At 70.5% G+C, this 54,174-nt stretch carries 57 protein-coding genes and 1 riboswitch (2 of these 58 cut by a window edge); of the genes, 37 read left to right on the forward strand and 20 right to left on the reverse strand.

Annotation, left to right across the window (positions count from 1 at the left end; translation table 11 throughout):
• Positions 1–1,079: the 5' portion of a tetratricopeptide repeat protein gene (locus MLE43_RS14975; RefSeq protein WP_243302434.1), read on the reverse strand. It extends 340 nt beyond the left edge of the window; the window shows 1,079 of its 1,419 coding nt (coding positions 1–1,079); its start codon is at positions 1,077–1,079; its stop codon lies off the left edge, out of view.
• Between the two features lie 158 nt (positions 1,080–1,237).
• Here MLE43_RS14975 and MLE43_RS05310 point away from each other — a divergent pair, with 158 nt between their 5' ends.
• Genes MLE43_RS05310 through queA form a run of 10 tightly spaced genes read left to right on the forward strand, consistent with a single transcriptional unit; the run spans position 1,238 to position 12,211 of the window.
• A complete protein-coding gene (locus MLE43_RS05310; protein WP_243302435.1) occupies positions 1,238–2,881 on the forward strand; it encodes a serine/threonine protein kinase in 1,644 nt (547 codons plus the stop codon).
• Positions 2,882–2,883: 2 nt separating this feature from the next.
• Positions 2,884–3,591: a ribonuclease III family protein gene (locus MLE43_RS05315; RefSeq protein WP_243302436.1), complete on the forward strand. Its 708-nt coding sequence runs from the start codon at positions 2,884–2,886 to the stop codon at positions 3,589–3,591.
• Positions 3,592–3,635: 44 nt separating this feature from the next.
• Positions 3,636–4,352 carry a HisA/HisF-related TIM barrel protein gene (locus tag MLE43_RS05320; RefSeq protein WP_243302437.1) on the forward strand — a complete coding sequence of 239 codons (717 nt, stop codon included), beginning with the start codon at positions 3,636–3,638 and terminating at the stop codon, positions 4,350–4,352.
• Positions 4,353–4,363: 11 nt separating this feature from the next.
• Positions 4,364–6,151: a hypothetical protein gene (locus MLE43_RS05325; protein WP_243302438.1), complete on the forward strand. Its 1,788-nt coding sequence runs from the start codon at positions 4,364–4,366 to the stop codon at positions 6,149–6,151.
• A 42-nt stretch (positions 6,152–6,193) separates the two neighbouring features.
• On the forward strand, positions 6,194–7,204 hold the full coding sequence (locus tag MLE43_RS05330) for a hypothetical protein (protein ID WP_243302439.1): 1,011 nt from the start codon (positions 6,194–6,196) through the stop codon (positions 7,202–7,204).
• Positions 7,201–7,794 (forward strand): RNA polymerase sigma factor, encoded by a 594-nt coding sequence (locus tag MLE43_RS05335; protein ID WP_243302440.1) that lies wholly within the window; start codon positions 7,201–7,203, stop codon positions 7,792–7,794. The genes MLE43_RS05330 and MLE43_RS05335 overlap by 4 nt, the downstream gene beginning before the upstream one ends.
• Positions 7,791–8,477: a hypothetical protein gene (locus tag MLE43_RS05340; RefSeq protein ID WP_243302441.1), complete on the forward strand. Its 687-nt coding sequence runs from the start codon at positions 7,791–7,793 to the stop codon at positions 8,475–8,477. Before MLE43_RS05335 ends, MLE43_RS05340 begins: the two co-directional genes overlap by 4 nt.
• Positions 8,474–9,292 (forward strand): tetratricopeptide repeat protein, encoded by an 819-nt coding sequence (locus MLE43_RS14795; protein WP_275976082.1) that lies wholly within the window; start codon positions 8,474–8,476, stop codon positions 9,290–9,292. The genes MLE43_RS05340 and MLE43_RS14795 overlap by 4 nt, the downstream gene beginning before the upstream one ends.
• A gap of 49 nt (positions 9,293–9,341) precedes the next feature.
• Complete coding sequence (locus MLE43_RS05350) at positions 9,342–11,147, forward strand: ABC transporter ATP-binding protein (RefSeq protein WP_243302442.1); 1,806 nt, start codon at positions 9,342–9,344, stop codon at positions 11,145–11,147.
• A complete protein-coding gene (gene queA, locus MLE43_RS05355) occupies positions 11,147–12,211 on the forward strand; it encodes a tRNA preQ1(34) S-adenosylmethionine ribosyltransferase-isomerase QueA (RefSeq protein ID WP_243302443.1) in 1,065 nt (354 codons plus the stop codon). Before MLE43_RS05350 ends, queA begins: the two co-directional genes overlap by 1 nt.
• A 72-nt stretch (positions 12,212–12,283) precedes the next feature.
• Here the strand turns inward: queA and MLE43_RS05360 are convergent, their stop codons facing one another.
• Genes MLE43_RS05360 through MLE43_RS05370 form a run of 3 tightly spaced genes read right to left on the reverse strand, consistent with a single transcriptional unit; the run spans position 12,284 to position 14,297 of the window.
• Positions 12,284–12,631 (reverse strand): hypothetical protein, encoded by a 348-nt coding sequence (locus MLE43_RS05360; protein ID WP_243302444.1) that lies wholly within the window; start codon positions 12,629–12,631, stop codon positions 12,284–12,286.
• Positions 12,632–12,666: 35 nt separating this feature from the next.
• Positions 12,667–13,455, reverse strand: coding sequence for a sulfite exporter TauE/SafE family protein (locus MLE43_RS05365; RefSeq protein WP_243302445.1), 789 nt, complete (start codon positions 13,453–13,455; stop codon positions 12,667–12,669).
• A complete protein-coding gene (locus MLE43_RS05370; RefSeq protein WP_243302446.1) occupies positions 13,452–14,297 on the reverse strand; it encodes a CE1 family esterase in 846 nt (281 codons plus the stop codon). Before MLE43_RS05370 ends, MLE43_RS05365 begins: the two co-directional genes overlap by 4 nt.
• Before the next feature lie 60 nt (positions 14,298–14,357).
• Here MLE43_RS05370 and MLE43_RS05375 point away from each other — a divergent pair, with 60 nt between their 5' ends.
• Positions 14,358–15,128, forward strand: a complete 771-nt coding sequence (locus MLE43_RS05375) for a metallophosphoesterase family protein (RefSeq protein WP_243302447.1) — start codon at positions 14,358–14,360, stop codon at positions 15,126–15,128.
• Between the two features lie 3 nt (positions 15,129–15,131).
• Here MLE43_RS05375 and MLE43_RS05380 read toward each other — a convergent pair whose 3' ends face one another.
• Positions 15,132–15,614, reverse strand: a complete 483-nt coding sequence (locus MLE43_RS05380) for a DUF192 domain-containing protein (RefSeq protein WP_243302448.1) — start codon at positions 15,612–15,614, stop codon at positions 15,132–15,134.
• A 134-nt stretch (positions 15,615–15,748) separates the two neighbouring features.
• Here MLE43_RS05380 and MLE43_RS05385 point away from each other — a divergent pair, with 134 nt between their 5' ends.
• Positions 15,749–18,187, forward strand: coding sequence for a DUF5916 domain-containing protein (locus MLE43_RS05385; RefSeq protein WP_243302449.1), 2,439 nt, complete (start codon positions 15,749–15,751; stop codon positions 18,185–18,187).
• Here the strand turns inward: MLE43_RS05385 and MLE43_RS05390 are convergent.
• The gene (locus MLE43_RS05390) at positions 18,168–19,382 is read right to left on the reverse strand and encodes an aminotransferase class V-fold PLP-dependent enzyme (protein WP_243302450.1); all 1,215 of its coding nucleotides are present in this window, start codon (positions 19,380–19,382) and stop codon (positions 18,168–18,170) included. The two genes, MLE43_RS05385 and MLE43_RS05390, sit on opposite strands and share 20 nt — an antisense overlap.
• Complete coding sequence (gene thyX / locus MLE43_RS05395; protein ID WP_243302451.1) at positions 19,379–20,059, reverse strand: FAD-dependent thymidylate synthase; 681 nt, start codon at positions 20,057–20,059, stop codon at positions 19,379–19,381. Before thyX ends, MLE43_RS05390 begins: the two co-directional genes overlap by 4 nt.
• 177 nt (positions 20,060–20,236) lie before the next feature.
• Here thyX and fsa point away from each other — a divergent pair, with 177 nt between their 5' ends.
• The 17 genes from fsa (at position 20,237) to MLE43_RS05480 (ending at position 34,904) form a co-directional block, all read left to right on the forward strand.
• Positions 20,237–20,884 carry a fructose-6-phosphate aldolase gene (fsa, locus tag MLE43_RS05400; protein ID WP_243302452.1) on the forward strand — a complete coding sequence of 216 codons (648 nt, stop codon included), beginning with the start codon at positions 20,237–20,239 and terminating at the stop codon, positions 20,882–20,884.
• Positions 20,881–21,351: a histidine triad nucleotide-binding protein gene (locus MLE43_RS05405; protein WP_243302453.1), complete on the forward strand. Its 471-nt coding sequence runs from the start codon at positions 20,881–20,883 to the stop codon at positions 21,349–21,351. The genes fsa and MLE43_RS05405 overlap by 4 nt, the downstream gene beginning before the upstream one ends.
• A gap of 160 nt (positions 21,352–21,511) precedes the next feature.
• Positions 21,512–22,126, forward strand: coding sequence for a YajG family lipoprotein (locus tag MLE43_RS05410; protein WP_243302454.1), 615 nt, complete (start codon positions 21,512–21,514; stop codon positions 22,124–22,126).
• A gap of 40 nt (positions 22,127–22,166) precedes the next feature.
• On the forward strand, positions 22,167–22,871 hold the full coding sequence (locus MLE43_RS05415) for a beta-ketoacyl synthase chain length factor (RefSeq protein WP_243302455.1): 705 nt from the start codon (positions 22,167–22,169) through the stop codon (positions 22,869–22,871).
• 4 nt (positions 22,872–22,875) lie between these two features.
• Positions 22,876–23,682 (forward strand): lysophospholipid acyltransferase family protein, encoded by an 807-nt coding sequence (locus MLE43_RS05420; RefSeq protein ID WP_243302456.1) that lies wholly within the window; start codon positions 22,876–22,878, stop codon positions 23,680–23,682.
• A complete protein-coding gene (locus MLE43_RS05425; RefSeq protein ID WP_243302457.1) occupies positions 23,630–23,902 on the forward strand; it encodes a phosphopantetheine-binding protein in 273 nt (90 codons plus the stop codon). The genes MLE43_RS05420 and MLE43_RS05425 overlap by 53 nt, the downstream gene beginning before the upstream one ends.
• Positions 23,903–23,918: 16 nt before the next feature.
• Positions 23,919–24,167 carry an acyl carrier protein gene (locus MLE43_RS05430; RefSeq protein WP_243302458.1) on the forward strand — a complete coding sequence of 83 codons (249 nt, stop codon included), beginning with the start codon at positions 23,919–23,921 and terminating at the stop codon, positions 24,165–24,167.
• A complete protein-coding gene (locus tag MLE43_RS05435; RefSeq protein ID WP_243302459.1) occupies positions 24,164–24,511 on the forward strand; it encodes an ApeI family dehydratase in 348 nt (115 codons plus the stop codon). The genes MLE43_RS05430 and MLE43_RS05435 overlap by 4 nt, the downstream gene beginning before the upstream one ends.
• Positions 24,508–26,232, forward strand: a complete 1,725-nt coding sequence (locus MLE43_RS05440) for a glycosyltransferase family 2 protein (protein ID WP_243302460.1) — start codon at positions 24,508–24,510, stop codon at positions 26,230–26,232. Before MLE43_RS05435 ends, MLE43_RS05440 begins: the two co-directional genes overlap by 4 nt.
• Entirely contained in the window at positions 26,229–26,645 is a 417-nt protein-coding gene (locus tag MLE43_RS05445; RefSeq protein ID WP_243302461.1) for an acyl-CoA thioesterase, read from the forward strand. Before MLE43_RS05440 ends, MLE43_RS05445 begins: the two co-directional genes overlap by 4 nt.
• Entirely contained in the window at positions 26,642–27,835 is a 1,194-nt protein-coding gene (locus MLE43_RS05450) for a beta-ketoacyl-ACP synthase (protein WP_243302462.1), read from the forward strand. Before MLE43_RS05445 ends, MLE43_RS05450 begins: the two co-directional genes overlap by 4 nt.
• The gene (locus tag MLE43_RS05455) at positions 27,832–28,260 is read left to right on the forward strand and encodes a hotdog family protein (RefSeq protein ID WP_243302463.1); all 429 of its coding nucleotides are present in this window, start codon (positions 27,832–27,834) and stop codon (positions 28,258–28,260) included. Before MLE43_RS05450 ends, MLE43_RS05455 begins: the two co-directional genes overlap by 4 nt.
• Positions 28,257–29,003 carry a 3-oxoacyl-ACP reductase FabG gene (gene fabG, locus MLE43_RS05460; protein ID WP_243302464.1) on the forward strand — a complete coding sequence of 249 codons (747 nt, stop codon included), beginning with the start codon at positions 28,257–28,259 and terminating at the stop codon, positions 29,001–29,003. The genes MLE43_RS05455 and fabG overlap by 4 nt, the downstream gene beginning before the upstream one ends.
• The gene (locus MLE43_RS05465) at positions 29,003–30,232 is read left to right on the forward strand and encodes a beta-ketoacyl-ACP synthase (protein ID WP_243302465.1); all 1,230 of its coding nucleotides are present in this window, start codon (positions 29,003–29,005) and stop codon (positions 30,230–30,232) included. The genes fabG and MLE43_RS05465 overlap by 1 nt, the downstream gene beginning before the upstream one ends.
• Positions 30,233–30,293: 61 nt before the next feature.
• A complete protein-coding gene (locus MLE43_RS05470; protein ID WP_243302466.1) occupies positions 30,294–32,153 on the forward strand; it encodes an aspartate ammonia-lyase in 1,860 nt (619 codons plus the stop codon).
• Positions 32,154–32,235: 82 nt separating this feature from the next.
• Positions 32,236–33,774, forward strand: a complete 1,539-nt coding sequence (locus MLE43_RS05475; RefSeq protein WP_243302467.1) for an acyl-CoA carboxylase subunit beta — start codon at positions 32,236–32,238, stop codon at positions 33,772–33,774.
• 8 nt (positions 33,775–33,782) lie between these two features.
• Complete coding sequence (locus MLE43_RS05480; protein WP_243302468.1) at positions 33,783–34,904, forward strand: hypothetical protein; 1,122 nt, start codon at positions 33,783–33,785, stop codon at positions 34,902–34,904.
• Between the two features lie 49 nt (positions 34,905–34,953).
• Here MLE43_RS05480 and MLE43_RS05485 read toward each other — a convergent pair whose 3' ends face one another.
• A complete protein-coding gene (locus tag MLE43_RS05485) occupies positions 34,954–35,484 on the reverse strand; it encodes a GNAT family N-acetyltransferase (protein ID WP_243302469.1) in 531 nt (176 codons plus the stop codon).
• On the opposite strand from MLE43_RS05485, the gene MLE43_RS05490 reads away from it, so the two are divergent.
• The 5 genes from MLE43_RS05490 to MLE43_RS05510 all read left to right on the forward strand — a co-directional run bounded on the left by MLE43_RS05490 (position 35,483) and on the right by MLE43_RS05510 (position 40,132).
• Positions 35,483–36,262 carry an MBL fold metallo-hydrolase gene (locus tag MLE43_RS05490; protein ID WP_243302470.1) on the forward strand — a complete coding sequence of 260 codons (780 nt, stop codon included), beginning with the start codon at positions 35,483–35,485 and terminating at the stop codon, positions 36,260–36,262. The genes MLE43_RS05485 and MLE43_RS05490 overlap by 2 nt on opposite strands.
• A 16-nt stretch (positions 36,263–36,278) precedes the next feature.
• Positions 36,279–36,974 carry a LolA family protein gene (locus MLE43_RS05495; RefSeq protein WP_243302471.1) on the forward strand — a complete coding sequence of 232 codons (696 nt, stop codon included), beginning with the start codon at positions 36,279–36,281 and terminating at the stop codon, positions 36,972–36,974.
• 34 nt (positions 36,975–37,008) lie between these two features.
• The gene (locus MLE43_RS05500) at positions 37,009–37,635 is read left to right on the forward strand and encodes an FHA domain-containing protein (RefSeq protein ID WP_243302472.1); all 627 of its coding nucleotides are present in this window, start codon (positions 37,009–37,011) and stop codon (positions 37,633–37,635) included.
• A gap of 35 nt (positions 37,636–37,670) precedes the next feature.
• Positions 37,671–39,389: a hypothetical protein gene (locus MLE43_RS05505; RefSeq protein WP_243302473.1), complete on the forward strand. Its 1,719-nt coding sequence runs from the start codon at positions 37,671–37,673 to the stop codon at positions 39,387–39,389.
• Between the two features lie 110 nt (positions 39,390–39,499).
• Entirely contained in the window at positions 39,500–40,132 is a 633-nt protein-coding gene (locus MLE43_RS05510) for a flavin reductase family protein (RefSeq protein WP_243302474.1), read from the forward strand.
• A gap of 20 nt (positions 40,133–40,152) precedes the next feature.
• Here MLE43_RS05510 and MLE43_RS05515 read toward each other — a convergent pair whose 3' ends face one another.
• From MLE43_RS05515 to MLE43_RS14800, 12 genes are all read right to left on the reverse strand, one after another.
• Positions 40,153–40,989, reverse strand: a complete 837-nt coding sequence (locus MLE43_RS05515; protein ID WP_243302475.1) for a bifunctional transcriptional activator/DNA repair enzyme AdaA — start codon at positions 40,987–40,989, stop codon at positions 40,153–40,155.
• 62 nt (positions 40,990–41,051) lie between these two features.
• Positions 41,052–42,209 carry a type III PLP-dependent enzyme domain-containing protein gene (locus tag MLE43_RS05520; RefSeq protein ID WP_243302476.1) on the reverse strand — a complete coding sequence of 386 codons (1,158 nt, stop codon included), beginning with the start codon at positions 42,207–42,209 and terminating at the stop codon, positions 41,052–41,054.
• Positions 42,210–42,249: 40 nt separating this feature from the next.
• Positions 42,250–43,404: a hypothetical protein gene (locus tag MLE43_RS05525; protein WP_243302477.1), complete on the reverse strand. Its 1,155-nt coding sequence runs from the start codon at positions 43,402–43,404 to the stop codon at positions 42,250–42,252.
• A gap of 59 nt (positions 43,405–43,463) precedes the next feature.
• Positions 43,464–44,579, reverse strand: a complete 1,116-nt coding sequence (locus MLE43_RS05530; RefSeq protein ID WP_243302478.1) for a pyridoxal phosphate-dependent aminotransferase — start codon at positions 44,577–44,579, stop codon at positions 43,464–43,466.
• Between the two features lie 28 nt (positions 44,580–44,607).
• Positions 44,608–45,429, reverse strand: coding sequence for a 2,3,4,5-tetrahydropyridine-2,6-dicarboxylate N-succinyltransferase (locus MLE43_RS05535; RefSeq protein WP_243302479.1), 822 nt, complete (start codon positions 45,427–45,429; stop codon positions 44,608–44,610).
• Positions 45,429–46,331, reverse strand: coding sequence for a 4-hydroxy-tetrahydrodipicolinate synthase (gene dapA / locus MLE43_RS05540; protein ID WP_243302480.1), 903 nt, complete (start codon positions 46,329–46,331; stop codon positions 45,429–45,431). Before dapA ends, MLE43_RS05535 begins: the two co-directional genes overlap by 1 nt.
• Positions 46,328–47,047, reverse strand: coding sequence for a 4-hydroxy-tetrahydrodipicolinate reductase (locus MLE43_RS05545; RefSeq protein WP_243302481.1), 720 nt, complete (start codon positions 47,045–47,047; stop codon positions 46,328–46,330). Before MLE43_RS05545 ends, dapA begins: the two co-directional genes overlap by 4 nt.
• Entirely contained in the window at positions 47,044–48,384 is a 1,341-nt protein-coding gene (gene lysC, locus MLE43_RS05550) for a lysine-sensitive aspartokinase 3 (RefSeq protein WP_243302482.1), read from the reverse strand. The genes MLE43_RS05545 and lysC overlap by 4 nt, the downstream gene beginning before the upstream one ends.
• Positions 48,381–49,436, reverse strand: a complete 1,056-nt coding sequence (gene asd / locus MLE43_RS05555) for an aspartate-semialdehyde dehydrogenase (RefSeq protein WP_243302483.1) — start codon at positions 49,434–49,436, stop codon at positions 48,381–48,383. The genes lysC and asd overlap by 4 nt, the downstream gene beginning before the upstream one ends.
• Positions 49,437–49,439: 3 nt before the next feature.
• Positions 49,440–50,474, reverse strand: coding sequence for a M20/M25/M40 family metallo-hydrolase (locus MLE43_RS05560; RefSeq protein WP_243302484.1), 1,035 nt, complete (start codon positions 50,472–50,474; stop codon positions 49,440–49,442).
• A 57-nt stretch (positions 50,475–50,531) separates the two neighbouring features.
• Positions 50,532–50,711, reverse strand: a riboswitch (Lysine riboswitch).
• Between the two features lie 37 nt (positions 50,712–50,748).
• Complete coding sequence (locus tag MLE43_RS05565; RefSeq protein ID WP_243302485.1) at positions 50,749–51,273, reverse strand: RBBP9/YdeN family alpha/beta hydrolase; 525 nt, start codon at positions 51,271–51,273, stop codon at positions 50,749–50,751.
• A gap of 46 nt (positions 51,274–51,319) precedes the next feature.
• Positions 51,320–51,928: a TetR/AcrR family transcriptional regulator gene (locus tag MLE43_RS14800; protein ID WP_275976083.1), complete on the reverse strand. Its 609-nt coding sequence runs from the start codon at positions 51,926–51,928 to the stop codon at positions 51,320–51,322.
• A 93-nt stretch (positions 51,929–52,021) separates the two neighbouring features.
• Here MLE43_RS14800 and rhlP (MLE43_RS05575) point away from each other — a divergent pair, with 93 nt between their 5' ends.
• The 3 genes in view from rhlP (MLE43_RS05575) to rrtA are tightly spaced (at most 21 nt apart) and all read left to right on the forward strand, a layout consistent with a single transcriptional unit that may run on beyond the window.
• Positions 52,022–52,834, forward strand: coding sequence for a rhombotarget lipoprotein (rhlP, locus tag MLE43_RS05575; protein WP_243302486.1), 813 nt, complete (start codon positions 52,022–52,024; stop codon positions 52,832–52,834).
• A gap of 21 nt (positions 52,835–52,855) precedes the next feature.
• Complete coding sequence (rhlP, locus tag MLE43_RS05580) at positions 52,856–53,716, forward strand: rhombotarget lipoprotein (protein WP_243302487.1); 861 nt, start codon at positions 52,856–52,858, stop codon at positions 53,714–53,716.
• Positions 53,716–54,174, forward strand: the 5' portion of a protein-coding gene (gene rrtA / locus MLE43_RS05585; protein ID WP_243302488.1) for a rhombosortase. 21 nt of this gene lie beyond the right edge of the window; 459 of the gene's 480 nt are visible here — the first part of the coding sequence; it begins with the start codon at positions 53,716–53,718; its stop codon lies off the right edge, out of view. Before rhlP (MLE43_RS05580) ends, rrtA begins: the two co-directional genes overlap by 1 nt.

The following is a 54,174-nucleotide window of genomic DNA, read 5'->3' on the forward strand; positions in this document are numbered from 1 at the left end:
ATGGACTGCTCGAGAGACCGGATGGCTTCGCTGGTGCGGTTCTGCATCTCGTACGACTTGGCCTTCACCAGCAGGTGGTGGGCCCGCTCCATCGCCGGCAGCGACTCCTCATCAGCGGTGGAATGGAGCAGGGGCAGGACCGAGGGCGTGGGCTCGGAAAAGGCCTGCTCCACGGCCTCTGGCGGAAGGGGCGGCACCGAGCGGGGCGTGCGGGCCCGGGGGGGAGGAAAGGCGTAGTCCTCGTCGATCACCAGGATCGGCTCCGGATCCAGGTCGACGGCCGGGATGGGCTCGAACACGGGCTCAGGCGCCGCCACGGGCCTGGCGGCCGGTGGGGGTGGCGCGGGCTCCCTGGGGAGCAGGGGAAGCTCGCCCTGGACCAGGTCCAGTCCGCCCAGGGCCCACAGGGTGGCCACTAGGCGGGCCGACTCGGCGGGGGAAAATCCGGAGAGCGAGCTGATGGTCTCGTAGCCGAGTGCCTCGGTGCCCAGCAGCGACAGGGCGTAGGCCAGGGTGGGCGTGAGGGGCAGGTCGCTCAGGGAATCCAGCAGATCGGGGCGCGCCTCCCATCGCCAGTCGGGCTCGCTGCGGAACATCTCCACCAGTTCCTGATCGATCTTGGCGCTCTGGAAGGTGTCCCACACCAGCCGCCGGTGATCCAGCCAGAACTGGAGGTCGCCGCTGAGGTTGTCCTGCAGCACGCCGGGAATCCAGGACATCTTGAGGATGGTGTGCTCCATCGCGTGAAGCAGGACCGACTCCAGCAGCTCGTTCAGCCGCTTGTCCCGGTCGGTCACGGTCATGAGCCCGCTCTGCACGACACGGTCGCCCATGCGGGAGCCCTCGCCGTCCGCCAGCAGCTCCTTGAGGGAGGCCATGTCCAGCACGCCGCGGCGGATGAGGAAGTTCCCGAACTGCTCTCCGACCGCGTCGCTCCGCAGGTAGACGAGGTCACCCCCCCGCCAGTAGAGCCTGCGGGTGCCGTCATTCTGCTCGAGTACAAGCTCCCCCTCGGCCCGCTGCTGGTGCAGCGATCCCATGAGGGCTGGCAGGAAGTGGCGAAGGCGTACTTCGGGCACCGGTGGCTCCGGAGGGTGGTTCTAGTTTGCATGTTCCTTGCCAGGGCGCTAGCCCAAACGGGGCCGGAGAATGCCGCATTATCCCAAGTCTCTTGGCCCAGAGGGGGACAGGACCTATGCTGTCCCTCCATCCCTCATCCCATCCAGGGGACGTTCCCATGTTCGAAAAGCTCGGGAAATTCGAGATCAAGCGTGTCCTCGGGAACGGCGCCATGGGCGAGGTCTACCTCGGCGTCGATCCCTCCATCGGCCGGGAAGTGGCCATCAAGACCATCCTCCCCTCAGCCGCCCAGGGCGGGGAAGCCAAGGAGCGCTTCGCCCGCGAGGCCCGGGCCGCGGGGGTGCTGAACCACCCGAACCTCGTCACCATCTACGAGTTCGGCGAGGACCAGGGCGTCCTCTACATCGCCATGGAATTCGTGAAGGGGCACGATCTGGACGAGCTGCTCCAGGAGCAGTCCCTCACCCGCAGCGAGGCCCTCGAGGTGCTGGCCCAGGTCTGCGACGGCCTCGGCTTCGCCCACCACCAGCACATCGTCCACCGCGACATCAAGCCCACCAACGTCCGTGTCCAGCGCGACGGGCGCCGCCTCCACGCCAAGGTGATGGACTTCGGCGTGGCCAAGATCAGCAACTCCGACATGACGGCCACCGGGACGGTGATGGGCACCGTGAGCTACATGGCGCCGGAGTACATCCGCACCGGCAAGCCCGATCCCCGCAGCGACCTCTTCGCCGTGGGCGTGATGCTCTATGAGTGCCTGAGCGGCCGCCGGCCCTTCTCGGGAGACACGACGCCGACGGTCCTCTATAAGATCGTGAACGAGGCGCCCGAACCCATCGAGACCGAGCGGCTCATGGGCATCAGCCCGGCCATCCGCACCGTGCTGGAGCGCTCCCTCGAAAAGAATCCGGACGCCCGGTTCCAGACGGCCGAGGATCTGGCCAAGGCCCTGCGCGCGGCCAAAGATCCCTCCTGGACGGGGCAGCTGGAAGAGGCCACCTCCCTGCTCCAGGCCTCCGCGCCCACCGCCCCGGCCCGACCCGCCATGGCGACCGCCTCCGCTCCCACGCTGCAGGCACCCGCGGGGCAGGTTCCCCCGGTGGCACCGCCGGAGGTCCGGACCTCCGGCGGGAGGCCCCGCCTCTGGATCGGCCTCGCCGCACTGCTTCTCGCCGGCGCCGGCGGCACGGTCTGGTGGGCCCTCCACCGGAGCGCCCCCCCGGCCGCGACCACCGCCGGCATCAGTCCTGTCGAGCCGAAGGCCGCAACGCCCTCCCCGGCCGAACCCCCCGCCCCCGCCAGCGCGACCCCAGCGAGCGTCCAGGACGGGAAGGCGAAGCCCGAGTCTCCGCGGACGGCCCAGACCCATGAATCAAGCCCGGCCGAGGGCCGCGTCCAGGAGGCCCGGCCGCCCCAGCCCCGCGCCCCCGAACCGCGCGCCATCGACCAACCGGAGCTCTACCAGCCCGAGAAGCTCGACAAGCTGCAGACCCACGAACGCCTGAACCTCGGCAATGTCTCCATGAGCGAGGCCATCCAGCTGGCGGACAGCCACCCCGATCAGGCCATCCACGGATTCCGGCAGGCCATCAAGGCCGATCCCACCAACGTGAAGGCCCACGCCTGGCTGGCGGTGGTGCTGCATGACCAGGGCCGCACCGCCGAGTTCATCCAGGAGCTCCGCGAGGCCCGCCGCCAGGGCATCCTGGGACAGATGGCCGCGCAGAACATCCGCTTCAGGACCGCCCTGAACCAGGCCCGCTTCAACCGGAAGCTCCCCGCGGACCTGGCGGATTGACCATGACCAAGCACCCGGATGGACTGGCGGATCTGGAGGCCGGGCTGAGGTACCGATTCACGGACCGCACCCTTCTCCAGGAGGCCCTGACGCACACGTCCGCCGCCAAGGGCCGGGACAACCAGCGGCTGGAATTCCTCGGGGATGCGCTGCTGAATTTCACGGTGGCGCTGCTGCTCCACCGGGAGCGGCCGGACTGGCAGGAAGGCCCCATGAGCAAGTTCCGCGGCGTGCTGGTGCGCACGGATTCGCTGCATGCCTGGGCCCTCGACCTCGGCCTGGACCGCGCACTGCGCGCCGCCCATCCCCGGAAGGCGCCCCCCATGGGACCGAAGCCCCTGGCCGACGCGCTGGAGGCCCTGCTGGCTGCCATCTACCTCGATGCCGAGGCCTCGGGCCAGGACGGGAACGCCGCCGCCATGGCCCTGGTGGAAGGCCGGTTCCTGGAGCCCATCCGCCAGGCCCACCCCGAAGCCTGGTCACGCCTGGATCCCAAGACCACCCTCCAGGAAACCGCCGCCCGGCTGGGTCTGCCCGCCCCGGCCTATGCCCAGGTCGCGCAGTCCGGCCCCGGTCATGCACCCCTGTTCACCGTCCAGGTGACGGTGGGGGAACGCGTCGTCGAGGCCCGGGGCTCCTCCCGCAAACGGGCGGAAAGCGATGCCGCCCGCCGGCTTCTCGACCTGCTTACGGAAGCGTCACAGGCCTGAACCTTGCGTTACACTCCCCTCTACCGGTCTACCGGGGTGTCCGCTTGAAGATCTACCCAACCTTGAACCTTCAGCATGGCCGTGTCATCCCCACCACGGGGCAGGGCGGCCCTTCTGCGGAAGCACCCCTGGACCTCGCGGCCCGCCTGCTCGACGAGGGCGCCACGCGCATGGCCCTGGTGGATGTGGATGCCGCCCTGAACAAGGGCAACAACCGCGAGCTCATCGCCCAGATCCTGCAGCGTTGCCATGCCCGGGGCCGCAAGGTCTGCATCCAGGTGGCCGGGGGCATCCGCAGTTCGGACCAGGCCCAGTTCTTCATCGACCAGGGCGCGGCCTGGCTGGTGGCGGGCACGATCCTCCACAAGTCCTCCCTCGTCTCCGAACAACTCATGGCACGCTTCCAGCCCTTCCTCACCGCGGCCATCGACGCCCGCGGGGGCCAGGTGCATCGTTCGGGCTGGGTGGACACCGCCAACCTCAGCGCCCTCGACTTGGCCCAGCGGGCCAAGGCCTACGGCTTCAAGCGGCTGCTGTTCGTGGACATTCCCGAAGTGCCCGGCGCCGACCCCGACTTCCAGACCGCCACGGCCCTGGCCACGGCCACGGGCCTGCCCCTGATCATGGGCGGCAGCATCACCTCCCTCCGGCATCTGGACGCGGCCCCCACCCACCTCGGCCTCAAGGGCGCGCTGGTGGATGCCCTCCTCTTCCGCGAAGATCCTGGACTCCTGGCCCTCCTCCAAGCCGCCTGCGCCTGACCGGAGGGACCGTGACTGAAGCGAAAGGCGCGTTCCTCGCCAGTCTCGCGGAACCCGACCGGATCCACTTCAGGCACCTGGCCCTCATCCGGCCTCAGCTGCCCAGCGAGAGCCAGGTGTACATGCTCGAGGGACTGGCCCGCTCCCTGGCCTCGCCCCGACTGCTGACGCTCATGGCCCGGACGCCGCACTGGCTGTCCCACTGGCCCATCCTCCTGGGCCTGGCCGAGAACGAGGCGACGCCCGAAGCCATCCGCCGCGATCTGGAGATGGTGGTCTCCCTCTTCGGCCAGATGCGGGAGATGGATCAGGCTCCGCCGGCGGAGAAGGAGGACCGCTCCGAAGCGGTGAAGGTCCTCTACTCCCAGCTGAACCCCGAGCTGAAGCCCGTGGCCAAGCTCCTCGCGAAGCAGATCGCCAAGACGGTCTCCGCCACGGGCACCACCATGGAGCTGCCCCCGCTGCCGGGCGAGGAACCCGACTGGGAGACTCTCACGGCCCTGCCGGAGGCCCCGCCCCCGCAGGCCTCCATGCAGATCCTCCACAAGAAGGAGGATCGCCTGGCCCGGGCCCAGCAGACGGCCCAGCCGGACGAGCTCCTGGGCTTCCTTGTGGATGCAGATGCGGACCTGCGCATGGCCGCCCTCCAGAATCCGCTGATCTCCGAAGACCTGGTCTGCCGGGCCCTGAGCCAGAGCCCGGTCCCGGAGTTCTTCGAGGAGGTCTATGCCGAGGCGCGCTGGTATTTCCGCGAGCCCGTGCGGGAGGCCATCCGCGAGGCTCCGGGCTGCCCGGCGGAGCTCTCCCGGCGCCTGGCCCTCTCCGGCCACCTCGTGACGGCGCTGGAACGGGGAGCGCCGACTGCGGCCGCCCTGCGGCGCATCGTGAGCCTCTTCACGGAGCTGGAAGAAGGCGAGTACCAGTTCGTCACCTACTGGGCCAAGCGGCAGTCCCCGCACCTCCTCCGGGTGGTGAAGTACTTCTACGACCGCCTGCTGCGCCAGCGGTCCGGGCTGTCCACCGCCCTGCCCGAGCGCGGCGAAGATGGCCGCTGGGCCAGCCTGGAGGAGCGGGTGTTCCTGGCCACCCAGGCCACCCAGGAGGACCAGATCATCCAGGTGCTCAAGGATCCCGATCCCCAGGTCTTCCGCCTGGCCCTGGAAAACCCCGCCCTCACCTCGCGCATGCTCGCCTCGACGCTGCCCGCCCTCGACCGGAACCGGGCCGAGGCGGTGGCCGCCCACGCCGCCTGGCAGGCGGATCCCCTGGTGGCCGAGTCCCTGGTCCATCATCCCCATCTGACCGAAGGCACGGCCCTCCGCCTCCTGGCGAACCTGTCGGGCCTCAAGCCCGCCATCGAGATCCTGCGCGACCCGCGGCTCCAGCACCTGGAGGTCAAGCGCCGGGCCCTCGAAACCCTCCGCACCCTCTATCTGGCCATGGACGTGTCGGAGCGCATCACCGCCCTCCGCACCTCGGGCGGCGAATTGATGCGCCACCTGCCGCAGGAAGTACTCCAGGACGAGGAGACCTTGCGGCGCATGGTGTCCGACCGCCAGCTGGACCCGGGCATCCTCCTGCGCCTGGCCCGGAACAAGCTGACCCCGCGCGCCGTGCTGGAACAGATCGCCAGCCACCCGGTGCTCATGGCCCACGCGGCGATCATGTCCGAACTGCTGCTGAACCCCAAGACCCCCCGGGAAGCCTCGGTCCGCATCTGGGGGCTGCTGTCCGAAGCCGAGCAGCAGCAGCTCCTCCGCAGCCCGCACCTTCCCGCGACCCTGCGGACCCTCGGGTAAACGGGGGGTCCACCGTCCCGTAGCCCAAGTCCAGGAGCCCCCATGCGCCGCCCCGCCGCCATTCTGATTCCCGCCGCGGTGGTCCTGCTCTGCCTGCCCTTCGCCGCTTCCTGCCGGCCCCGGCCACGGGTGCCCGGCTGGGTGAAGGCCGCTCCGGCCGACAGTGTGGCCGCGTTCTCCGGCGAGGCCGGCTGGATGCTCACCCACAAAGAGGTCCAGTCCCTCATCTCCCGCGATCCCATGGTGGAGCGGGCCCTCGACATCTTCCTCCAGAAGGCCCGCATCAACCCGCGCACCGAGACCGGCCGGGTGACCTTCCATGTCATCGGCGTGCCGCAGCAGGGCGAGCGGGACCTCCAGAAGGGCCTTGAGCACGTCCTCATCCAGCTGAACCAGTTCGCGGATCCCGCCGCCCTGGTGGCGGCGCTGGCGGAATCCTTCCCCCAGGAGGGGAGCCTGCGCCTGCAGGGCCGCGACTGGCCCCTCCACGTGATCCTCGATCTGGAGACCGGAGGGACGAAAGCCCACATCCGGGCCGCCAGCGACGAAAAGGGCCAGATCTGGATCGGCTCACTGGAGGCCCTCCAGCGCATGGCCTCGAAGGGGAGCCTCGCCGCCCAGCCCAACTCGGCGCTCGCGGCGGAATGGATCAGCGCCCGTGCCCCCTTCCAGGGCTACCTCCAGCCCGAGGCCCTGCTGAGCGGACTGCGCCGGAGTTTCGACGGCAGCATCATCAAGGACCTGCCTCAGGGGGTCGACGCCCTCTTCTGGAGCATCACGCCGCCCGCCCAGAAGGATCAGCCCATCCGCTTCGAACTGGCCCTGGCGGGTTCGCCCGAGGGCATCAACCAGGTCACGCCGTGGCTCCAGCGCCTGGTGGCCGCCGCCAACGCGGTGCAATCCGCCCCCGGGGCGGCCCCGGAGCTGGTGCAGGAGAAACGCCGGGTGGGCCTGCGCTGCGCCCTCACCCCCGAACAACTCAAGCTGGTCATGGAGAAGCTGGGCCAGCCGGGCTTTTCGCTGGCCCTGCCGGGCAGGATCCCCAAGGCATGAGCGTGGCCGTGTCGCAGCCTCCGGATCCCTCAGGGCCCCACCCCCTGGAGACGGAGTCCCCCGAATACTGGATGGCCCAGCTCAAGGCCGGACGGGAGGAGGCCCTGGCCCACCTCATGGCCCGCTTCGAGCGGCCCCTGTGCGCCTTCCTGCACCGGCGCCTCCAGGGCGAGGCCGGGGTGGTCCAGGAACTGGCCCAGGAGGTTTTTCTCAAGTGCCTCCAGCATTGCCAGCGGTTCGAGGAGGGGCGTCCCGTGGCGGCCTGGCTTTTTACGCTGGCGGCTAATGCGGCGACGGATCATCTGCGTAGACGGGGGCGAGAGGTATCCCCTCCCGAGACCTTTGATGCTCCGGACCCCCACCAGGCTTCACCCTGGGAATCCGTGGACCAAAGCCGGCGGATCCAGGCCCTTCGCGGGGCCCTGGACGGCCTCACCCCCCGCCAGCGGGCCATGGTTCTGGCCTACTACGTCCACGAACACCCGGTGAAGCGGATCGCCCAGGATCTGGGCTGCGCCGAAGGCACCGTGAAAGCCACCCTGTTCCAAAGCCTCCAGAAGCTCCGCAAGACCCTTGGACCCCAGCCATGACTCCCGCCCACGACCCCAGCCGCCTTGATCCCCAGGAAGAGGCCCGCCGCTTCGAGATCCTCGAGCGGCCCGAGCTCTGGCCCGACGATCCGGCGCAGCAGGCCGAGCTGGCCGAGCTGCTGGAGCTCCACCTGGCCCTCGGAAGCCACGGCCCGGCCCTGGCCGAGAGCCTCGCCCCCGCGCCCCGGACCCGCTGGACCGGTTCCTGGACCCTGGCGGCCGCCGCGGTCCTCCTGGTCGCCCTGATTCCGGCCGCCTACACCGTGCAGCGCACCCATAGCCTCCGGGCCATGGCCCAGGACACCGCCCGCCTCGAGCAGCAGGCCCGCAAGCGCACCCAGGACCGCGCCTGGATCGCCTTCTTCCAGCAGAGCACGACCCTCATCCAGGATTTCGAGCAGAATCCCGCCCTGTGCAAGAAGGGCGACGAGGACCGCCGCCAGGAGCGCGAGATGGCCCAGACGCTTCTCGAGGCCAGCCACCAGCTCGCCGCCCAGGGCGCCCCGATCCAGGAAGCCGAGGCCATCCGCGCGAGCCTCCACACCTGGCTCACCGAGATCGCCCTGGAGGACGACTGCCTCAGCGTCGAGCGGGCCCGCGAACTCCGGCAGTGGGCCGCCGCCCACAATCTGGAAGGCCAGGCCGAACGCATGGAACGCCGGCTCAAGGGAGACGGCGCATGACCTTGGCCCTCCTGCTGGCCGCCCCCGCCCTGGTGGCACCCGCGCCTGCGGGGCCGGCCGCCCTCCTGCTGGCGGCCCCGGAAGGCCCCGTGGAGACCCTGTTCCGCCAGGGCCGCGACCTCCGCTACGCCCAGCGCTGGTACGAAGCGGCCCAGGCCTACCGTTCGCTGATCCGGGAGTTCCCGGGCTCGTCCCGCCTGCCCGACGCGCGCTACTGGCTGGCCTCCAGCCTGGAGCAGGACCAGCGATGGGATGAGGCCGCCGACGCCTACACCGAGTTCCTCGCGAAGCATCCCGATCAGCGGATGCTGGGCAAGGAGGCCAAGCTGAACCGCGTGCGGTGCTGGGGCATCCGCCAGTGGGACAGCCCCATCGCCCAGGCCGGCCTGGCCGGCGCCCTGACCGATGACCGCGAGGAGGTGCGCATCGCCGCGGCCCTCCAGCTGGCCAAACGCCGGGACGGCCGGGCGGTGCCCGTGCTCCAGGCCGGCCTCCGGGTGGATGCCTCCTCCGAGGCCTGCCGCCTCGCCCTGCAGGCCATGGGCGTCCAGCCCCAGGCCGCGGGTCCCGCCCAGGGCCGCTTCCTGGTCATCCGCGTGAAGGAGCGGACCAAACCCGAGGCGCTGACCGTCCGCCTGACCCTGGGCCTGGCCCGGGCCGTGGGGGGCTACCTCTCGGACGAGCAGCTGCGCCAGGCCCGCAGGAAGGGCGTGGACCTGGAGCGCCTCATGGACCAGGCCATGAACGCCCCCAAGGGCACGGAACTCTTCAGCCTGGAGGACGGCAAGAGCACAGTGACGGTGACGGTCGAGTAGCCGCCCGTGACGGTGGCGCAGGCCGGACCGGCTAAGCTGGTCGCTGACCATGTCGCGACTCCTGCGTTTCTTCAACGACCACCTCCGCGCCCATGCCCCCCTCATCGCGGGGGCCTCGCTGCTGTTGCTCCTGGCCGGACTCTGCCAGGGCGCCCTCATCGCCTCCATCAAGTTCGTGTTCGACGATGGCAAGGCCCACGCCATGGGCATCGCCCAGGGAGGCCTGTTCGGCCAGCTGGAGCACCTGCGGGCCTGGATCCTGGCCCACCTGCCCGAGGCCTCCGCCCTGCGCACGGGCCTGCTGGTGCCCCTGGTGCTGGTCCTGCTGTTCGCCTTAAAGGGCCTCTTCACCTACGCCGGCACCCTGCTCATGGTCCGCAGCGGCATCCGCGCCACCCAGGCCTTCCGCGAGCGCCTCTTCGCCCACCTGCTGACCCAGGAGCCCGCCTTCTTCCAGAAGCATCCCGTGGGGGAGCTGATCACGCGCAGCATCAGCGACGTGGGCGCCGTGCAGGGCATCGCCAGCAACCAGCTGGCGGAGGCCGTCCGCGAGACCTGCGTGGCCGTCACCATGCTGGCCACAGTCCTCTACATGGACTGGAAGCTGAGCCTCACCCTGTTCCTGGCCGGCCCCCTGGTGGTGCTGCCCGTGAAGAAGCTCAGCCAGCGCATCCGCCGGGTGAACCACCGGAACCAGGAGGCCTCCAGCCGCCTGCTCCAGCGCCTGAAGGAAGTCTTCAGCAACATCCGCGTGGTCCAGGCCTTCGCCCGGGAATCCTACGAGGTGAGCCGCTTCCAGGTCCAGAACCAGGAGCTCTACCGGCTGGGCATGAAGAGTGCCCGGGCCTCGGCCCTCTCCACGCCGATCATGGAACTGGTGGGCGGCTTCCTGCTGGCGGGCCTCGCCGCCTACGCCGCCGGGCGCTTCAAGGCCGGCACCCTCACCACCGAGAACTTCCTGACCTACATCTTGGCCATTTACGCGCTGTACGATCCCCTGCGCCGCCTCACCAAGCTCAACAACGAGATCCAGGTGGCCTCCGCCAGCCTCGACCGCGTCTACGCGATGCTGGACCGGAAGCCGGAGCTGCCGGTGAACCCGAATCCGGTGCCGATGCCCGCGCGGCCGAGCCTGCTGCGCTTCGAGGGCGTGGCGTTCGCCTATGATCCCAAGCACCCGGTCCTGCGCGGCATCGACCTGGAGATCCGCGCCGGAGAGACCGTCGCGCTGGTGGGCGGCAGCGGCGGCGGCAAGACCACCCTGGTGAACCTGGTGCCCCGGTTCTTCGATCCCACCGCCGGCCGCATCACCCTCGATGGCATCGACATCCGCGACTTCGATCCCCGTGAGCTCCGCAAGACCATCGGCATCGTCACCCAGGAGACCCTGCTCTTCATGGACACGGTGCACGACAACATCGCCTACGGCAAGCAGGCCAGCCGGGAAGCCGTCATCGAGGCCGCGAAGCAGGCCCACGCCCACGACTTCATCCAGACTCTGCCTCGCGGCTATGACACGCCCCTGGCCGAGACGGGCTCCAGTGTGAGCGGCGGCCAGCGCCAGCGCCTCGCCATCGCCCGGGCCCTGCTGCAGGATCCGCCCATCCTCATCCTCGACGAGGCCACCAGTGCCCTGGACACCGAGAGCGAGCGAGCGGTGCAGGCCGCCCTGGAGACCCTCATGCGGGACCGCACCACCCTCGTCATCGCCCACCGCCTCAGCACCATCCAGCGGGCCACCCGCATCTGCGCCATGAAGCAGGGCCGCATCGTCGAGCAGGGCACGCACGACGAGCTCCTGGGCCTCGACGGCGAATACGCGCGCCTGCACAAGCTGCAGTTCGCCGAAGCCTGATGCTCCGCTCCGCCTTCCACTTCGACCTGCCGCAGGACCTGATCGCGCAGCACCCCGCGCCCGCCCGCGACGGCGCGCGGCTGCTGGTGGTGGACGCGGGGACCGGCCGCTGGTCCCACCGCTCCATCCGCGACCTGCCGAACCTGGTGCCCACAGGGAGCCTCTGCGTGCCCAACGACGTCCGCGTCCGCCACGCCCGCCTCTTCCTGCGGCGGGCCGGCGGCGGGGCGGGCGAGGCCCTGCTGCTGCGCAGCCTCGGGGACGGGGCTTTCGAGGCCATGGTGAAGCCGGGTGCGCGGCTGAAACCCGGGGCCTCGGCCGCCGTGGTGGATCCGGCCTCCCAGGCGGAACTGGCCCGCCTCGACATCCTCGACACCCTGCCCGAGGGCCTGCGGACCGTGCGGGTGCATGCCGAGCACGGCCTGGACTGGGACGAGATCGACCGCATCGGCCGCCTGCCCCTGCCGCCCTACATCGAGCACCTGGCCGAAGCCGAGGATGAAGCGCGGTACCAGACCGTCTTCGCGGCCCGCGAGGGCGAGGCGGTGGCCGCCCCCACGGCCGGCCTCCACTTCACGCCGGGGCTCATCGAGGCGCTGACGGCCCGCGGCTGCGGCTGGCATCCGGTCCGGCTCCACGTGGGCCTGGGCACCTTCCGGCCCATGACCGCCGAGCGCCTCGAGGACCACGCCATGCACGAGGAGCGCTTCGAGATCCCCGAGCCCACGGCCGCCGCCCTCGAACCCGTGCTCCGCGACCGCTCCCGGCCGGTGCTCTGCGTGGGCACCACCTCCCTGCGCACCCTGGAGGGCGCCTGGGACGGGGCGCGCCTCGCCCGTGCGGGCGCCACGCGCCTGTTCATCACGCCCGGCTACCGGCTCCGCACGGCCGACCACCTGCTCACCAACTTCCACCTGCCGGAGAGCACCCTCTTCGTGCTCGTGGCGACCCTGCTCGGTCTCGACCTGGCCCAGGCCGCCTATGCCGAGGCCGTGCGCGGGCGGTACCGGTTCTTCAGCTATGGCGACGCCATGCTGATCCTGAACGCCCGGCCCGCCCGCTAGCAGCCCTCCCGGCTTCTCGTGGGGGCTTCGAGGGGACACAGGGGCCGCTTTCAGCCGGGCGGCCCCACCTGGCTAGAGGTAGTCCACGAACTGGTGGATCACGGGGATGCGGTGCTTCTTGCCCTTCGTGGCCTGGAGGATGCTCGTCACGGACATGCCCAGGCACCACAGCAGCCACAGAGGCAGGAAGAAGCGCACCGAGACCGCCCCGAAGATGGGGAACAGGCCCAGGATGAGCATCGCCAGGGTCACGGTGCATTCCGCGAAGGCCAGGATGACCCCCTGCCGCGCATGCCAGAGCAGCTCCGTGTCCTCGCGGTTCCGCATGTAGGGCAGGAAGGCCCAGGGCCCCGCGTAGCACAGGATCAGGTCTCGCAGGCGCTCCCCTACATAGAGGGGGGTCGGGACATCCAGGGACACGGCAACCTCCGGCTCGAGGATAGCGCAAGCGGCGATCAGTGTCCGCGGAGGGCCACCAGCAGCGCCATGAGGAGCACCACCACGGCGTAACTCTGCTTCAGCTTCACCCCCTGGACGCGGATGGCCACACGGGCGCCGGCGAGGGCCCCCAGGGCGAACCCCACGGCCACGCCGGCGATCACCACCCAGGGCAGGCCGCCCTGGGCCTTGGCGTAGACATACACTCCGGGGAGGCCGATGGGCGGCAGCAGCATGGCGAGGCTGGTGAGCTGGGCTTCGTGCTGGGTCATGCGGAAGCGCGAGGCCAGCAGGGGGATCACCACCACCGCCCCGCCCAGGCCCGTGAGCCCCGAGACCACCCCGGCGAGCAGGCCGATGGGCACCCCGGCGGTCCAGATGCCCGAGGACAGGTCCAGGGGTTCCAGCGTCCGATCCACGGATGGCGGCTCGTGCCGGAAGTAGGTCTTGATGGCCAGGAACACCAGGAAGGCCGCATAGCTCCAGCGCAGGGGCTCCGAGGGGATGAGGTTGGCCACCCGGGCGCCCCCGTAGATGCCGAAGAGGAAGGCCAGCACCAGCACCCCCACCAGGCGGAGGCTCGTATGGATGCCCCGGCTGCGGTACTGGAGCACCGCGGGCAGGCCCGTGGGGAGCAGCATGGCCGCCAGGGTGGCGCCCTGGGCCCGGTGCTGGTCCAGGTGCAGCACCAGACCCAGCAGGGGCACCATCACGACGCCGCCTCCCACGCCGAAGAGACCCGACAACGCGCCGCCGCAAAGTCCCGTCACCAGGCCCGCCAGCAGGTGGTTCACATCCAGGCTCACGGCGCCTCCAGAGGGTGGGCCTCGAAGAAGGCCCAGATGAGGTGGGAGGCGGAAAGGTCCGCCACGGGCGGGTCTGCATCCGGTGCGTACCGCCGCCCGCCGGGCCAGGCGTGGCCCATGCCCGCCACGGTCCAGAGTCCCACGTCGCAGCCACCTCCGGACCAGAGGTCCAGGCGGTGGGCATCCAGCGTGTCCCGGACCGGCGCTCCGCCGCAGCCCATGAGGGCCGCCCACCGCGCAGCGGCTTCCGGGGCGGCGAGGGCCGGAAGCCGGCGACCCCGGGGGCCGACCCCCCCGCCATAGGGAATGTGCCGGTCCTCGGTGCCGTGGAAGGCCAGCGTGGGCACGGGTCGGACTGGCGCCGGACCCCAGACCGGGGAGCCCGCCACGGTCGCGATGGCCGCCACCCAGGGTGCCTCGAGGGCCAGTCGGTAGGCCATCCGGGCCCCGTTGGAGAAGCCGGCTACGAAGCAGCGCTGGGGATCCACCGGGGCGTGGCGGCCGACCCGGCCCACCGCAGCCGTGAGAAAGGCCACATCATCGGTGCCCGGGTGCAAGGGGCAGCCCAGCCCGGGGCCGGCGTTCCAGGCGGAGCCCCGCTCCGGATCCTCGGAGCCCGCCTCGCCCAGGGCTTCCGGATAGGCCACCCGGAAGCCCCGCTCGTCCGCCAGGCGGCTCAGGCCCGAGAGCGAAGCCATGATGCGCGCCGTGCCGCCCGTGCCATGCAGGGCGACCACCAGGGGCAATTCCTCGCCCGCCGCCCCGGGCGGATCATGGACCAGAATCCGGCGGGCCTCGCCCTGCCATTCCAGCTTCAGGTAGTGGCCCTGGCCGTGCTGCACCGATCCCCCTGTCCGGGATTCTGGGGCCCCCTGTGTTCCAATGGAAGGTCGGAGGTCCCAGTGCAGGTCCAGCTCAACCAGGATGTGGTGCTCGACAGCCGGCGGGCCGTGTGGCTGCCCCGGCAGAAGACGCTGGTGCTGGCGGACCTCTTCTTCGGCATGGGCGCCGCCCGCCGTCGCCGCCCGGACCCGCTCCCGCCCCCCCAGCAGACCGAGATCTGGGAGCGGGTCTTCAGCCTCATCGACGACTACGCCCCGGCCCAGATCGCCCTGCTGGGCGATCTCAAACCCAGCCAGGGCACCGTGGAGGGCGATGAGGCCGAGGAGCTGCGCACCATCTTCCGCAAGCTCAAGGGCGGTGGGCGGCAGGTCGTGCAGGTGGTGGGCCACCCGGACCGCAGCGTCGGCCCCGCCCTGGAGGGCACCGGCATCCAGCCCGTCGAGCAGTACCGGGTGGGGCCCTTCACCCTGATGCACCGCCGCCGCATCTTCGTCTACCCGCGCCACGACTCGCCCCAGGGCTTCTGGATCAACGGCGGGGTGCACCCCCTCTTCGCCGTGCCCAATCCCGGCCCGGCGGCGGAAGCCGACTGGATGCGGCTCCCGGCCTTCCTCTACACGGGCTTCGCCTTGGTGATGCCGCCCTTCGTGAGCTACGCGCAGGGTTTCGAGGTCATCCAGGCTGAGCGGCTGCCCCGCCAGGCCCGGGCCTGGAAGCTGCTGGCGGACCGCCTCGGCCCCCTGGATCTCGCGGACCTCCCGCCGGCTCCCGAGCACCTGCGCACCCTCACCCGCCCGCCCCGCAAGGGGGCGCCCAAGGGCGGAGAGTAGGCGCTACTTCTTCTTGGCCTTGCCCACCGGCGCACCGCCACGGATGACGCGACCATCGTCCAGGACCAGGTCCCAGCCCAGGCGGTCACCCTTCTTCAGGCCGATGCGCTTGAAGGTGCCCGCGGGAAACTCGATGAAGTGGCGCGCGGGGACGCTCCCCCCGTAGGTGGGGCAGTCGTCGCCGCGCATGGGGCTGCACGGGGGCACCCGCTCGGCCGTCTCCACCACGCGGCCCTCCGCATCCACCCAGGCGACATCCAGGGCGATGAGGCAGTTCTTCATCCAGATGGCGTGGTCGCCATCCTCACCGTAGACGAAGAACATGCAGCGGTCCTTGGCGAGGCTCTGGCGGTACATCAGGCCCTTCGCCTTCTCCTGGTCCGTGGCGGCCACCTCGGCCATGAAGGCCGTTTGCTTGAAGGCCACGGTGCCCCCGCCCCCCGCCAGCAGGGGCAGGGAAAGGATGGCGGCGAGCAAGATGCGCATGGAAACTCCTCGGATCCACATTATCCAATGAAGTGCCCATCCGCGCACCACGGCTCCAGGAAGGCCCGATACCTCACATGCTGTGGCAACATGGTCGTGGGCGCGGACGGATCCCGCCTCGCCCCAGGAGGGCCATGCGCGCACCCATCTGGCTTGTGATTCCTGTGGTCGGCGGACTGGCCCTGGCTTCGCCCGGACCGGAGACCGGGCTCACAGCCCTGCGCACCCGGCAGACCATCCGCCTGGACGGGCGCCTCGATGAAGCCGCCTGGCGCCAGGCTCCCGTGGCCGCAGGGTTCACCCAGGAATGGCCCTGGCGCGGCCAGCCCGCCCGTCAGGCCACCGAAGTGCGGGTGCTCTACGATGACCGCTTCCTCTATGTTGGCGCCCGCATGCACCACGACCGGAAGCTGGACGGCGGCAGGACCACCGTGGTCCGCCGCGTGCACCGCCGGGACCAGGACAGCCCGAGCGACTGGTTCAGCGTGGCCATCGATTCCAACCACGACCGGCGCTCGGCGCTCGTCTTCGAAGTGAACGCCGCCGGCGTGCAGAAGGATCAGATCATCTACGACGACAGCGCCTTCGATCCCAGCTGGGACGGGGTGTGGGAAAGCGCCGTGGCGGTGGATGCCGACGGCTGGACCGCGGAACTGAAGATCCCCTTGTCGCTCCTGCGCTTCGGGGAGGGCTCGGGACCCCAGACCTGGGGCATCAACTTCAGCCGCACCGACCAGGGCCACCTGCGGGAGTCCAGCCGCTGGATGGTGGTGCCCCGCGGCGACAGCGGCTTCGTGAGCCGTTTCCCGGAGCTGACCGGCCTGGAGGGGCTGCATCCCCAGCCGCGCCGGGAATATGCCCCCTACCTTGCGGCCGCGCGGAAGTTCGAGACCACCCGCAGCTACGACGACCGGCGCTGGGACGACCGCGCCGGGCTGGACGCGCGGTGGAGCCTGAACACCCACGCCCAGGTGGATCTCTCGGTGCGCCCGGACTTCGGCCAGGTCGAGGTGGACCAGGCCGTGCTCAACCTCGGCACCGTCGAGACCTTCTTCCCGGAGAAGCGCCCTTTCTTCCTCGAGGGCATGGACCTCTTCCGCGTGGCGGGCCCGGACCTCTTCTACAGCCGGCGCATCGGGCATGGGCTGTCCGATCCCGACCTGGCGGCGGGCGAGACGCTGCTGGACCGGCCCAATGCCACGGACATCACCGCCGCCGCCAAGTACACGGCCAAATACGGCTCGGGCACCAACGTGGGCCTGCTGGGGGCCAGCGTCGAGCCCGCCCGGGCCGAGGTCCTGGATGCCAGCGGCGCCCGGGTGCGCCGGGAGATCTCGCCCCTCACCAACTACGGGGTGCTGCGCGTCCAACAACTCACGGATGACCGGGGCAGCTATGTGGGCGGCTTCCTGTCAGAGATGGCGCAGGCCGGGCCGATCGGCCGCGAGGCCCAGGTGCAGGCCGTGGACGGCGCCTACAAGCGCGAGGACCGGAGCGGCCTCCTGGAGGCCACCTTCAGCCACAGCGACGCGGGGCCGAAGGACGTCCAGGACTCAGGCTGGCGGGGCCGGCTGCGGGCCCATCAGGAATGGCGCAGCGGATGGAGCCTGGAGGTCCAGGCGATCGAGGCGAGCCGACGCTACAATCCCAACGACCTGGGCTACCTGGGGCGGGCCGACGAGCAGCGGATGTACGCCGGGGTGTCCCGCCGCTGGGATCGCGGCTGGGGCTCCGTGCGCGACCTGGAGTGGGGGCTGGACCATACCGCGGCCCGGGACGAGGCGGGCCACACCTTCATGCGCAACCTCAACACCTGGGCCAGGACGGACTTCACCAACTTCGTCTCCCTCTGGGGTGGCGGGGGCGTGGATCTTCCGGTCGAGGATGACCGCGAGCTGCGCACCTATGCCGACCTCCAGAAGAAATACCTCGCGCGGCCCGCCACGCCCTACGCGAACCTGGGCTTCGATACGCCCGGCAACCAGCCCTGGTATGTGCGCATCGCCACCAGCCGGGCCTGGCAGGACGGGGGCCCGTCCACGGATGCCACCCTCTTCCAGAGCCTCAAGCCCGCCTCCAGCGTGGAGATCCAGGTCTCCACCTCGGTCACCCGCGACGAGGGGGAGCTGAAGTGGCTCGAGACGCCGGCGGCCACACCCATCGTGGGCCTGCGGCGGCTCAGCCAGCTGAACCAGACGCTGCGCGTGGCCTATGCCTTCAGCCCCAGCCTCACCCTCCAGCTCTTCAGCCAGTGGCTCGAGGCCAACTGGAACTACCGCGACCTCAAGCACTATGTCGACGACCAGACCCTGGACCCGGGGCTCCCCGAGGATCTGCCCCCGGGCACCACGCCCCAGACCGCCTTCAGCTACCGGACCTGGAACCTGAACCTCATCACCCGCTGGGAGTTCCGGCCCGGCTCCACCTTCTTCCTCGTTTACTCTCATGGCGCCAGCACGGACGCCCTCATCAACGACCGCGCCAGCCTGGCCCCGCACCCGGACCTGTCGATCCTGCGCCACCTGCCTTCGGACGACGTCGTGCAGGCCAAGGTCAGCTGGCTGTTCCGCTGAGCCAGCCCGCCACCCGGTCCACGTCCTCCCCCGTATGGAAGCCGTGGAAAGCCACCCGCAGGTAGCCCTCGCGCACCGAGGCCAGGATGCCCTGTCGGTGGCCGGCCTGGAGCAGGCCCTGGAGGTGCTCCGCCCCTGCGCCGCCATGGTGGAAGGCCAGGAAGGAACCCAGCCGCCCGGCCTCCAGCAGCGCCCGCAGGCGGCGGCATTCCGCGGCCCAGGGCGAGCCCTCCAGCGCCTCGAGGAGGCGGGTCTGGAGGGCGGCGACATGGACGGCGATGGCCGGGACTCCGGCTTCATGGAGCATGCGGAGCGATTCCAGGAGGGCCGAAGCCTGGAGCAGGTTCGGCCCGCCCGGCTCCAGGGCCCGGCCATCCAGAAGCCAGGCCCGGTCGAAGTCCGTGGAGGGCCGGGAGAAGTCCGTGGCCTGCTCCACCGACAGCCAGGTGCCCGAGGGCGCAAGGGATTGCCTGAAAGCCTCGTCGGTCCAGAGGAAGCCCATGCCCTGGGGCGCCAGCAGCCCCTTGTGCCCGCCCGTGGCGAAGGCCGACAGGCCCTCCAGGTCCGCCGGTACGGTGCCGGCCGCCTGGATGCCATCCACCACCAGGTGGACTCCGCGCTCGCGGCAGCCTCGCCCCAGGCGCTGCAGGTCCAGCTTCAGGCCATCCTGGAAGCGCACCCAGGACAGGGCCAGAAGGCGGGTGCGGGGTCCGAGGGCCGCGATGAGGCGCGCCTCGGGGTCGGTCGCGGCCGTGGGCGGCAGGCTGGACCAGGCCTCGGCTCCCGACCGGTGCCCTTCCCACAGCGGCACCTCGCGGAAGGCCACGCCCCTTGGCTTCAGGGCCAGCCAGGGCCAGGCATTGGAGGGGAATTCCCCGAGCGGGGCCACCACCTCATCCCCCGGTTGCCAGGGAAAGCCCTGGGCCACGGCCACCAGGCCCGTGGAGGTGCTGGGGCTCAGGCTGATGTCCTCGGCCCTCCCGCCCAGCAGGGCCGCGGCCGCCTCCCGGGTGGCGGCGGGGATCCCCTGGAAGTCCTCCTCCCAGCGCACGTCCCAGGGACGCAACTCCTTCTGCAGGAAGGCCCGGACGGCCCGAATCGCGGCCCGGGGCACGGGGCCCTCGGAACAGTGCATGACCCAGAGGTGTTCCCGGTCCAGGTGGAACAGGGCGGGGTTGAGGGGTGGCGCGCTCATCCCTTGCCGGACGCCAGCAGGGCCTTGAGGCCCACAGGGAAGAGGGGCTCCACCACGGCGCGCACGGCCGCGGCGTACTGCTGGATCTCCCACTGGGCGTGGCTGTCGGCGCGGAGCCGGATGAAGTGGGCCACGGCCTGGAGGCTCACGGTCCAGTAGACCTCCGAATAAAGCCCCACGGGCAGGACGCAGCGGGCCTGCTCGCGGCAGACCCCCAGGGAGAGCAGCTCCTTGTAGTGGGCCACGGCCCCCCGGCAGCTCTCCAGGTAGCTCGCCATGGCCCGGTCCTGGTTCACCGCGTCGATCTCGCCCTCGCTGCCCTGCTTGTTCACCTTCGCCTGCTTCCGGAAGGCCGCGGGCACGAAGAACTCGTCCTCGGGGAACTCCACGTAGCGACCGCTGATCTCGTTGAACTCCGAGCCGATGCGGTGCTTCATCCACTGGCGGAACACGAAGATGGGCGCCTTCACGTGCAGCGTGAGGGCCGTGTGGCGGAAGGGGGAGGTGTGCTCGTGCTCGGCCAGGTAGCCGATCAGCTTGGCGTCGCCCTCCTCGAAGGCCTCCTTCTTCTTGCCGAAGGAGACCCGGGCCGCGTTCACCACGGACAGGTCCGACCCCATGTGGTCGATGAGGCGGACGAAGCCTTTGTCCAGCACCTTGATCTCGGCATGTGTCATGGAAGACTCCGGGCTTCCAGCTTCCCGCGGGGCCTGGGAGAATGGAAGGGTCCAGCATGCGCCGGGCCAGGAGTCGTCCATGCCGTTCTTCTTCGCCCCTCCGGGGCTCGGAGCCTGAGTCTCCTGACTCCTCCACCCGCCTGTCCCGCATTCAGCCATCCTCATCCGGAGTCATCCATGCAGTTCTTCATCGACACCGCCAACATCGACGAGATCAAGCGCATCAACGCCTTGGGCGTGCTGGACGGGGTGACCACCAACCCGAGCCTCATCGCCAAGGAGACCGGCAAGCCCTTCGAGGAGATCATCGCGGAGATCTGCGCGATCGTGGACGGTCCCATCAGCGCCGAGGTCATCGGCCTGGAGGCGCCCGCCATGATCGAGGAGGGCCGCCGCCTTGCGAAGATCCACAAGAACGTGGTGGTGAAGCTGCCGCTCATCGCCGAGGGCCTGAAGGCCTGCAAGGCGCTCAGCGCCGAGGGCATCAAGACCAACGTGACCCTCTGCTTCAGCGCCACCCAGGCCCTCATGGCCGCCAAGGCCGGCGCCACCTATGTCTCGCCCTTCGTGGGCCGGCTCGACGACATCAACCTGGACGGCATGGAGCTGATCCGCGAGATCTGCGCCATCTTCGAAAACTACGGCTTCGCCACCCAGTGCCTGGCCGCCAGCATCCGCCAGCCCCGCCACGTCACGGACGCAGCCCTGGCTGGCGCCCACGTGGCCACCATCCCCACCAAGGTCTTCGACCAGATGCTGAAGCACCCCCTCACGGACAGGGGCGTGGAGGGGTTCCTAGCGGATTGGAAGAAGAGCGGGCGATGATCCGCTCGAGCCTCCGGGCCGCCTTCGCCGCCCTCATTCTTGGCGCCACGCTGGTGGCCCAGGCTCCGCCCGCCGCGGCCGCGGCTCCGGCCCCCGTCGCGCACCCCGACTGCATCTTCTGCCGGATCATCGCCGGCACCGCCCCCTCGCGGAAGGTGTACGAGAACCCGTATGTCCTGGCCTTCTGGGACATACGGCCCCGAGCCAAAGTGCATCTGCTGGTGATCCCCAAGCAGCATGTGGCCAGCCTCAAGGAACTGGACGAGCTGTCGGTGGAGACCCGGGCCGCCCTGCTCAGCGCCTGCGTGAAGGTGGCCAAGGACCAGGGCATCCTCGAGGACGGGTTCCGGCTCATCTCGAATTCGGGCACCAACGCCAGCCAGAGCGTCTTCCACCTCCACTTCCACGTGGTGGGGGGCGAGCGGCTCCGGGAGGACGCCATCACGAGGGATCCCGGGGGCCGCTGAGCGCACCGGGATTTTCTGCCCAGCCAGTAGCCAAACCCCTGTCTGACGAGGTATGGTTCCTCCACCTGTTCTTTCCTGACCTTGCGGTCGGGACCGGGGTGCGGGCCGCGGGTGCCGTTCGCCTCCTGGCCCGGCGCCCAGTCCTTTCCAAGGAGTTCCCATGCGCCTCCGCTCCCTGTTCCTCTGCACCGGCCTGATGACCGGACTCCTGGCCGCAGACGGCCCGACCATCTCCACGCCCCTGGTGTGGAAGCCCACCTCGAAGCTCCTGGACGCCACCGGAACCCTGAACCTCACGCCTTTCGCGGGGAAGAAGATCGTCTTCCTGCCCATCACGGACACCCGCAAGGACAAGACCGTGATCGGCGAGAACCAGGAGAAGGCCCAGGTGCGCACCGTGAGCACCTCGGACGATGTCCCGGCCTACCTGGCCAAGCAGATGATCGAGCAGCTGCAGGGCGTCGGCCTCCCCGTCGTGGACAAGCCCGCCGCGGGCAGCCCGGTCGTCAGCTGTGAGCTGGTCCGGTTTTCCGTCATCGAGACGGGCACCTACCAGGGCGAGCTGAGGCTCATCATCCAGGTGAAGAACGGGGACAAGGTGGTCTGGCGGGGCATGGTGTCGGGCAAGGCCACCCGGTTCGGCCGCTCCTACAAGCTGGAGAACTACCACGAAGTGCTCAGCGACACCGTGATGGACGTTCTCACCCATCTCCTGTCGGACGATATCTTCATGAGTGTCCTGGCCGGCAAGGCCATGGTCGTGGCCATTCCCTAGATCGCCCCTGTTCCGATCCCCGGCCTTCCCGGGACCCCCGATGCCCCATACCTTCAAGATCCCCCTGCTCAGGGCTTCGGTCTGGTCCCAGGAGGGGGGCCGGGAGGCCTCGACCTCCTTCCTGGACCGGGCCTCCGGCCCCCCGGACGTGGCCTTCCTCGATCCCCTGATCCGCCGCCGACTCAGCCCCCTGGGCCGAGCCATGCTCCACTGCGCCCAGCGGGCCGCGGGGGACCAGGGGCCGCTGCCCTCGGTGTTCTCCTCCCGGCACGGCGAGGCGGGCCGGAGCCTGCCCGTGCTGGAAGACCTGGCCCAGGGCCTCCCCCCTTCGCCCACGCAGTTCTCCATGAACGTCCACAACGCCTCCGCCGGCATCTGGTCCATCGCGCGCCGGGATCCAAGCCCCTCCCTTTCGCTGGCGGCCGGCCTGGAATCCTTCGCCTGGGGGCTGGTCGAAGCCCAGGCCATCCATGCGGCGGCTCCCGAGACCCCCGTGCTGCTCGTCCATGGGGACGCCCCGCTGCCGCCCCTCTGGGCGTCCTTCGACGCGAACCCGCTCCCCCTGCACGCACTGGCCCTGCTGATCGGCCTTCCGGCCATCCACCACCTGATCCTGACCTGGTCGCCCGAAGCCCGCCCCGCGGTGGCCGACGGCCCCTGGGAAGGCCCCTGCGCCCTCGACTTCGAGGCGCCCGGGGGGCCCTGGGCGACCGCCGACGGGACCTGGGCCTGGCGCGTGGAGTAGCCCCATGCGCCGGATCATCAAAGTCCCCGCGAGTGCCGCGGGCTTCACCGCCCTGGGGGTCGGCGGAATCCTCTTCTCGCTGCTTGGGTTGCCCCTGCTCCGGCTCCTGCCCGGCGGGGCCCCGGCCCTGCAGCGACGCACGCGCTCGGTCATCCACCGGTTCTTCCGGGGCATCGTCTGGTTCCTGGCCAAGGCTGGCCTCTTCAAGGTTCGGACCGAGGGCCTGCCCGACCGGAAGGCCCTGGACGGCACGCTGATCCTGGCCACCCATCCCGGGTACCTCGATGTCGTCATCCTTCTGGCCCTGTTGGACCAGCTGACCTGCGTGGTGAAGACGGGCATCTGGACGAATCCGCTCTTCGGCCGGGTGGTGCAGGCCGCCGGCTACCTTCCCGCCCTGGGGCCGGAAGCCGTCCTCGACGCCGGGGCGCAGGCCCTGGCGCGCGGCGAGGCCCTGCTGCTCTTCCCCGAAGGCACCCGGACGGACCCGGGAGCGCCCCACACCTTCCACCGGGGAGCCGCCCACCTGGCCCTGCAGGGCCGCCCGCCGGTCCTCCCCCTCTACATCACCTGCACCCCGCCCCTTCTGGTCAAAGGTCACCGGTGGTTCGAGATGCCCAAGGATTCATGCGATTATTGCATCCGAGCTGCCGAGCCGCTGGATCTGCCCTGGTTGGACCTTGAAGGTTTGCCGGTGCCCCTGGCCGCCCGGAAGCTGACCCGATGGCTCGAAGGTCGCTTCAATCAGGAAACCGCCCATGCAGGACATCACCCCCACGGAGATCAAGCAGTTCATCATCCGGACCCTTGACCTCGAAGACACCCGGCCCGAGGAGATCGGCGACGAGCAGCCCCTGTTCAAGGAGGGCCTCGGCCTGGACTCCATCGATGCCTTCGAGTTGGGCCTGGCCCTCAAGAAGGCCTACAAGCTGAACCTCGAAAGCGAAGAGACTTCCAGCTTCGCCCACCATTTCCGCACGGCCGCCAGCCTCGCGGCCTTCGTATCCAGCCACCGCCAGGTGACCATCTGAACCCCGGAGATCCACCATGGTGATGACTGAGCAGGACATCCTCGCCAAGCTGCGTGAAGTCCTTTCCGATTCCTTCGAGCTCGATCCCGCATCCATCCACCTCGACTCGCACCTGTTCAAGGATCTGGACCTGGACAGCATCGACGCCGTGGAGCTCGCCATCCAGCTCCAGGAGTTCACGGGGCGCCGCGTGAGCGCCCAGGACTTCAAGGATGTGCGGACCGTGGGGGATGTGGTGACGGCGATCCACAAGATGCTGTCGTGATCCCCTACCCCCAGGCGCTGAAGGCGCTGCCTTCCACCCCCGGGGGCTACTCGCTGCACGTGGAACCCGGGCATCCGGCCTTCGATGGCCATTTCCCGGGGCAACCCATCCTCTCCGGCCTCATCCAGGTCGACTGGGCCGCCCGCCTCGGCCAGGAGGCCTTCGGCCCCCTGGGGGCCTTCAAGGGCGTGGAGCACCTGAAGTTCCAGGCCCCCATCCGGCCGGACGAGCCCCTGGAACTGCGCCTCGAATGGGCACCGGAGGCGCGGCAGCTGCGGTTCCGGTACACGGGGGGCCAGGGACCGAAATCCGGGGGGATCCTCGTCTTCACGCCGGGCCCATGACCTTCCGTCCCTGCCTCATCGTGCCGGCGTACAACCCCGGGCCGGCCCTGGGCCGGACCCTCGAGGCCCTCCTGGCCTGCGGCCACCCCCTTTTCGTCCACGACGATGGCAGCGACGAGGCCACCCGGCAGCAGCTCGAGGCGGTGGCTGCGGCCCAGCCCGGACTCCGGCTGTCCCGGTGGTCCGTGAACCAGGGCAAGGGCGCCGCCGTGGTGGAGGCCCTCCGCCGGGCCCGGGCCGAGGGTTTCACCCATGCCCTCCAGGTGGACGCGGACGGCCAGCACGATGCCGCGGCGGTCGCCTCGTTCCTGGCCCTCGGCGAGGTGCGGCCGGAGGCCGTCATCGCCGGAGTGCCGGTCTACGACGCCTCCGTGCCGGCCGCCCGGAAGTTCGGCCGCCGCTTCACCCACGCCTGGGTCTGGCTCGAGACCCTCTCCTTCGACATCGGAGACTCCCTCTGCGGCTTCCGGCTCTATCCCCTCGAAGCCATGAGTCGGCTCCTCGTGCAGACCCCACTGCCCGCCCGCATGGACTTCGACACGGCCGCCATCGTGCGCCTCCACTGGGCAGGCGTGCCGGTGGTGAACGCCCCGGTGCGGGTGGTCTACCCCGAGGACGGCGTCTCCCACTTCCATCTGGTCCGCGACAACCTGCGGCTGACGCGGATGCACACGCGGCTGGTGCTGGGCATGCTCCTCCGCCTGCCGGTCCTGCTCGCGCGGCGCTTTCGGCGCGGGGCCCCCCAGGACCACCAGTGGACCCGGATCCAGGAGCGGGGCACCGCCCTCGGTCTGCGCACCGCCCACCTGATCTACCGCCTGACAGGGGCCCGCGGCCTCCGCTGGCTCACGGAGGTCCTGGCCGCCTATTTCTTCCTGACGGGCCGCGCCGCGCGCCGGGCCTCGGGCCAGTACCTCGATCGCCTCTTCCGCCACGCGGGGCCCCTGCCGGACCTGCCGGTGAAACCCGGGCTCCGCGCCCGCTACCGGCACATCCGGACCTTCGCCCTCTCCTACGTGGACCGCTTCCTGGCCTGGATGGATGCCAGCGACGCCGAGCTGGTCTTCCCGGAGGAACCGGCCTTCCAGGCCCTCATCCACTCCGGTCGCGGCGCCCTCTTCCTCAGTGCCCACCTGGGCAACCTGGACATGCTGCGGGGCCTCGGCGCCGCTCGCGGGATCCCGGGCCTGAACGCCGTGATCTACTCTGAGCACGTCATCCGGTTCCAGGAGCTCCTGGGCCGCATCAACCCGGGCTACAACGCGAACCTGATCCATGTGGCGGAGGCCGGGCCAGAGACCGCGATGCTGCTGGAGGAGCGCATCGCCCGGGGGGAGAGCCTCTTCATCGTCGGCGACCGCCCCCCCGCCTCCGAGAACGGACGCACCCTGGACATCCCGTTCCTGGGGCGGGAAGCCCCGTTCCCCATCGGCCCCCTCTTCCTGGCGCATCTGCTCCAGTGCCCCGTCTACCTCTTCTTCTGCGTCCAGGACGGGCCCCGGTACCGGATCCACATGGAGCCCTTCGCCGAGCGTGTGGACCTGCCGCGCAAGGGGCGGGAGGCCGCCCTCCGAGTCTGGCTCGGGCGGTATGCCCAGGCGGTCGAGGCGCGGTGCCGGGCGACACCCTTCCAGTGGTTTAATTTCTATGACTTCTGGGGAGAGGCGAGATCCTGTCCACCCCCGCCGACCGCACCGCCCGCCGGATCCCCCCGACCATGACCTTCCTGCAGACTTCCGTGAGCCTGGAGATCCCCTTCCACGATGTGGATTCGATGGGGGTCGTCTGGCATGGCCACTACCTGAAGTATTTCGAGATCGCCCGCACCGCCCTCCTGCGCCGCGCCGGCCTGGACGTGGCCGACATGCAGGCCAGCGGGTGCGTCTGGCCCGTGGTCACCTGCGAGGTGAAGTACATCCGCCCTTTGCGCTACGGTCAGCGGATCGTCGTGGAGGCCCGGCTCGAGGAGTACGAGGTCCGCATCGGCATCGCCTACACCGTGCGCGACGAGGCCACCGGCGAGCGCCTCACGCGGGGCCGCACCCGGCAGCTGCCTGTCGATTCGGCCACCGGGGACCTCTGCCCGGGAACGCCCCCCGGCATGATCGCCGCCATCGAGCGGGCCCTCGCATGAATCTGGCCGAGCCCTGCTACCTCTCCGCCCTCGGCTTGGTGAACGCACTGGGGCGGGGAAAGCGTGCGGTGGCCGATGGGCTGGTGCGCGGAGACACCTCGGGCCTGGTGGACGAAGCGGACTGGCTGCCCGGGCGGACGGCCCGGGTGGGCCGCGTGCGGGGAGCGCTGGAGCCGCTGCCGGAGCGCTTCGCCCGCGACGACTCCCGGAACACCCGCCTGGTCCTGGCGGCCCTGGCCGAGATCCGCGCCGAGGTGGACCGCGAGATCAGCCGTCACGGCCCCCACCGGATCGGCGTGGTGCTCGGGACCAGCACCTCCGGCATCGAGGCCGCGGAGCGGGCCGTCGCGCACCACCGGGTGCACCAGACCCTCCCCGCCAGCTTCGACTACCGGCAGCAGGAGATCGGCCGGCTGGCCCCCTTCCTGGCCGGATTCCTGGGCCTCCAGGGACCCGCGATCACGGTGTCCACGGCCTGCACCTCCAGCGGCAAGGCGCTGGTCACGGCCCGGAACCTGCTGCGGCTGGACCTCTGCGATGCGGTGGTCACCGGCGGGGCGGATTCCCTCTGCCGGCTGACCCTCAATGGGTTCGCCTCCCTGGAATCCGTCGCGTCCACGCCGTGCAATCCCATGAGCCGGAACCGCGCCGGCATCAACGTGGGCGAAGGGGCCGCCCTCTTCATCCTCAGGAAGGAACCTGCCGCGGTGGCCCTGCTGGGGGCCGGCGCTTCCAGCGACGCCCACCACATCTCCTCGCCGGATCCCTCCGGCGCCGGCGCCGAGGCGGCCATGCGCGCGGCGCTGGCCGAGGCCGGCCCCGACGCGGCGGTGGGCTACCTCAACCTCCACGCCACGGCCACGCCAAAGAACGACGAGATGGAGAGCCGCGCGACCGCGGCCGTCTTCCCCGCCGGGATCCCCTGCAGCGGCACCAAGCCCCTCACCGGACACCTGCTCGGCGCCGCGGCCGCGACGGAATTGGCATTCTGCTGGCTCCTGGCCCAGGAGGCCTGGAATCCCGACGGGCTTCTGCCGCCCCACCGCTGGGACGGGGAGGCCGATCGGGACCTGCCGGCCCTGAACCTCGTGACCGACGGCGGCGCCTTCCAGGGCTCGCGAATCTGCCTGTCCAACGCCTTCGCCTTCGGCGGCAACAACCTCAGCCTGCTCCTCGGGCCCGCCCGATGACCGGGGAACCCCGCTCCCCCGAAGCGCTGCTGCCGCACCGCGGGCCCTCCCTGCTCCTGGGCCGGATCCTCGAGATCTCCGGGGAACATTGCCTCGCCAGTGCGCGGGTGGAGCCCGGTGCCTGGTACCTCGATGACCGCGGCGAGGCCCCGGCCTGGCTGGCCCTGGAGTGGATGGCCCAGGCAGCCTCGGCCTTCAGCGGGAACCGCCACCTCCAGGCCGGCCGCGCGCCCCGCATCGGTTTCCTGCTGGGCACCCGCCGGTTCGAGACGGTGGTGTCCGCCTTCCCCCCCGGCACTGAATTCGAGGTGGAGGCCCGGCTCATCTTCCTCGACGAGGCCGGCCCCAGCGCCTTCGCCTGCCAGGTGCGGCATGGGGCCGAAACCCTCGCCCGTGCTACGTTGAAAGCCGTCGAAGTCCCATGAACAGACCCTCTTCCCAATCCCCCAGGAACGCGCTCGTCACGGGCGGCAGCGGCCGCATCGGCCGGGCCATCGCCCGTCAATTGGCGCGAGACGGGTACCGGGTGACCGTGCACTGCCGCAGCCGGGTCGACGAGGCCCAGGCCGTGGTGGACACCATCCGTGCCGAGGGCGGCGAGGCCGACTGGCTCGCCTTCGACGTGGCCGACCGCGCGGAAGCCGGGCGCTGCCTGGAAGCGAAGGTCGCCGCCGACGGCCCCTACCACGGCATCATCTGCAACGCGGGGATCACCCGGGACGGCGCGTTCCCGGCCCTCAGCGGGGAAGACTGGGACCAGGTCCTGGGCGTGGGGCTCGACGGCTTCTTCAATGTGGTCCAGCCCCTCCTCATCCCCCTGATCAAGGCCCGCCGGGGCGGCCGCATCGTCTGCATCTCCAGCGTCTCCGGCGTAGTGGGGAATCGCGGGCAGGTGAACTACAGCGCCGCCAAGGCGGGGCTCATCGGCGCCGCCAAGGCCCTGGCCGTCGAGCTGGCCAGCCGCGGGATCACCGTGAACTGCATCGCCCCGGGGCTCATCGAATCGGAGCTGGTGGACGAGCTGGTGCTGGAACACGCCCTGCAGGCCATCCCCATGAACCGGGTCGGCCAGCCCGAGGATGTCGCCACCCTCGCGGGCTTCCTCTGTTCGGACGCCGCGGGCTACATCACCCGCCAGGTCATCGGAGTGAATGGGGGCATGGTCTGATGCGCCGCGTGGTGGTGACGGGCATGGGGGGCGTCACGCCCTTTGGCGAGAGCTGGGAGGCCATCGACCGCGCAGTCTCCGCGGGGCGGAGCGGCGTGAAAGTCATGTGCGAGTGGGATCAGTATCCCGAGATCCAGACGCGACTCGGCGTGCCCATCGAAGGCTTCGAGGTGCCGGCCCACTACCCCCGGAAGATGGTGCGCTCCATGGGCCGCGTGGCCCTGCTGGGGGTCCGCGCCACGGAACTCGCGCTGCAGGATGCCGGCCTCCTGGGCGACGCGATCCTGCGCGGTGGGCGGGTCGGGGTGGCCTACGGCTCTTCCTTCGGCAGCGTCGACCCCATCGTATCCCTGGGCCGCAGCCTGGCTTCGGGGCGGATCGGCGGGCTCAGCGCCACGGGCTACATCCAGGCCATGAGCCACACGGCCGCCGTCAACATCGGGGTGTACTTCGGCCTCACGGGCCGCGTCATCCCCACCAGCACCGCCTGCACGAGCAGCAGCCAGGCCATCGGCTACGCCTACGAATCCATCCGGGAGGGCCGCCAGACCATCATGGTGTCCGGCGGATCCGATGAGCTGTCGGTGTTCACCGCCGCCGTCTTCGACACGCTGTATGCCACCAGCCAGCGCAATGACGCCCCCGACCAGTCCCCCCGCCCCTTCGACCGAGACCGTGACGGCCTGGTGGTGGGCGAAGGGGGCTGCACCCTCATCCTCGAGGATCGGGATCACGCCCTGGCCCGGGGCGCCCGTATCCACGCCGAAATCCTGGGCTTCGGGACCAACTCCGACGGCGCCCACATCACCCAGCCCCAGCAGTCCACCATGGCCGAGACCATGCGCCTCGCGCTGGCTGATGCCGGCCTCTCGGCCGATGCCATCGGCTGGGTCAACGCCCATGGCACCGCCACCGAGTACGGCGACATCGCCGAGAGCCACGCCACCCGCGAAGTCTTCCAGCGGCGCGTGCCCATCACCTCCTTCAAGAGCTACATGGGCCACCCCCTGGGCGCCTGCGGCTCCCTCGAGGCCTGGCTGGGCATCGAGATGTCCCGGGCGGGGCGCATCGCCCCCACCCTGAACCTGGTCGAGCCCGACCCCCGCTGCGCGGACCTGGACTACCTCCAGTTCACCCATCGCGACCTGGATGCGGCTTGTTTCATTTCCAACAATTTCGCCTTTGGCGGCATCAACACCTCCCTCGTGATCCAGCGCGGGGATTCGTGACCGAATCGTAGGAGGGCCCCGGTAGCATGGCCGAAGGCTCGGATCGGGCCGGAGGTCTTTTATGGATGCCATCACGTCTGTCCTTCGCCGCTGCGAAATCTTCTCGGGACTGTCCGATACGGACCTCGGCCTGATCGCCAAAGCCGCCCGACGGCGCGAGGTGCCCGCCGGAACCCGGCTCTTCGGCCAGGGCGAACCCCGCAAGGGAGCCACCGTCATCGCCGAAGGTCGCGTGGAGATCACGCGCGACAACGGCGAGGGGGCCGAGCCCGTGGTGATCCTCGGACCCGGCGATGTCGCCGGCGAGCAGTCCTTCCTGGCCGTCAGCACCCATACGGCCACCGGCGTGGCCCTCACGCCGGCCGTGCTGCTCGACCTGGACCGCGAGGCCGTCCTCGCGAACCTCAGCCAGGATGGCGCGGTCGCCATCACCGTGCTCAGCAAGGTCGCCAATGTCCTGCACCAGCGGATCCTCTACTCGGCCACCCCCCGCACCGGCCGGGAACAGGCCTACGCCAGCGGCCGCACCCGCCGGGAATCCGACCTCATCGGCCCCCTGGACGTGCCCGAGGATGCCCTCTTCGGCGTGCAGACTCTGCGCGCCGTCCACAACTTCCCCATCACGGGCACGCCCACCAGCCACTTCCCGGCCATGATCCGCGCTCTGGCCATGGTCAAGCAGGGGGCCGCCCGCGCCAACGCGAAGCTGGGCCTCCTGGACCCCACCATCGCGGAGGCCATCGACCGCGCCTCCCAGGAGATCATCGACGGCCACTGGCATGGCCACTTCCCCACGGACATGGTGCAGGGCGGCGCCGGGACCTCCACCAACATGAACGCCAACGAGGTCATCGCCAACCGCGCCCTGGAGCTGCTGGGCCACAAGCGGGGCGAGTACGCCCACTGCCATCCCAACGACCACGTGAACCTGGGCCAGAGCACCAACGACGTCTACCCCACCGCCCTGCGCCTCAGCACCATCTTCATGCTGCGGAACCTGCTGGACGCCATGGACCGCCTCAAGGCCGCGCTCCACGCCAAGGGCCGTGAGTTCTCCGACGTCATCAAGATGGGCCGCACCCAGCTGCAGGACGCCGTGCCCATGACCCTGGGGCAGGAATTCGAAGCCTACGCCGTCACCACCGGCGAGGACATCCAGCGCCTGCAGGAGACCGCCCGCCTCTTCCTGGAGGTGAACATGGGCGGCACGGCCATCGGCACGGGCATCTGCGCCGATCCGAGCTACCCGCGGGTGGTGGTGGAGGAACTGCGGAAGGTGACGGGCCTGGAGATCCTGCTCGCCGAGAACCTGGTGGAGGCCACACCGGACACCGGCGCCTTCGTCATGTTCTCCGGCGTGGTGAAGCGGGCCGCCGTCAAGCTCAGCAAGCTCTGCAATGACCTGCGCCTCCTCAGCAGCGGCCCCCGCTGCGGCTTCGGGGAGATCAACCTGCCGCCCATGCAGCCCGGCAGCAGCATCATGCCCGGCAAGGTGAACCCCGTGATCCCCGAGGTCGTGAACCAGGTGGCCTTCTCGGTCATCGGCAACGACCTCACCATCACCCTGGCCGCCGAGGCCGGCCAGCTCCAGCTGAACGTGATGGAGCCCATCCTCGCCTACAGCCTCGCCACCAGCCTGCGCACCCTGACCGCGGCCGTGAACGTGCTCACCACCAAGTGCATCGTGGGCATCACCGCCAACCGGGACCGCTGCCGCGACCTGGTGGAGCACAGCATCGGCATCGTCACGGCCGTCATGCCCGCCATCGGCTACAAACGTGCCACCGAGGTGGCGAAGGAGGCCCTGGAGACCGGCGTGCCGGTGCGGGAGCTCATCCTCCGCAAGGGCTACCTGACCCCCGCCGAGCTGGACGAGGCCTTCAGCCTGGAGGCGATGACCCAGCCCCGGCCCATCCGGTAGGGGCATCCCCCACGCCGTGCGGTAAACTGGCAGCCGATCCCCCACGCGATCCGCTGCCAGTTATCCGTACCCGGGAGCCCCTATGTCCCTCGAGAAGAAGATCGAGACCCTCAAGGCCAAGCATGCCCAGGCCCTGGCCGGCGGCGGCGAGGCCCGGGTCCAGAAACAGCACGAGGGTGGGAAGCTCACGGCCCGGGAGCGCATCGCCGCCTTCCTCGACGAGGGCTCCTTCGAGGAGATGGACGCCCTCATGGTCCACCGGGCCTGGGGCGTGGAGAAGATCCCCGGAGATGGCGTGGTCACCGGCTTCGGCCGGGTGGACGGCCGGCCCGTGGCCATCTTCGCCCAGGACTTCACGGTCTTCGGCGGCTCCCTCAGCGAGGCCTACGCCAAGAAGATCTGCAAGATCATGGACCTCGCCATGAAGGTGGGCTGTCCCGTCGTGGGCCTCAACGACAGCGGCGGCGCCCGCATCCAGGAGGGCGTGGTGAGCCTCGGCGGCTACGCCGACATCTTCCTGCGCAACACCCTGGCCAGCGGCGTCATCCCCCAGATCAGCCTCATCATGGGTCCCTGCGCCGGGGGCGCCGTCTACAGCCCCGCCATCACCGACTTCATCACCATGGTGAAGGGCACCAGCTACATGTTCGTGACGGGCCCGGACGTCATCAAGGCCGTCACCCACGAGGAGGTCACCAAGGAGGAGCTCGGCGGCGCCGGCACCCACGCGGCGAAGTCCGGGGTGGCCCACTTCGTGACCCAGAGCGACCTGGCGGCCCTGGCCCACACCCGCGAGCTGCTCTCCTTCCTGCCCAGCAACAATCTGGGCGAGGCCCCCCGCAAGGCCCCCAAGCGCGAGATGCCCCTGGAGAACCCGGACCTGGACAAGGTGGTGCCGGACGATCCCGGCAAGCCCTACGACATCCGGGACATCATCCGCGGCGTGGTGGACGACGCCCACTTCTTCGAGGTCCACGAGGCCTTCGCGCCCAACCTCGTCGTGGGCTTCGCCCGCATCGACGGCCGCAGCGTGGGCATCGTGGCCAACCAGCCCGCCTTCTACGCGGGCGTGCTGGACATCGCCTCCAGCGAGAAGGGCGCCCGCTTCGTGCGGTTCTGCGACGCCTTCAACATCCCGCTCATCACCTTCGAGGACGTGCCGGGCTTCCTGCCGGGCGTGACCCAGGAGCACGGCGGCATCATCCGCCACGGCGCCAAGCTGCTCTTCGCCTTCTGCGAGGCCACGGTGCCCAAGATCACCGTCATCACCCGCAAGGCCTACGGCGGCGCCTACTGCGTGATGGCCAGCAAGCACATCCGCACGGACTTCAACTTCGCCTACCCCACGGCCGAGATCGCCGTCATGGGCGCGGAGGGGGCCATGAATGTGCTGCACGGCAAGTCCATCGCCATCGCGCCGGATCCCGCCGCCCGGAAGGCCGAACTCGTGGCCGAGTACAACGAGAAGTTCGCCAACCCCTACATCGCCGCCGAGCACGGCTTCGTGGACGAGGTGATCCTCCCCCGCGAGACCCGCCAGAAGCTGGTCAAGGCCCTGGCCTTCCTCGAAACCAAGCGCGACACCATGCCGCCCAAGAAGCACGGGAACATCCCCCTCTAGGAGCTTCCATGCGCGCCGCCCTGCTCGTCCTCGCCACCCTCACCCTCACCGCGCAGGACGAGCGGGCCTTCCTGGACTCCCTCGCCCGGCTGCAGCGCAACGATCCGGCCGGCAAGCGGGACCTCGAGACCGGCAGCCCCCTCCGCGCCGCGGCCCTGGCCATGGATCCGGCGCGGGCCCCGGAAAGGGCCCGCCACGCGGCCGCCTCCTGGCTCTGGGCCAGCAACCTGATCCAGGGCCTCTCTCTCGGCAAGGACCAGTCCTACCTGCAGGCGGCCCGGCAGCAGGCGGACCTGCTGAAGGCCTGGGCGCTGCTGGAAACCGTGGGCGGGGAGCTGGCCCGGTCCCGCGACGACATCCGCCTGGAACTGGCCTGGAGGCTGCTGGACCTGGACCGGATGCGCTCTGCCTACGCCGCCGTCTCCGCGAGACCCGACCTGGACGTCCGCGAGCTGGTCCACTGCTTTATCGTGTCCGCCCACCTCGGCGACTGGACCGCCACGACGAGGTACGCCAAGGCCCTCAGCGACCAGGGCGGCAGGTTCGAGGGCTTCCATGCCGCGGCGGAAGCGTCCCTGACCACCTTCGACTACCAGTCCCTGCTCAAGGCCATCCAAACCGAGCATCCGGCTCCGACCTCGGGCCCCCTTCCCGTCCGGAGCTACCGGGTCACCAAGCAGCGCGTGAAGATCCGGCGGGTCACCGGCGGCGACAAGGCGCTGCTGAAGGAATCCGAAACCTGGCCCAGGGACTGGGTGACCAAGCCCGACGCGACGTCCGGCCTCCTCCAGGTCGGGGCCGCGGCCCACTGGGTGGAGGGCACCGCCCAGCCGCCGGTATCCGGATTCATCGACGCCACCCGGCTCTACCTCCTCGGCTACCGGGAGACCCAGGGCGAACCCGGCGACTCCGGCCGCCAGGAGCAGGCGTGGGACATGCACCCCGATCCGAAGGTCCCGGGGCGGTGGCAGGGGACCAACACGCTCACCGTCTGGCGCGGGGGCGCAGCTCCGAAGGCGGAGCCCGCGCTCCACGTGACCTTCGAGGTGGAGTGGGAGATGCGCCCCACGGAGACCTACCTCGAGACTTCCGCGGCTCCCCCCTCCGCGCCCGCGAAACCGGCTCCATGAGCGCGTGATCCCGGACCCGGCGATTCCCGGCTGGGGCGGCGGCGCGGAATCAGCGCCGGTTCTTCCACAGCTTCGGCGTCTTGATTCCAGCCCCCATGACCAGACGCATCTCGCTGGTGGGCACGAAGCCCATGCGCTGGTAGAGGCCCTCGGCCTCGAGGCTCGCGTGCAGCTCCATGATCTCCAGGCCCAGCTCCCGGCCCAGGTCCAGGGCCGCGTCTGTGAGGCGGGCGGCCAGGCCCTGGCGACGGTGCGTGGGCTCGGTGTAGATGTTGAAGAGGTAGCCGCGCACGGAGAGCGGCGTCACCGGCGTGGGGAGCGTCTCCCGCATCAGCATCAGCACGCCGGCCACGGGGCGGCCGTCGTCCTCCATCAGGAAACCCCGGCACTGGCCCGTCACCAGCCAGTTCCGCAGCTGGACGCGGAAGGTGTCGGCCATGCGCCGCAGCCCCTCCTCAGACCCCGTCTCCATCGCACGGAACAGGGCCACGCGATGGGCCACGTGGATGTCCAGATCGGCGGTCGAGGAGGGGCGGAGTGAAAGCTTCATGCGGTCAGTGTAGGCGCTATCCTGGGCCATGCACTACGCCGCCCTGGCCTCCGGTTCCAAGGGGAACTGCCACGCCCTGTCCGAGGACGGCCTGACCCTGCTCATCGATGCGGGCATCTCGCTGCTCCAGATCCGCCGCCGCATGGAGATCCTGGGTCTGGATTCCAATTCCGTCCGGGCCCTGGCCCTCACCCACGAGCACTCGGACCACATCGGGGCGGTGGGGGTGATCCTCCGGAACACGGACTGGGCCATCCTCGCCACCGCCGCCACCCGCACGGCCGTGGAGCGGATCCAGGGTATCGACATCCCCCCCTCGCGGTGGATCGAAGTGGAGGCCGGCCGGTCCTGCAGCTGGGAGGGCTGGCACCTGCGGCCCTTCGCCCTGCCCCACGACGCCGAGGATCCCGTGGCCTACCGGATCGAAGCGGGCGGCCAGGCCGCCGCCGTGGTGACGGACCTGGGCCACCCCACCGCCCTGGTCGCCGACCACCTCCAGGATCTGGACCTGCTGGTACTGGAGGCCAATCACGACGTGGACATGCTGCGCGAAGGCAGCTATCCCCCTCAGCTCAAGGCCCGCATCCTCAGCCGGGTGGGCCACCTGAGCAACGCGGCCATGGCCGAACTGCTGGGGCGGGCACTCTCCCCACGGCTGAAGCAGGTGGTGCTGGCGCATCTCAGCGAATCCAACAACGATCCCGCCCTGGCCCGCTTCGCCGCTGAGGAGATCCTCCGGGGCACCTCCGTGGCCCTGCATGTGGCCCACCAGCGGGAGCCGCTCGTCCTGCCCCCTGCCGTGGCCTGAGTTTCCCGGGAGTCCGATGTTCCGACGCACCCTGCTCCACCTCCTCCTGGCCCTTCCCACCCTGGCCCCGTCCCTGGGTGCCCAGGCGGCCCCCCCCTCCCTGCGCGAGGCCGTGGAACGCTTCGATGCCGCCCAGGCCCAGGTGCAGACGCTGCAGTGCCCCTTCACGCTGACCCTGCGCCGGTCCCTGCTGAAGACACCTTCGGTGACCAGGGGGACCCTCTACCTGCAGGGGTCCGACTTCGTCCACTTCGCCTTCCAGCCGCCGGAGGACCTCATCCTCCACCTCACCCCCAAGGCCCTCATCTCCTACAGCCCCGAGGCCCGGGCGGGGGAATTGATGAAGATCGGCCTCATCAAGAACGCCAACCGCAAGTTCCTGGGGCTGGGCCAGAAGCTCAGCTACCTGTCCGAGTACTTCCAGATCCATCTGGGCGAGGCCAAGGACCTGCCCGGCACCTGGTTCCTGGCCATGACTCCCCGCACCCTCTCCATGCGGAAGCGGATGCAGGCCCTGAATCTCTGGGTGGACAAAGACACCTGGCTGCCCCGCCAGGTCCAGTGGATCGAGCGCAGCGGAGACTCCTGGCTGGTGGAGCTGGGGCCCCTCCGCACCAACCAGCCCCTGCCCCCCGCCGTCACCGGCTTCAAGCTCCCGGAAGGCATTCCCCTCCGGAACGAGTTCAGCTTCTTCGCCACCCGGAAGAAGTAGCGGTAGACTGCACGGGAGATCCCACGGGGGCCCGATGATTGTGGTGTGCCCGGCCTGCCAGGCCCGCTTCCAGTACGATGACAGCCGCTTCGGCACCGCCCGGGCCAAGCGGTTCAAGTGCCCGAAGTGCGCCCACCTCTTCGAGGTGGCCAATCCGGCGGCGACGGTGCTGGCGCCTCCGCTCGAGCCGGTGCCGCCCCCCGAACCGCCCCTCACCATGCCCGTGCCCGAGCAGGAGCCTCCCAACGAGGCCACGCTGGCCTCCGCCTTCACCACGGCCCGCCGGGACCGCGACTCCATCCTGGTGGCCGCGGGCCTCCAGCAGGCCGGCCTACCCTCGGGCTTCAAGTTCAGCCTGGCCTTCCTCACGGGCCCCCAGGCCTCCACCGTGCAGGTGCTGGATCGGCCTGTGATCGTCATCGGCCGCGAAGAGGGCGATGTCATCACCCAGGACCCCGAGACTTCCCGCCGCCACGCGGTACTGGAGATCCGGGGGGATGGGACCGTGTGGATCACCGATCAGGATTCCACCAACGGCACTCAGGTCAGTGGCGAGCGCATCACGGGGACGGTCCAGCTCATCAGCCAACAGGAGTTCACCTGCGGGAACAGCACCTTCATGCTGCTGGTGCGCAACACCAACGAGTACCCGCTGCACTGAGCCCCTGACCCCACAGATCCGATCCGAGCGATGCCATGACGCCAGACCCTTACGCGCCCTACCTCCGCCAGGCGGACCAGCTGTTTGCCTCGGGCGAGCTCGTCAAGGCCGGGCAGATCTGGCAGGCGATCCTCAAGCAGCAGCCGACCCACGCCGAGGCCCGCGAGCGCCTGCTCGCGCTGCGCGAGCGCCTGCTCGCCCAGCGCGAGGCCGAGGCACGGGCGGCCGCGCCGCCACCCCCCGCCCCGGTACCCCCGCCGGCGCCCGTCCCGGTTCCGCCCCCGGCACCCCCGGCCCCTTCCGGGGAGGAGCCCGATCGGCTGGTGATCCAGGGCTGCACGCTCTATGACATGGGCCAGGTGCAGGACGCCCTCCAGAAGTGGGAGCAGGTGCTGGCCATCGACCCCACGCACAGCCTGGCCCTGGGCTATGCCAACGCCGCCCGCCGCGAACTCGGACTCCCCCCCCTCCAGGGGTCGGCCCCGGCGGCTCCGGTGGAAGAGGCTCTCCCGGCCCCGGATGTCGATGTGGACAAGCTGCTGCGGGAGGCGGTCCAGCTCTACGACATGGGGCTCACGGAAGAAGCCATCTCCAAGTGGGAACAGGTCCTCACCCTGGAGCCCCAGCGCGAGGAGATCCATGGCTACCTCCGTCAGGCCCGGCACGAACTGACCCTGCCCGGGAACCAGCCGGTGGCGCCCGCCGCCGTGCCGGCTTCGCCTCCACCCCCACCGGCCCCGCAGCTGGAGGCCGAAGGCCTGGCCCTGAAACTCCGCCAGGCGGAACACCTCCTGTCGCTCCAGCGCCACGATGAGGCGGCCTTCACCTATCAGCAGGCCCTCCAGCTGGCTCCGGGCCATCCCGAGGCCCTGGCGGGTCTCGAGCGCTGCCGGCGGCGTCCCCCGAGCCCGACCGGATCCATGGCCCAGGCCATCGCCCTCGATCCTCCGGGGCGCATCACCGTGGTCGAGGAGGAACCCACTCAGATCCTCCCGGATCCCGGTCAGGTGGAGCCCCCCGCCTCCATGACCCGGGCGACCGCGGCGCCCCGGGAAGGCCTCTCCCTGCCGGGTCGCCTCCAGGCGGCCTCGTCCGGCCTGCCGTGGCTGCGCGAGCCCAAGGTCTGGGCCATGGCTGGAGGGGGCGTCCTGGTGCTGGCCGCGGGCCTCTATGCCCTCCACACCTACCGCCAGGACCAGGAGCTGAAGGAGGCCGTGAAGGCCGCCCGCCAGGCGGCGGTGGCGCCGGTTCTCCAGCAGGCCCAATCCCCGGATCTGTCCGAAACCCCCGCCGCGATCCTCCGCGAGGGCGAGACCGTCCTGGAAGCGGAGCCCCTGCGGGCCTACCTCCGGGCCCAGGCCGTACTGACCCAGAACCCCGGCGACGCCGCGGCGGCCCAGCTGCTGGAGAAGGCCCGGGCCGCCCTGGCGGGGGGGGCCACCGGCGCCAGCCTCCCGGAGTTCCAGAAGCACCTCCAGAATGGCGATCTGGATGCGGCCGCCAAGGTCATGGACGCCCTCCTGCGGGCCCAGCCCGAGGATGCGGACCTCCGGGCCCGGGCCGCCCGCCTGCAGCTGGCCCTCTGCGGCGCGCACGCCGCCCAGGCCAAGTGGGACGAGGCCGGCGAGGACCTGCGCCGGGGCCGGGCCCTCCTTCCCAGCGACAAGTCCTGGCAGGCCCGCCTCAACCTCCTCGAGCGCGTGAAGACCCTGCCCAAATCCCAGCAGGCCGCCTGGCTGCCGCTGCTCGGCTAGGCCGCAGACCGACCCCCATTTCGCGGCAAGAACCGGGTCGCCCCGGGGTGCCGGCGCGCCGGATGCTGGGCCACGGGAGCGCCTTGGGCCTCCCGCCTGGGAGGTGCGCCATGCACAAGGTCGTCCATCCGAAGATGCTCTACTTCGGGACCCCGGTGGTCCTCATCAGCACGCTGAATCCCGATGGCTCGCCCAACCTGGCGCCCATGTCCTCGGCCTGGTGGCTGGGGGACACTTGTCAGCTGGGGATGAGCCGCCGGTCGCGGACCGTGGAGAACCTCGCCCGCGAGGGGGAGTGCGTCCTCAACCTCCCTTCTCAGGCGCTGGTGACCGCCGTGGACCGCCTGGCCCTCCTCACGGGGAGCGACCCGGTGCCGCCCTACAAGGCCGCCATGGGCTACCGGCACGAGCCCCGGAAGTTCGAGGCCGCAGGCCTGACCCCGGTCCCCGCGGACCTGGTGAAGCCGCCGCGGGCGCTGGAGTGCCCCGTCCACCTGGAGGCCCGGGTCCGCGGGATCCGCCGGATCGGCGACGAGGACAGCCACCTGGCCGCCATCGAGACCCAGGTGGTCCGCGTCCACATCGACGAGGCCCTGATGCTGCCGCGGGAAGGGGACTACGTCGATCCCCAGCTCTGGCAGCCCCTGATCATGAGCTTCTGCGACTTCTTCGGTCTGGGCGGGGGGCCCCTCCTGCCCTCCCGGCTGGCCCGGGCCTGGCGCCCGCCCGTGGCGGCCTCCTGAGGCCCCGGCCCAGGAAGGGCTCAGGCCGTCCTCGCCCGCTCGAAGGCGAGGATGGCCTGCTTCCGCGCAGCGCCCCAGTGGTACTGGCCCAGGGCCCCGGTGGCCTGGATCACGCGGTGGCAGGGGATGAGCCAGGCGATGGGGTTCTGCCCCACGGCCGTGCCCACGGCGCGCACGGCGTCCGGGGCGCCGGACAGGGTGGCCAGATCGCGGTACGACACCGCCTGGCCCGGGGGAACCCGCAGCAGGGCCTCCCAGGTCCGGAGCTGGAAGGGCGTGCCCTTGAGGACGAGGCTGAGGGGTCGGCCCACCCCCTCCCGCATGCGGGCTTCGAAGGCCTCCGCGTAGGGGCGGACGAGGGCGTCCCCTCGCTCCAGGTGTGCTCCGGGCCAGCGGGCCTGGAGCTCGGCCAGGGCGCCGTCCCGGCCCCCCTCGCCCAGGAAGGCCAGACCGCAGAGCCCCCGGTCGAGGGCCGCGAAGAGAGCCGGGCCGAAGGGCGTCTCCTCCACCCCCCAGTGGACCGTGAGGCCCCCGGCCTGGGCCTTGTACTCCCCGGGGGTCATCCGCTCGAGAGAGAGGAAGAGGTCGTGCAGGCGGCCGGGGCCCGAGAGGCCCACCGCATGGCTCACCTCGAGCAGGCTCCGGGATTCGGCGAGCATGCGCTTCGCCTCCGCCAGGGTCAGGACCTGGAGGAAGCGCTTGGGGCTCACCCCTGCCCACCGCTGGAAGAGCCGCTGGAAGTGGAAGGAACTCAGGCCCACCTCCTCCGCCACCTGCTCCAGGCTCGGCTGCGCTTCCGCGTGCTCGGCGAGGAAGCGGATGGCCCGCTCCACCCGGCTGTAGTCGCTGCTGGACATGGGGACCTCCCAGATCAGGATGCGATCGCGGAGATCCCGCGCCCACCCGGATCTTGCGGGGATCAGCCCGCCACCCAGATCTCCGGCGGCACCGGGTGGCTGAGGAAGTGGGTCATGCCCTCGTTCAGGCCGTAGGCGCCGGCGGTGCCGAAGGCCAGCAGGTCCCCCGTCGCCAGCTCCGGCAGGCGCAGCTCACCCAGGCGGTCCAGGCTGGTGCAGAGGGGTCCCGCCAGCGTGTAGGGCAGGGTCCCCTCGCCCTTCCCCACAACCTTCACGGGGAACGGCTGGCCCGTCAGCAGGGGCCGGATGAGGTGGTTGATGCCGCCCTCCAGGATGGCGAAGCGGGTGCCGCGGCTCTCCTTGAGGCGCACCACCCGGGCCAGGTAGATGCCGCAGGGGCCGGCCAGGAAGCGGCCCGGCTCCAGGATCAGCTCGCCCTTGAACCAGGCGTGCCGGGCCAGCAGATCCGACAGTCCCTGTCCAAAAGCCGTCAGGTCTAGCGGCGTTTCGTCCGGCGCGTACGGCACGCCCAGCCCCCCGCCCAAGTCGATCTGCTCGAAGGCGAGTCCATGGGTCTCAAACAGGCGCTTCGCCAGGTCCAGAACCGCGCCGTGGATGGTCCGCAGCTTGGCGGCGTCCCGCTGGTTGCTGGCGGCGAAGACATGCAGGCCCCGGATGCGGACGTGGTCCAACTTGGCGGCCTTTTCGAGCAGCGCCGGCAGATCCTCTTCGTCCACGCCGAAGGCCGAGGGCCCGCTGCCCCCGATGATGCGGTTGCCCTCGTCGATGTCGAAGGCTGGGTGCACCCGCAGGTTCACCGCTGTCTCCCGGGTGGCCAGGGCGTCGATGCGGGCCAGGTCCTCGAAGCCTTCGGCCTGCACGCGAACCCCCATGAACATCGCCTTCTGCAGCTCCGGTATCCGCTTGCCCGGCCCGGCGAAGAAGGTGCGGCCCGCCGGCAGGCCCAGCGCCTCCACCCGCTCCAGCTCCCCGATGGAGGCGCAGTCGAAGCTGGCGCCCAGGGCGGCGAAGCCCTTCAGCAGGTCCGCATGCGGGTTGGCCTTCACCGCATAGGCGAGGCGCACCCGCTGGGGCAGCACACGGCGCAGGGCCGTGAACTGCTCCGCCGCCACGGCTGCAGAGTAGGCAAAGCAGGGCGTGCCGTGGGCCTCCGCCAGTTGCTGGCAGGTGGCGTCGTCGAAGGCGAAGAGGGAAGTCATGCAATTCCATTCAGGCAGAAGGAAGGCGGAACGAAAATAGTTAGTGATGGATGTCCCAGTTGTAGACCACCGTGAGAAACCCCTTGAAGGCACGGTCTGTATCGTAGGGATCGGCAAAGAGCCCGGTCGCGACAAGCCGTTCGTTCGTCATCCCAAACAGGTAATGCCAGATCATGGTGAACCCTTCCTGGAAGCGAACACCCGAGCGGGAGTAGCTGAGATCTCCGAGTTCTCGTTGAAGCTGGGAGTAATGCTGTTTCAGCCATGCCGACATAACCTGTCGTCCAATGGCGCGAACGTTATTGACCATGGGTTCATCGCGCCTGGATAGGACCGGAATTCTAAGGCGGAAGCGACCGGCCTCCTCCCCGACCCAACCATAGGCTTGGAGGATGGGCATCAATGTGGCCACCGCCGAGCGATCGAGGCCCTTGCTTCGACCCAGGTCGTCCAAGGATGCCGAGCCTTCGCGCAACGCCATCATGATGCGGAGCATGGGGTCGGTAAACTCAGAAGGGGGGGTCAGCCGTTTACAGGCATAGTCCCCGAAGTTCGTGAGCCAGAGGCCATTTTCATCGCTAGTCTGGCTTCCCCAGTACAAGCCACGGAGCGATAGTGAGCTGGATTCCTCGGCGTGTGGCACGTAGTTTCCGTCTGGTCGTGGGCGAGTGGCGGCTCTGTACCCCTGCTCGGACGTAACCACAAGACCATCCCAGTCCAGGCTCATACAACCCAACACGATAAAGGCAAGATCCCGGCGGTCCACGCCGGGAACGTCATAGGCCGCCAAGGCGCCCAGAAGCTCCCCTTTGCGGGCATCCAGGGCCCTGGCTAGTGACTCTGCATGAGGGCGGACGGTCTCCCGGATGCGCTTCTGGTCCGACACTGTGAAGAGGGCGAAGTTCAGGTGATACCGACCCTCCTCTTTCCGAATCAGTCCCAGGGCTAGAAGATCCTTGAGAGCCCCCGGTGCATCCGCCAAGGCTTTCGCCGCCGCAGATTCACTCAAGGGTTCCTTGGCTAATTCCAGAAGGAACTTCTGCACGGGTAGTCCACTCATGGTCCTGAAATAGTTCGGAGACTTGCCCATGTTGATAGTGCCGACGATCGAGGCCCTAAGTGGCGGCTCGGATTCGGAATAGAGCGGCGGCCCCGCCAAGAGTAGGAGCAGCAGCTTGAAAAGAGGTCGGCCCATTATGGAACCCCGCAAATAGGCTTGAGTGTTGGTTTTATATCATCGAATCCGGTGCCATCTCATTCGTTCCAGTAGGGCGCGAACCGCCGCACGCCTTCCCGCAGCTGCTCGGGGGTGGCAGCGAAGCTGAGGCGGGCGTGGCCGCGGCCGCCTTCGCCGAAGGCCAGGCCGGGGATGAGCACCACCTTGGCCTCGTCGCGCAGGCGCAGGCAGAAGGCCACGGGATCGGCGTGGGCGGCCTCGGGCAGGGGCATGAAGTGGTAGAAGGTGCCATCGGGGGCCGCCACCGTCTGGCCCAGTTCCTTGCGCAAGGCCGCGGCCAGGGCCTGCCAACGCTCGCCCACGGCGGCCCGGGCCTCGGCGAGCACCGTGTCGGAATGTTCGATCAAGGCCAGGGCGGCCCACTGGGCGGGCGTGGCCGTACCGGTCACCGCGTAACCGTGCACCGTGCGGGCGGGCACCAGCCAGGCGGGATCGCCCACGGCCCAGCCCACGCGCAGGCCCGGAGCGCCCCAGCCCTTGCTCACGGAACTCGTCACCACGCCGCGGTCCGTCACGTCCCGCAGGCTGGGGCAGCGGGTGCCGAAGTGCAGGTCGCGGTAGACCTCGTCGGAGATGAGCAGCACGCCCCGGGCCGTGCAGGCGTCGGCCACGCGCTTGAGGGCCTCCAGGCTGCCGCCTCCGCCCGTGGGGTTCGAGGGCAGGTTGAGGATCACCGCGGAGGTGTCCGGCGTGGCGTCCAGCACGCGGATCAGGGCCTCCGCATCCAGGCGGAAGCGATCCTTCGACAGCGGGTAGGGCACCGCCTCGGCGCCCGCCATGAGGGCGAGGGCCGGATAGGCCACGAAGCCGGGATCGGGCACCAGCACCTTCGTGCCCGGCTCCACCCAGGCCTGGAAGAGCGAGAACAGCGCCCCCTGCGAGCCCGTGGTGATGAGCACCTCGTCCACGTGCGCGCCGTGGAAGGCGGCCACGGCCTTCCGCAGATCGAGCAGGCCCACGTGCGGCACATAGGGACAGGGGCCCGGGTTCTGCAGCAGGGCCTTCCGGCCCACCTCCGGCAGGTCCCAGGTGGGCTCGCCCAGACCCAGGGGGATGGCCCCGGGCGGTGTACCGTCCGTGATGGCGCGGATGGGCGAGGGCTTGAGCAGGGATAGGCGGGAGGCGGGCTTCATGGCTTCTCTCGGTCGGGCCGGAACAGGGCTACCTCAGCGCCTGTTCCAGGGCGGTGGCCGCGTCGGTCCTGTCGTCGCGGTACTTCACGATACAGGGGGCCGACACCTGGAGTCCGTGAGCCTTGGCATAGTCGCCCGAGGCCGGGCGGGAACCCGGCACCACCACGGCGCCCTCGGGCACCTCCTGGCGCAACTCCCGGCCATGCACCAGGTCGTAGATCACGGTGCTGCCGGTGATGATCACGCCCGAGGCCAGCACGGCCCGCTTCCGCACGACGATGCCCTCGAAGAGACCCACGAGGCCCCCCACGAAGGCGTCGTCCTCGACCACTACGGGCCGGGCACCCGCGGGCTCGAGCACGCCCCCGATCTGGGCGGCGGCGGAGAGGTGCACGCGCTTGCCGATCTGGGCGCAGCTGCCCACCAGAGCGTGGCTGTCCACCATGGTGCCCTCGTCCACGAAGGCACCCACGTTCACGTAGGCCGGCGGCATGATCACCACGCCCCGGGCGATGTGGGCGCCGCGCCGCACGGAAGAGCCGCCGGGCACGAGGCGCACCCCGTCCTCCAGCCCGAAGTGGCGGGCCGGGTAGGCCGTCTTGTCGAACATCGGAAAGCCGGGCCCCGGCATCTCCACGAGGTTCGTGCGCCGGAAGCCGCAGAGGATGGCCTGCTTCACCCAGGGGTTGGCCTGCCAGCTGCCGTCGGGCTGCTGCTCGGCGGCCCGCACGATCCCACTCTCCAGGGCGGACAGGAGCACCTGGTGCATGGCCGGGGCTTCGGGATCGTTGGCCAGGTCCTCGGGAGGGCGGCTGAAGAAGCGGTGGATGGTACCGAGGTCGACGACCATCAGATCACTCCGGGGAAGGTGCCCTCGGTGGAGAGGCAGAGGGCTTCGGCCAGCCGGGTGCGCGTGGCGGCGACCGCAGGGACCAGGGGCAGGCGCAGACTGTCTCCGCAGAGACCCAGCATGCGGAGGGCGGCCTTCAGCGGGATGGGGTTGCTCTCCACGAAGAGGGCGTCCATGAGTGGCAGCAGCTGCTGGTGGAGGCGGAGGGCCTCGGCCCGGTCGCCCCGGCGGGCGGCGGCGACCAGGGCGGCGGTCTCTCGGGGCAGGGCGTTGCCCAGCACCGAGATCAGGCCCGAGGCCCCGACGGCGATGGCCGCCACGGCGAGGTTGTCATCGCCGGACAGCAGGACCTTCCCTTTGGGCAGCTGACGGACGATCTCCGCGATCTGGGCGAGGTTGCCGCTGCTCTCCTTCACGGCCACCACCTGGGGGTTCTCCCACAGGCGGGCCAGCACGGGCGGCGTCACGTTCAGCCCGGTGCGGCCCGGCACGTTGTAGGCGATGATCGGCAGCCCCGGCGCCGCCTCCGCCACCGCGGCGAAGTGGGCCACCAGGCCGTCGGGCGTGGGCTTGTTGTAGTAGGGCGTCACCACCAGGGCGCCCTGGGCCCCGAGGGCCTGGGCCCGCTTCGTCATGGCCGCCGCCTGGCGGGTGGCGTTGTGGCCCGTGCCCACGACCACGGGATGGCCTCCGGCCTCCTCGAGGCAGGTGGAGATGATCGCGTCCCGCTCGGCATCGAGGATGGTGGCAGCCTCACCCGTGGAGCCGAGCGGCACCAGGAAATCCGCGCCGCCGGCCACCACGTGGCGCACCAGCTTGCGGTAGGCGGGCAGGTCCACCTCGCCCGAAGCCGTAAAGGGCGTGGCCAGGGCGACGGCCAGTCCGGACAGGTCGAGGGTCATGGTCTTCCTCCGAAAACGAACAGGGGATCGAGCAGGTCGGCAGCCAGGTGGTCCATGGTGAACACGCCCTTGCGTCCGTGCAGCCACTGGGCGGCCACCAGGGCGCCCTGGGCGAAGGGGGCGCGCGAGCGCGCCCGGTGGGTGAGCTCCAGCACCTCGGCCGGCGCGTCCAGGCCGAGGGTGTGCGTGCCGAACTCGGCGCCGGCCCGGATCACGCCCAGGCTCAGCTGGTGGGGCGCCGGGGTGCCGAGGGTCCACTCGGTCTTGCGGGGACAACCCGCCATCAGAGCCGCCGCCAGGGTCTTGGCCGTGCCCGAGGGCGCGTCGGCCTTGAGCCGGTGGTGGCGCTCCACCAGGTAGGGATCGCGGGCGGGATCCAGGGCGGCGAAGCGGCCCAGCACGGTGGCCATCCGGGCCATCAGGGCCACGGTCAGCGAGAAGTTGGAGGCGGTCAGCACGCCGATGCGGCCGGCCACCCGGGTCTCGAGATCCGGCAGGGACCAGCCGGTGGTGCCGATCACCAGATCGGTGCCCGTCGCCAGGGCCCAGGCCAGGTGCGCCTCCACGGCCTCCGCCACGCTGGCGTCGAGGGCCACGTCGGCCCCGGCATCCGGGGTCTCGTCGCGGCCGACCTGCCAGGCCAGGGCCGGCCCGGCCTCGGCGGCGATGGCCGAGCCCAGGCGGCCCTTCCCGAAGAGCCCCAGGCGGAGCGTCACGGCGCCCCCCCCACCAGGACCTTGTGGAGGCGCCGCAGGGCCTCGTCGCCCTGGTCGCGGCGCACCACGAGGCTCAGGTTGATCTCGTTGGCGCCCATGCTGATCATCTCCACGTTGATGTCGCCCAGGGAGGAGAGCAGGCGCGCCCCCAGGCCCGGCGTGGACTTCAGGCGCTCGCCCACGGCGGCGATGATGGCCCGGTCCTCGTTCACCTCCACCGTGGCGAAGGCGGAGAGGTCCTTGATCAGCGCCTTCAGGGGCATGTCCGCTTCCACCGTGAGGGAGACGCTCACCTCGGCGGTGGCCACCAGGTCGACGCTCACGCCGCGCCGGCCGAACACCTCGAAGAGGCGGGCCAGGAAGCCGCTCTGAGCCAGCATGCGGGAGCTGCTCACCGTGAGCACCGTGACCGGCCCGCGGCTGGCCAGGGCCGTGATGGGCCGGCCCGTGTGGACCTCGGCCGAGATGGTGGTGAAGCGGCCCTCCGGCTTCTGCGTGTGGCGCACGGTGACGGGGATGCGCGCTTCCACGGCGGGCTGGATGGTGGCCGGATGCAGCACCTTCGCCCCGAAGGCCGCCAGCTCGGCGGCTTCCGCGAAGCTCAGCTCGGGGATGGGCAGGGCCTCGGGGACGATGCGCGGGTCGCAGGTGAGCACGCCTTCCACGTCGGTCCAGATCTGGACCTCGGCCGCTCCCAGGGCCGCGCCGAAGAGGGCGGCCGAGAAGTCGCTGCCGCCCCGTCCGAGGGTGGTGGTGAGGCCGTCCTCCGTGGCGCCGATGTAGCCCTGGGTGACCACGGCCCTGCCCATGCCCAGCAGGGGTTTCATGAGGTCCTGCGCCAGGGCTCGGATCGCCTCGGGCTGAGGCGCCGCTTCGCCGAACACCGCGTCCGTCCGCAGCACGGTGCGGGCGTCCACCCAGGCGCCGCCCACGAAGGCCGCGAAGACCCGCGTGGACAGGCGCTCGCCCAGCGAGGCGATGGCATCCATGCTGCGGGGGCTCAGCTCGCGGAGCATGGCCACGCCCCGGAGCAGCAGCTCCAGTTCCCCGAAGAGGTCCGTCAGGGCCGCATCCAGATCCTCGGGCACCGCGCCCCCGAAGAGATCCTCGGCCGCCTTCCGGTGGGCGGCCATGAGCTTGCGCTGGCGCTCCATGGCGCCGCCCAGGTCCCCGGCCTCCGCCGCCTTGGCCGCGTCGAAGAGGCCGTTGGTGGTCTTGCCCATGGCGGACAGCACCACCAGGGGCGCCTGGGGGAGCGCCGCCTTCACCAGGCCCGCCACCTGCCGCATGCAGGCCGCATCGGCCACACTGCTGCCGCCGAACTTGAGGACGATCATCGGAGGTACCCCTTCGCGTGGGCCAGTTCGGCGTTGAGGATGCTGCCACCGGCGGCGCCCCGTTCCGTGTTGTGTCCCAGCAGCGCGAACTTCACGCCGAGGATCGGGCACGCGCGCAGGCGGCCCACGTGCACGCTCATGCCCCCGTCCGTCTCCACGTCGCGCCGCACCTGGGGACGATCCTCCAGGGTGTGGACGTGGATGGGCACGGGCGGCGCGGAGAAGAGCTTCAGCTGCTGGGGTTCCGGCCTCCAGGCCAGCCAGGCGTCGCGCACGGCCTCCAGAGAGGGGTTGCCCTTCAGCTTCACGCTGACCGCCTCCGTGTGACCCTCGATGACGGGAACGCGGTGGCACATGGCGCTCACGAGCATGGGCGCCAACTCCACCTCCTTGCCCGTGAAGCGGCCCAGCATCTTCGGGGTTTCCTCCTCGACCTTGGGCTCCTCGTTGCGGATGAAGGGGATGACGTTGCCCAGGATGTCCAGGCTGGCCACGCCGGGATAGCCTGCGCCGCTGATGGCCTGCATGGAGGTCATCAGCACGGCCTCGATGCCGAAGGCCCGCTGCAGGGGCGCCAGGGCCATCACCAGCACCGTGGAGGTGCAGTTGGCGTTGGTGACGATGCCGCCGCTCCACCCGTGGTGGTGCCGCTGGATGTCCAGCAGGCCCAGGTGGTCCGCGTTGACCTCCGGCACCAGGAGGGGCACCTCCGGCGACATGCGGAAGGCGGCGGCGTTGGAGAACACCATGGCCCCGGCCCGGGCGAACTCGAGCTCCAGTTCCTTGGCGGGGCCCGTGTCCAGGGCGCTGAAGATCACGGGCGAGAGGGCGAACTCCGGGGTGCCTTCGGCCATGACCTGGTCGCCCAGGCCGCCGTAGGGCTCGCCGTCCAGGCGCCAGGCGCAGGCGTCGCGGTAGCGCTTGCCCGAGCTGCGCTCGCTGGCGGCCAGATGCTCGACGCGGAAGAGGGGGTGGTTGGCCAGCCGGCGCACGAAGCGCTGGCCGACGACGCCGGTGGCGCCCAGGACGGTGACGGGGATTTTGGCGGTCATGGTTCAGTCTCCCAGGAAGTGCAAGGCCAATCGGCGGTTGAGGGCCACCCCCGCCTCCAGCTCGGCGAGGGTGAGGCGCTCCTCCAGCGTGTGCGCCACGCGGATGCTGCCGGGCCCTGCCAGCACCACGGTGCGGTCCGGCACCAGGGCCCGCAGGGTGGGCGCGTCGGAGCCGAAGGGCATGGGCGCCCGCTCGAAGCCGGGGATCTCGGGGTAGCGGTCCGGGGGCTCATCCAGCGTGAGGGCCACCGTGCCCTCGGGGGGCGCCAGGTGCCGGGACTCCTCGGCGAAGGTGCTGCCCGGCAGGGTGCGGACCATGAGCTGGGCCTCCGCGGAAGCGGGGATGGAGTTGAGGGCCTCGCCCGCGTGGAGCAGGCCCAGGTTCCAGACCTCGGGGCCCAGGGCCGGGTCCACGGGACGGGGCTGATCCCGCAGGCGCTGGAGCCAGTCCAGCAGGGGCCAGGTGGCGTCGTGGCCGAGCTCCGGACTGCCGCTGTGGGCCGCCTGGCCCGCGCAGTGGAGGCGGAGGTGCTGGGCCCCGCGCTGGCCTGTGGCCAGCTTCAGGTCCGTGGGCTCGCCGTTGACGAGCACCCGCAGCTCCTGCAGGCGATCCGCCAGGGCCAGGGCCGCCGTGGCCCCGGCGCTGTCCGTCTCCTCGCCCACCACGCCCAGCCAGGCCAGGCCTCCGCGACCTTCGGCCAGCAGCGTCTTCACGGCTCCCAGCTGGGCCGCGATCTGGCCCTTGGCGTCGCAGGCCCCCCGGCCGCGGAAGGTTCCGTCCTCGAGGCGGAGCGGCAGATGGGGCGGCACCGTATCGAGATGGGTGGAGAAGAGGACCTTCGGCCGGCCCCAGAGGGCCAGCACATTGGTACGCCCCTCGGCCACGGGCTGTTCCACCACCGTCGCGCCGAGCTCCCGCAGGAGCCCCCGCAGGTCGGACAGGCCCGCGTCCTCCCGGCCCGAGGTCGTCTCACGGGCGCAGAGCCGCAGCAGGCTATCGGTGAGCCAGCTTCGGAGATCAGCGGGGGTGGCGTTCATGGATACCTCGGCGGGCCGACGGTGCCATCAGGAACGCGGGGGGAAGGTTCCCACCGCCGCGCCTCAGGCCCTCCGCGCCGGGTGACCGGCACGACAGCCGCCGGGCTTTCGCCTCGTCGTCCAGGGGCCGCGCCGATGATTCGCGAACCCTTCGGCGATCCTCCCCTTTCCCAACGGGTCATCGGGTTCATCGCCCTCGCCGCCGGTACTGATGGGGACCGCTCCTCCATCGGAAGGTCCACCTTCCCATGCCAGAGGCCCCTTTCGCAACCGGCTATCTGAATTCTGATAGCAGAGCCTCGCCCCGGGGCCAGGGTCCATGGCCCGAGGCGAGGTTCAGGGGCCCGCAGGGGCCCAGGTCCACGAAGCGCGCGCCCCAGTCCGCCGCCAGCGCCCGCGCCCGGGCCAGCGTCATGTGGGGATCGTCGGCCGAAGCCGCGAGGATGGTCTCGAAAGGCAGCCGCAGGCGGGGAATCGGCGCGAACCCGCGGATGGCGGGCGGGGCGTCTGGCCGCTCGGGGTCCGCCGGAGCGGCCATGAGCGCGCCCTGGATCTCCCGGTCGTGGCTGCCTGCCCAGTGCGCGATGGCCAGGCAGCCCAGCGAATGGCCCACCAGGATGGGCGGGGTCACACAATCGGCGATGGCCTCGTCCAGGGCCTCCACCCAGTCCACCTTGTGGGGGAAGTCCCAGTTGGGCATCTCCACCCGCTTGGCCTCCCGCAGGCTGCCCTCCCACAGGCTCTGCCAGTGGCCGGGGCCCGAATTCTGGTAGCCGGGGACGATCAGGATGGCAGCCATGGAGCACCCGTGAGTGGCTCCATGGGACGCCCATGCGGGTCGGAGTTCAAGCCTTTCGCGGGGGCTTCCCGGGCGGGACCAGGGCATCGGCCAGCTGGCGCACATAGCCGCTGAGGTCCGTCACGGCCTTCACGGCCTTGGGCGTGGCGCGCAGCAGCTGGAAGTAGCCCGCGTAGGCGGCATAGGCCAGCAGGGCCCGCTGCCGGGCCTCGGCCTCCGTGAGCCCCAGGGCCATGAACGCCTCCGCACCGAAGGCCAGCCGGCGCTCCGTCGCCCGCCGGAGGAAGGGGGCCACCCGGGGATCCTCGCCGGATACCGCCAGGGCCGCGAAAAAGAGGCCGTCCTCCACGTCCTCGAAGGCGGCGAAGAGCAGCACCCGCAAGCGCCGCCGCGGATCGGCGATGCCCCCGTAGCGGGTCACGACATCCGCGCTCTGGTCCTGCTCCCAGTCCACCAGCGCCGCCTTGACCAGCGCATCCCGGCTGTCGAAGTGCCAGTAGAAACTCCCCTTGGTGACCCCCAGGGCCTGGGCCAGCGGCTCCACCGCCACGGCCGCGACCCCCTCGCGGATGATGAGGGCCTGGGCGGCCTTGACCCAGGCCTCCGGGGACAGGGGCGCCGTGGTGCGGTTGGACTTCTTGCGGGGCGTGGGCATGGTGGCCTTGACAGGGAACCGGACTAGCTTACCATACCATACCGTATGGCAACCATACGCATGCGTATTGAAGCTGCCGGTTCAGGAGGCCCCATGCGACCGCCGATCCTCTCCATCCTTGCCGTGCTGGCGCTGCTGGCGGTCGGCTGCGGCGTTCCCGAGACTGTGCAGCGACGCAGCAGCCTCTCCGCCTATCTGGGCGTCAAGGCCGAGCCGCCAGCGGACCCGGCTGCCCCGCCGGCGCGACTCCAGCTTCCCCTGCGCCTCGGCATCGCCTTCGTGCCCGCGGACCCCACCCAGGTCAAGGGCGACGCGGCCCTGGCCAGCCCCGTGGGGGCCCTGGCCCCGGGCCAGGAGCAGGACCTGCACGAGCAGGTGGTTCGTGTCTTCGAGCAGAAGCCCTGGGCCCAGAGCTTCAAGGTCATCCCCTCCCTCTACCTCACCAAGGGCGGGGGGTTCGAGGACCTCGACCGTGTGGCCCGCAGCTTCGGCGTCGAAGTGGTCGCCCTCGTCTCCGTGGACCAGGTCCAGTTCAGCAGTCCCCGCTGGTATGCCTGGACCTATTGGACCCTCGTGGGGGCCTACATGGTGAAGGGCGACAAGAACGACACCACCTCCATGGTGGACGCGGCGGTCTACCATGTGCCCTCCCACACCTTCCTCTTCCGGGCCGGGGGGGTGGGCACGGCCAAGGGCAACTCCACCTGGTCCGGACGGGAGGCGGCCTTCCGGCAGCAGGGCCGGGAGAGCCTCGCCCTCGCCATGACCCAGCTCTCCGCCTCCCTCGATCAGGGCGTGGCCGCCTTCAAGCAGGACCTGCTGAAGGGCGCGCGGAAGGATGTCCTGCTCCTCGACAAGGAGGGGAACCCCGTGGGCAGCGCCGCCTACGATCCCACCCGCCACTGAAGCCCGTCTCAAGGAGCCCCGATGTCCCGCCGCCCCGCCCTCGCCGCCGCCCTGGCCCTCCTGGCCGCCCTCAGCTGCACCATGCCCGAGACCCACGTCCGCCGCAGCAGCCTCATGGACTACCTCTATCCCAAGCAGAAGGCCGCCCCCGTACCAAACCCCGCCGGGGCCCGGCTGAAGCTGCCCCTGAGGCTCGGCATCGCCTTCGTGCCCGGGGGGAACGCCTCCTGGCGGGTCCAGAACCTCATGGCCCCCGGCCAGGAGAAGCCCCTGCTGGACGTGGTGAAGCGGAGCTTCCAGGACCGGCCCTGGATCTCGGAGATCAAGCTCGTCCCCAGCGCCTACCTCCGCAGCGGCGGGGGCTTCGAGAACATGGACCAGGTGGCGCGGATGTACGGCGTGGACGTGATGGCCCTGGTGAGTGTGGACCAGGTGCAGAACACCGATCCCCGCTGGTACAGCTTCACCTACCTCTCCATCGTGGGCGCCTACGTGCTGCCAGGCGACGCCAATGACACGAACACGCTCATCGACGCCGCCGCCTACGACGTCGCCAGCCATACCTTCCTGCTGCGCGCCCCCGGCCAGAGCCAGGTCAAGGGCAGCTCCACCTGGGCCCACCGCGAGAAGCAGCTGCGCGAGCACTCGGCCAAGGGCCTGGAGCTGGCCATGGCCGACCTGGCCAAGAACCTCGACGCCGAGGTGGGCAGTTTCAAGGCCGAGGTGGCCCGCGGCGAGCGCAAGGATGTGGATGTGGTGGACCGCCAGGGCGTGTCCCTGCGCCAGAGCGGTGGCCGGAACTTCGGCGGCAGCTTCGGCTGGGCCGAGGCCCTGGGCGCCCTCCTCCTCCTGGGCGCGGCCCTGAGGCTGCGGCGGGCCTGATGGACCCGCTCGCCCTCACCGCCGAGGCCCTGCGCGAACCCTGGCGCCTCTGGACGGGGCACCTGGTCCACTTCGGCTGGGAGCACGCCCTGGCCAACGCCGTGGCCCTCGCCGTACCCTGGCTCCTGGCCGAACGCGGCGACCGGGGGCGGCTGGCGCTTCCCCTACTGCTCATCGCACCCCTCCTGAGCCTCCTGCTGCTCCCCACGCTGGGCGGAGCCGAATACCGGGGCGCCTCGGGGCTGGCCTGCGCCCTCTGGGCCCTGGTGGGCCTGCGCCTGACCGAGCGGCCGGAATCCGCCCCCATCGGCCGGTGGCTGCTCGCGGGATTGACCCTGAAACTGGGCCTCGAAGCGGCCTTCGGCGGCGTCCTGCTCCACCCCGCCGGCTGGAGCACCCTGCCTGCCGCCCACCTCTGGGGAGCCCTCCTGGGCTGGATCGCCGCCCTGGTGCCGCGC

The organism is Geothrix oryzisoli (assembly GCF_022808865.1).
Taxonomy (GTDB): domain Bacteria; phylum Acidobacteriota; class Holophagae; order Holophagales; family Holophagaceae; genus Geothrix; species Geothrix oryzisoli.

What these genes read in the sequence shown, in the direction of transcription:
- thyX (WP_243302451.1), bottom strand. Translation starts at nt 20,059, where the DNA reads ATGACACATGCCGAGATCAAGGTGCTGGACAAAGGCTTCGTCCGCCTC.
- MLE43_RS05330 (WP_243302439.1), top strand. Translation starts at nt 6,194, where the DNA reads ATGCGCCGCCCCGCCGCCATTCTGATTCCCGCCGCGGTGGTCCTGCTC.
- MLE43_RS05440 (WP_243302460.1), top strand. Translation starts at nt 24,508, where the DNA reads ATGACCTTCCGTCCCTGCCTCATCGTGCCGGCGTACAACCCCGGGCCG.
- MLE43_RS05520 (WP_243302476.1), bottom strand. Translation starts at nt 42,209, where the DNA reads ATGACTTCCCTCTTCGCCTTCGACGACGCCACCTGCCAGCAACTGGCG.
- MLE43_RS05505 (WP_243302473.1), top strand. Translation starts at nt 37,671, where the DNA reads ATGACGCCAGACCCTTACGCGCCCTACCTCCGCCAGGCGGACCAGCTG.
- MLE43_RS05350 (WP_243302442.1), top strand. Translation starts at nt 9,342, where the DNA reads ATGTCGCGACTCCTGCGTTTCTTCAACGACCACCTCCGCGCCCATGCC.
- MLE43_RS14795 (WP_275976082.1), top strand. Translation starts at nt 8,474, where the DNA reads ATGACCTTGGCCCTCCTGCTGGCCGCCCCCGCCCTGGTGGCACCCGCG.
- rhlP (WP_243302487.1), top strand. Translation starts at nt 52,856, where the DNA reads ATGTCCCGCCGCCCCGCCCTCGCCGCCGCCCTGGCCCTCCTGGCCGCC.
- rhlP (WP_243302486.1), top strand. Translation starts at nt 52,022, where the DNA reads ATGCGACCGCCGATCCTCTCCATCCTTGCCGTGCTGGCGCTGCTGGCG.
- MLE43_RS05495 (WP_243302471.1), top strand. Translation starts at nt 36,279, where the DNA reads ATGTTCCGACGCACCCTGCTCCACCTCCTCCTGGCCCTTCCCACCCTG.
- MLE43_RS05525 (WP_243302477.1), bottom strand. Translation starts at nt 43,404, where the DNA reads ATGGGCCGACCTCTTTTCAAGCTGCTGCTCCTACTCTTGGCGGGGCCG.
- MLE43_RS05535 (WP_243302479.1), bottom strand. Translation starts at nt 45,429, where the DNA reads ATGGTCGTCGACCTCGGTACCATCCACCGCTTCTTCAGCCGCCCTCCC.
- queA (WP_243302443.1), top strand. Translation starts at nt 11,147, where the DNA reads ATGCTCCGCTCCGCCTTCCACTTCGACCTGCCGCAGGACCTGATCGCG.
- MLE43_RS05405 (WP_243302453.1), top strand. Translation starts at nt 20,881, where the DNA reads ATGATCCGCTCGAGCCTCCGGGCCGCCTTCGCCGCCCTCATTCTTGGC.
- MLE43_RS05465 (WP_243302465.1), top strand. Translation starts at nt 29,003, where the DNA reads ATGCGCCGCGTGGTGGTGACGGGCATGGGGGGCGTCACGCCCTTTGGC.
- MLE43_RS05490 (WP_243302470.1), top strand. Translation starts at nt 35,483, where the DNA reads ATGCACTACGCCGCCCTGGCCTCCGGTTCCAAGGGGAACTGCCACGCC.
- MLE43_RS05415 (WP_243302455.1), top strand. Translation starts at nt 22,167, where the DNA reads ATGCCCCATACCTTCAAGATCCCCCTGCTCAGGGCTTCGGTCTGGTCC.
- MLE43_RS05470 (WP_243302466.1), top strand. Translation starts at nt 30,294, where the DNA reads ATGGATGCCATCACGTCTGTCCTTCGCCGCTGCGAAATCTTCTCGGGA.
- MLE43_RS05565 (WP_243302485.1), bottom strand. Translation starts at nt 51,273, where the DNA reads ATGGCTGCCATCCTGATCGTCCCCGGCTACCAGAATTCGGGCCCCGGC.
- MLE43_RS05475 (WP_243302467.1), top strand. Translation starts at nt 32,236, where the DNA reads ATGTCCCTCGAGAAGAAGATCGAGACCCTCAAGGCCAAGCATGCCCAG.
- MLE43_RS05385 (WP_243302449.1), top strand. Translation starts at nt 15,749, where the DNA reads ATGCGCGCACCCATCTGGCTTGTGATTCCTGTGGTCGGCGGACTGGCC.
- MLE43_RS05560 (WP_243302484.1), bottom strand. Translation starts at nt 50,474, where the DNA reads ATGAACGCCACCCCCGCTGATCTCCGAAGCTGGCTCACCGATAGCCTG.
- MLE43_RS05425 (WP_243302457.1), top strand. Translation starts at nt 23,630, where the DNA reads ATGCAGGACATCACCCCCACGGAGATCAAGCAGTTCATCATCCGGACC.
- MLE43_RS05340 (WP_243302441.1), top strand. Translation starts at nt 7,791, where the DNA reads ATGACTCCCGCCCACGACCCCAGCCGCCTTGATCCCCAGGAAGAGGCC.
- asd (WP_243302483.1), bottom strand. Translation starts at nt 49,436, where the DNA reads ATGACCGCCAAAATCCCCGTCACCGTCCTGGGCGCCACCGGCGTCGTC.
- MLE43_RS05335 (WP_243302440.1), top strand. Translation starts at nt 7,201, where the DNA reads ATGAGCGTGGCCGTGTCGCAGCCTCCGGATCCCTCAGGGCCCCACCCC.
- MLE43_RS05310 (WP_243302435.1), top strand. Translation starts at nt 1,238, where the DNA reads ATGTTCGAAAAGCTCGGGAAATTCGAGATCAAGCGTGTCCTCGGGAAC.
- MLE43_RS05390 (WP_243302450.1), bottom strand. Translation starts at nt 19,382, where the DNA reads ATGAGCGCGCCACCCCTCAACCCCGCCCTGTTCCACCTGGACCGGGAA.
- fabG (WP_243302464.1), top strand. Translation starts at nt 28,257, where the DNA reads ATGAACAGACCCTCTTCCCAATCCCCCAGGAACGCGCTCGTCACGGGC.
- MLE43_RS05510 (WP_243302474.1), top strand. Translation starts at nt 39,500, where the DNA reads ATGCACAAGGTCGTCCATCCGAAGATGCTCTACTTCGGGACCCCGGTG.
- lysC (WP_243302482.1), bottom strand. Translation starts at nt 48,384, where the DNA reads ATGATCGTCCTCAAGTTCGGCGGCAGCAGTGTGGCCGATGCGGCCTGC.
- MLE43_RS05530 (WP_243302478.1), bottom strand. Translation starts at nt 44,579, where the DNA reads ATGAAGCCCGCCTCCCGCCTATCCCTGCTCAAGCCCTCGCCCATCCGC.
- MLE43_RS05480 (WP_243302468.1), top strand. Translation starts at nt 33,783, where the DNA reads ATGCGCGCCGCCCTGCTCGTCCTCGCCACCCTCACCCTCACCGCGCAG.
- fsa (WP_243302452.1), top strand. Translation starts at nt 20,237, where the DNA reads ATGCAGTTCTTCATCGACACCGCCAACATCGACGAGATCAAGCGCATC.
- MLE43_RS05445 (WP_243302461.1), top strand. Translation starts at nt 26,229, where the DNA reads ATGACCTTCCTGCAGACTTCCGTGAGCCTGGAGATCCCCTTCCACGAT.
- MLE43_RS05500 (WP_243302472.1), top strand. Translation starts at nt 37,009, where the DNA reads ATGATTGTGGTGTGCCCGGCCTGCCAGGCCCGCTTCCAGTACGATGAC.
- MLE43_RS05450 (WP_243302462.1), top strand. Translation starts at nt 26,642, where the DNA reads ATGAATCTGGCCGAGCCCTGCTACCTCTCCGCCCTCGGCTTGGTGAAC.
- MLE43_RS05380 (WP_243302448.1), bottom strand. Translation starts at nt 15,614, where the DNA reads ATGCGCATCTTGCTCGCCGCCATCCTTTCCCTGCCCCTGCTGGCGGGG.
- MLE43_RS05410 (WP_243302454.1), top strand. Translation starts at nt 21,512, where the DNA reads ATGCGCCTCCGCTCCCTGTTCCTCTGCACCGGCCTGATGACCGGACTC.
- MLE43_RS05315 (WP_243302436.1), top strand. Translation starts at nt 2,884, where the DNA reads ATGACCAAGCACCCGGATGGACTGGCGGATCTGGAGGCCGGGCTGAGG.
- MLE43_RS05430 (WP_243302458.1), top strand. Translation starts at nt 23,919, where the DNA reads ATGGTGATGACTGAGCAGGACATCCTCGCCAAGCTGCGTGAAGTCCTT.
- MLE43_RS05420 (WP_243302456.1), top strand. Translation starts at nt 22,876, where the DNA reads ATGCGCCGGATCATCAAAGTCCCCGCGAGTGCCGCGGGCTTCACCGCC.
- MLE43_RS14800 (WP_275976083.1), bottom strand. Translation starts at nt 51,928, where the DNA reads ATGCCCACGCCCCGCAAGAAGTCCAACCGCACCACGGCGCCCCTGTCC.
- MLE43_RS05485 (WP_243302469.1), bottom strand. Translation starts at nt 35,484, where the DNA reads ATGGCCCAGGATAGCGCCTACACTGACCGCATGAAGCTTTCACTCCGC.
- dapA (WP_243302480.1), bottom strand. Translation starts at nt 46,331, where the DNA reads ATGACCCTCGACCTGTCCGGACTGGCCGTCGCCCTGGCCACGCCCTTT.
- MLE43_RS05515 (WP_243302475.1), bottom strand. Translation starts at nt 40,989, where the DNA reads ATGTCCAGCAGCGACTACAGCCGGGTGGAGCGGGCCATCCGCTTCCTC.
- MLE43_RS05455 (WP_243302463.1), top strand. Translation starts at nt 27,832, where the DNA reads ATGACCGGGGAACCCCGCTCCCCCGAAGCGCTGCTGCCGCACCGCGGG.